The following is a 55,784-nucleotide window of genomic DNA, read 5'->3' as shown; positions in this document are numbered from 1 at the left end:
GGTGCAGCTCTATTTCATCTTCTACGTGCTGCCGGATTTCGGCGTCCTGTTGCCGCCGCTGGTGGCGGGCGTCATCGGTCTCGGGCTGCATTACGGCACTTACACGGCCGAGGTCTACCGCGCCGGCATCGATAATGTTCCGCGCGGTCAGTGGGAAGCAGCGAAGGCCTGCAATCTAAACGCCACCCAGACCTGGACGCACATCATCATTCCGCAGGCAATTCCGCCGATGATCCCGGCGCTTGCCAATTATTTCATCGCCATGTTCAAAGAGACGCCGCTGCTGTCGGCGATCACCGTGCTGGAACTGATGAACCAGGCCAAGAGCGTCGCCAATACCTATTATCGGTATATCGAACCGATCACCTTGGTCGGCGCCTTCTTCCTCGCCATCAGCCTGTTCTCGGTGGTGCTGCTGCGCTGGCTGGAACACCGTTATGGGCGGATCGAACGATGAGCGCTGCACTCGATATTCGCATCCACTCGGCCCGGCTGCCGCTCGATGCGCGTCCGCTGGAAAAGCGGGTCGGCCTGATCATCCTCGCAACCGACCATACGAGCGAACCGGATTTTCACCGCATGGTGGCAAGCGATCATATCGGCGTTTATGTCGCGCGTATTCCCTACTCTAACCCGACGACGCCGGACAATTTGCGCAAGATGCAGCCGTCACTGACGGCGGCCGCGGCCCTGATCCTGCCCGACGAGCCGCTCGATGCGATCTGCTATTCCTGCACCTCGGCCTCCGTCGTGATCGGCGATGCCGAAATCGAGGCGGCGGTGCAGGCAGCCAAGCCCGGCGTGCCGGTGGTCACGCCGCCGATGGCCGGGGTGCGCGGTCTGAAGGCGCTGGGTGCCAGGACGATCAGCATCCTCACTCCCTATACGGTCGAGACCAGCCGGCCGATGGCGGCCTATTTCACCGAGCATGGATTCGAAATCGTCAGCTTCACTTGCCTCGGCTTCGAGGACGACCGCGAGATGGCGCGGATTGCACCGAAATCCTTGGTCGATCTGGCCCGCGAGATGACGGCCCCGCAGGCCGACGCGCTGTTCGTGTCCTGCACGGCGCTGCGGTCGGCGGCGGCAGTTGTCGGCATGGAGGAGGCCATCGGTCGCCCGGTGGTCACCAGCAACCAGGCGACGGCCTGGAATTGCCTGCGGCTTTGCGGAGATAAGATGTCGCGCCCGGAATTCGGCCGTCTGATGACGCTGCCGCAGAACTGATTGATGAGCCATGACCACGTCCAGGATAAGCCTCTCCGATATCCGCGCCGCGCGCGAGCGCATCGCGGGCAAGGTCGAGCGTACGCCGACCGTCACTTCACGGAGTCTTTCCAAGCACTTGGGCGAGCCTGTTTATCTCAAGCTCGAACATCGGCAGACCACCGGCGCCTTCAAGCTGCGTGGTGCCTCGAACGCTATCGCCTCGCTGACAGAAGAGGAGAGGACGCGTGGCGTCGTCGCTGCCTCGACAGGCAATCACGGCCGGGCGCTGGCCTATGCCGCTCAACTGCAAGGTATCCACGCGACGATCTGCATGTCGCGGCTGGTGCCGCAGAACAAGCTCGACGAAATCCGCCGGCTGGGCGCCGAGATCCGCATCGTCGGCAACAGCCAGGACGATGCGCAGCAGGAGGTCGAGCGGCTTGTCGCCGAAGACGGGCTGATCATGCTGCCGCCTTTCGACCATCCCGCCATTGTCGCCGGGCAAGGCACGCTCGGGCTGGAGATCATCGAACAGGTTCCTGATGCCGCCCTTGTGCTGGTGCCGCTTTCCGGCGGCGGGCTGGCGGCTGGCGTTGCCGCTGCCGTCAAGGGCGTCAGCCCGGCGACGAAGGTGGTGGGCGTTTCAATGGCGCGTGGTGCGGCGATGAAGGCAAGCCTCGATGCCGGGCACCCGGTGCTGGTCGAGGAACTGCAGACGCTGGCCGACTCGCTTGGCGGCGGCATCGGCCTCGACAACCGGCTGACCTTTTCCATGTGCCGCGACCTGCTCGACGATGTGATCCTGCTCAGCGAGGACGAGATCGCCACCGGCATCCGCCATGCCTATGAGCAGGAGCGCGAGATCGTCGAAGGCGCCGGCGCGGTCGGCATCGCGGCCGTGCTTGCCGGCAAGGTCAAGGCGAATGGCCCGGCGGTGCTCGTTCTGTCCGGCCGCAACATCGATATGACACTGCACCGCAAGATCATCTGCGGCGAAGCAATTGCGGAGAGCGCAGCATGAGCCGTATGACGATCCTCACCGAAGCCGAATTGCGCAAGATCGTGAAGCTCGATCTCGATGCCGTCGCCTGCGTCGAGAACGCGTTCCGGGCGCTCGCTACCTTGCCGGTGGCGATGCCGCCGATCCTGCGGCTGGACATTCCAGAGCATCGCGGCGAGGTCGACGTCAAGACCGCCTATGTGCCGGGCATCGATGGTTTTGCGATCAAGATCAGCCCCGGCTTTTTCGATAATCCCAAGCTCGGCCTGCCCAGCGTCAATGGCATGATGGTGTTGCTGTCGGCGAAAACCGGGCTGGTCGAGGCGCTGCTGCTCGACAATGGCTATCTCACCGACATCCGCACGGCCGCCGCCGGCGCGGTCGCCGCCAAACATCTGTCGCGGGCGGACTCCTCCGTTGCCGCGATCTTCGGTGCCGGTGTTCAGGCCGGACTGCAGCTCGAGGCGCTGATGCTGGTGCGGCCGATCACCGAGGCTCGCATCTGGGCAAGGGATGCCGCCAAGGCCGAAGCCGCGGCGGACGCATTGTCCGAAAGACTGGGCATCGCCGTTCACGCCGAGCCAGACGCGGCAAAGGCAGCCGCCGATGCCGACATCATCGTCACCACGACACCGTCGACCGAGCCGCTGATCAAGGCCGGCTTCGTCTCCGCCGGCCAGCACATCACCGCGATGGGCTCGGATGCCGAGCACAAGAACGAGATCGCGCCGGCGATCCTGCGCATGGCCGACCTCTACGTCGCCGATAGCGCCAAGCAGACGCGACGATTGGGCGAACTGCACCATGCCATCGCGGCGGGCGTGATGGCGGCCGATGCAGAGATCACCGAGCTTGGCCACATCATCGCAGGCGAAAGGCATGGCCGGCGTTCGGACAGCGACATCACCATCGCCGATCTGACCGGCGCCGGGGTGCAGGACACGGCGATCGCCACGCTCGCCCGCGACCGTGCGCGTGCAGCCAAGACCGGTACGATTTTCGAAAGCTGATACCGGCCGCAAGGCCCAACAAACGAGGACCAAGAACAATGCAGCCTAATTTGAAATTCTCGCGTGGCGAATATGCGGGGCGCCTCGCCAAGACGCGGCAAGCCATGGCGGCCAAGGGCGTCGATTTGCTTGTTGTCAGCGATCCGTCCAACATGGCCTGGCTGACCGGCTATGACGGTTGGTCGTTCTATGTGCACCAGGCCGTCATCGTGCCGCCGTCGGGCGAGCCGGTGTGGTACGGCCGCGGCCAGGACGCCAACGGTGCCAAGCGCACCGCCTATCTCGCGCACGACAACATCGTCGGCTATGCCGACCACTATGTGCAGTCGACCGAGCGCCACCCGATGGATTTTCTGTCCAGCGTGCTCTCCGATCGCGGCTGGGGGAAGCTCAGCATCGGTGTCGAGATGGACAATTACTGGTTCTCGGCCGCTGCATTCGCATCGCTGCAGAAGCATCTGCCCAATGCCCGCTTCGTCGATGCCACCGCACTCGTCAACTGGCAGCGCGCGGTGAAGAGCCCGACCGAAATCGATTACATGCGCAAAGCCGCCCGCATCGTCGAAGCGATGCACCAGCGCATCGTCGACAAGATCGAAGTCGGCATGCGCAAATGCGACCTGGTCGCCGAGATCTACGATGCCGGCACGCGCGGCGTCGACGGCATCGGCGGCGACTATCCGGCGATCGTGCCGCTGCTGCCGTCGGGCGCCGACGCATCGGCGCCGCATATGACCTGGGACGACCGGCCGATGAAATCGGGCGAGGGCACCTTCTTCGAGATCGCCGGCTGCTACAACCGCTATCACTGCCCGCTGTCGCGCACCGTTTTCCTCGGCAAGCCGACGCAGGAGTTCCTCGACGCCGAAAAGGCGACGCTGGAAGGCATGGAGGCGGGACTTGCCGCCGCCAAGCCCGGCAACACATGCGAGGACATCGCCAACGCCTTCTTCGCGGTGCTGAAGAGATACGGCATCGTCAAGGACAACCGCACCGGCTATCCGATCGGGCTTTCCTATCCGCCGGACTGGGGCGAACGCACGATGAGCCTGCGCCCCGGCGACCGCACCGAGCTGAAGCCCGGCATGACCTTCCATTTCATGACCGGCCTGTGGCTGGAGACGATGGGGCTCGAAATCACGGAGTCCATCCTGATCACCGAGACGGGCGTCGAGTGCCTGGCCAATGTGCCGCGCAAGCTGGTGGTGAAGAGTTGAGCCCGATGTCCAGCCTTCGCCCATCACCGATCACGCCGACCGTCGATTTCGAGCGCGACGGCGTGCAGCACGGTTTCCTGCGCCTGCCTTACAGCCGCGACGATTCCGCCTGGGGATCGGTGATGATCCCGATCTGCGTCATCCGCAACGGCAACGGGCCGAGCGCGTTGCTCACCGGCGGCAATCATGGCGACGAATATGAGGGGCCACTGGCGCTGTACGATCTCGCCCGCACGCTCGATCCAAAGCAGGTCAGCGGCACGGTCATCATCGTGCCGGCGATGAACTATCCGGCGTTCCGCGCCGGCACCCGCACCTCGCCCATCGACAAGGGCAATCTCAACCGCAGCTTTCCCGGCCGGCCCGACGGCACGGTGACCGAAAAGATCGCCGATTATTTCCAGCGCGAACTCCTGCCCCGTACAGACATCGCGCTCGATTTCCATTCCGGCGGCAAGACGCTCGACTTCGTGCCGTTCTGCGCCGCCCACATCCGGCCCGACAAAATATTGGAGGAGAAGGGGTTCGCTGCCGTGGCAGCGTTCTCCGCGCCTTGGTCGATGAAGATGCTGGAGATCGACGCGGTCGGCATGTTCGACACTGCCGCCGAAGAGATGGGCAAGCTGTTCATCACCACCGAGCTTGGCGGCGGCGGGACTTCGCGCGCGGAAACGGTGCGGATCGCGCGTCGGGGCGTGCTCAACGTCTTGCGCCATGCCGGCATCGTCGCCGGCGCCGTCGCGATGCAGCCGACCCGCTGGCTCGACATGCCGTCGGGCGATTGCTTCTCGTTCGCCGAGGACGACGGGATGATCGAGACGATGATCGATCTCGGCGAGCCGGTGGAGGAGGGCCAGGTGCTGGCGCGCATCCATTCGATCGGCCGCACCGGCGGCGCTCCGCAGGAGATACGGGCCAAAATGTCCGGTCTGTTGGCGGCGCGGCATTTTCCGGGGCTGGTCAAGGCCGGCGACTGCGCTGCCGTGGTCGCCGTGCTGGTCGATTGAGGGTCAGGAAGCTGATGTCGGGAACGGCTCGGCCTTGCCTTTGGGGCGATCGCCGATGGCAAAGACGGCGCTCGCTTCGCTGACGATCGAGACATGATCCTTGGCGGCTGTTCCGGCCGCCGCACTGTCGCCGCGCATGATTGCGGTGACGATGGCGTCATGCTCCTGCCAGGACTGGGCCAGCCGCCCGGGCAGCATGAATTGCGCGCGCCGGAACGGCGCGAGGCGGCCGCGGGTCATGACGGTCAACTCATAAATGTGCTTGCTGTGCGCGCCGCGATAGAGCCGGGTGTGGAACTCGGTGTTGAAAAGCTCATACTCTTCTTCGGCCCCGAGCTGCACCAAGCGCGCCGATGCCTGATGCTCGGCCTCCAGCGTGCGGCGCTCGCCGGCCGTCATGCGCTCGGCCGAGAAGCGCGCGCAGATCGCTTCAAGCTCGGCCATGCTCTCGAACATCGAGGCGAGGTGCTCCTGCGTCACCACGGCGACGGTGGCGCCACGGTTCGGCCGCCTTTCAACCAGTCCCATGGCGCTGAGCCGGCTGAGCGCTTCCCTGATCGGCGTACGTGAGACATCGAAGCGGGCGGCGAGCGAGGCCTCGTCGAGCTTTTCGCCTGGGCGCAGGAAGCCGGTGACGATCCGGTCGCTGATCGCCCTCACCATCTGATCGACGGTCGTGCCCGACCTGATCAAATTGCGCTTTCCCGACACGTCTCCTCCGTCCAGTCTTTTCGCTAGAGCCGAGAGCCACTCACCGGCCTCGATTCCTCCGCAGCTCTGTATGCCTATGTTTTAGCCTTCATGTCAAATTGGCGAGTTTGGAGGCAAAAAGTGTATGCAATTGCTCCGGCTTTGTGCAGGTCACATCGGCACATTCATTGAAATTGCTGAATAAATCCTGCTTCTGAAACTGGCACGCTGATTGCATACACTTCTTTCATTGAGGTGTTAACCGGCCCCAAAGGCCCCACAGAGGGAGCATTCAATGTCCGAGAGATTCATGCTTAGCCGCCGCGACCTGCTCAAGACCTCCGCCGCCGGAGCGGCGCTCGGCCTTGCGTCCGCATCGTTTCCGATCAGCAGGGCCTTCGCCGCGACGGCCACCGTCGGCTTCATCTATGTCGGGCCAAAGGACGATTACGGCTACAACCAGGCGCATGCCGAAGGCGCCGCCACGCTGAAGGGGATCGAAGGCATTTCCGTCGTCGAAGAGGAGAACGTGCCGGAGACGGTCGACGTGCAGAAGACGATGGAATCGATGATCAATCTCGATGGTGCGTCGCTGATCTTCCCGACCTCGTTCGGCTATTTCGATCCGCACATGCTGGCCATGTGCGCGAAATTCCCCGACGTGCAGTTCCGCCATTGCGGTGGCATGTGGAACAAGGACAAGCATCCGATGAATGCCGGTTCCTATTTCGGCTATATCGGCATGGGCCAGTATCTGAACGGCGTCGTCGCCGGTCACACGAGCAAAACCAAGAAGCTCGGCTTCGTCGCGGCAAAGCCGATCCCGCAGGTGTTGCTCAACATCAATTCCTTCCTGCTCGGCGCGCGCTCGGTGGACCCGACCATCACCTGCCAGGTGATCTTCACCGGCGAGTGGTCGCTGGCGGTCAAGGAGGCGGAGGCCACCAACGCGCTGGTCGACCAGGGTGCCGACGTCATCACTTGCCATGTCGACAGCCCCAAGGTGGTGGTCGAGACGGCGGCCGGACGTGGCGCCTTCGTCTGCGGCTATCATGCCAACCAGAGCCCGCTGGCGCCGGAGAAATACCTGACCGGCGCGGAATGGAACTGGGCCAAGGTCTACAAGATGTTCGTCGACGATCTGGTGGCCGGTACGCCGCTGCCCAATTTCACGCGCGGCGGCCTGGCCGACGGCTTCGTCAAGATGAGCCCGCTCGGCCCCGCTGTTGGCGACGCCGCTCGCAAGCAGTTCGACGGCACGCTGGCCGAAATGATGAAAGGCGGCTTTTCGGTCATCAAGGGTCCGCTGAAGAGCAACAAGGGCGTCGTCGTCGCGACCGAGGGCCAGGCCTTCGCCGAGACCGCGCTCGAACTCGAAAGCATGGACTACCTGGTCGAGGGCGTCGTCGGTTCGACCGCCTGAACCGGATCGGAGACGGGGCCATGGCAGACACGGTCAGCACTGCGGGCGCGCCGGCGCTGTTTGGCGCCAGGAATTATCCGGCGGCGCTCGAATGGGCGGCGCGGCGGGCGGAAGCCTTCGTCATACCGCTCGCGGCCCTGATCGTCGGGATGGCGCTGTTCAGCGTGTTCATCGCGCTGGTCGGCAAATCGCCGGTGCAACTCTACGAGACGATGTGGCGCGGCGGCTTCGGCTCGTGGTTCTCGATCCAGAACTCGCTGTCGCGGGCAGCACCGCTTTTACTGGCAGCGCTCTGCGTGGCGCTGCCGGCACGGCTCGGCCTCGTCGTCATCGGCGGCGAAGGTGCGATCGTGCTGGGCGGCGTTGCCGCCGCCGCCATCGGCGTCGCGGCGAATGGCGCGCCGGCTTTTCTGGTCATCCTGCTGATGGGCGTGGCGGGCGTGGTCGCCGGCGGCATCTGGATCGGTGCCGTCGGCGCACTCCGCCACTACCGCGCCGTCAACGAAACCATCTCCAGCCTGCTGATGGCCTATATCGCCATTGCGTTGATGAACCATCTTGTCGAAGGGCCGCTGCGCGATCCGGCCTCGCTCAACAAACCCTCGACCGAGCCGCTGGTGGATGCCTACCGCATCGGCAACATTCCAAGCATGGACGTGCACTGGGGCCTGGTCGTCGGCATTCTCGCCTGCGTCCTGTCCTGGCTGCTGATCGAAAAGACGCGCTGGGGCTTTGCCGCCCGCATCGCCGGCGGTAATGTCAGGGCGGCCCAGGTGCAAGGGCTTGCCGTCGGGCCGCTGATCGTCGGCTTCACCGGGTTGGCCGGCGGCTTCGCCGGGCTGGCCGGCATGCTGGAGGTCGGCGCCGTGCAAGGCAGCGCCAACGCCTCGCTCGCCGCCGGCTACGGCTATACCGGCATCCTCGTCGCCTTCCTCGCCCGCCACAATCCGCTCGCCATCATCCCGGTCGCTTTCCTGCTCGGCGGCATCGGCGCTTCCGGCGGGCTGATCCAGCGCCGCATGGACCTGCCCGACGCCACCGTGCTGGTGCTGCAAGGCATGCTCTTCGTCGTCATCCTGTTCAGCGAAACCTTTTACGGGCGCTTCAAGGTCTTCAATCCAGATCTGTGGAAGAGGGGCTCCTGATGGACGCGACCGAGATCGGCCTGTGGGGCGTGCCGCTCGCCATTCTCGGCGGCGCCATCCGCGTTTCGACGCCGTTCATCTTCGTCTCGCTCGGCGAAGCCATCACCGAGCGCTCCGGCCGCATCAATCTCGGCCTCGAAGGCACGCTGGTCTTCGGCGCAATGACTGCTTACGCCGTAGCGGTGATGACCGGCTCGCCATGGCTCGGCCTGCTGGCTGCCGCAGGTGCCGGTCTTTGCTTCGGCCTGTTCCACGGCTGGATCTGCAAATTCCGTGGCGTGAACGACATCGCCATAGGTATCGCGCTGATGCTGTTCGGCTCCGGTCTCGCCTTCTTCTTCGGCAAGCCGTTCATCCAGCCCTCGGCGCCAGACCTGCCGGCCATCGCCTTCGGTGGCTGGTCGAACATTCCGCAGGTGCAGGCGGCGCTCAACGTCAACGTGCTATTCCTGATTGGTGCGGCACTTGCCGTGTTCCTGTGGTGGGCCTTCCGCAACACCCGCGCCGGCCTGATCGTGCGCGTCGTCGGCGACAGCTCCGATGCGGCGCGCGCCATGGGCCTCAATCCCAACACCGTGCGCCTGCTTGCGACAGGCGTCGGCGGCGCGCTCGCCGGCATCGGCGGCGCCTATCTGTCGCTCTATTACCCCGGCAGCTGGACCGAACGCATCTCGTCGGGGCAGGGGCTGATGGCGGTGGCGCTGGTCATCTTCGCGCGCTGGAATCCGCTCGGCTGCTTTGCCGCGGCACTATTGTTCGGCGGCGCGGGCGCGCTAGGCCCGGCGTTGCAATCGGTCGGTGTGACGCAGGGCTATTATCTCTTCTACGCCGCACCTTACATCCTCACGCTCATCATCATGATCGCCACCTCGTCGCCGAGCCGCACGCTTGCCGGCGCGCCGGGCGAATTGTCGATCACCAAATGACTGGAGTTTTTCCGATGAACGCCAGAGCCGAGATCACCCAGCGCTACATCGACGCCGATCCCTATCCATGGCCCTATAATGGCGAGCTGCGGCCGGACAACACGGCGTTGATCATCATCGACATGCAGACCGATTTCTGCGGGCCGGGCGGCTATGTCGATCATATGGGCTACGATCTTTCGCTGGTGCGGGCGCCGATCGAGCCGATCAAGTCGGTGCTCGCAGCCATGCGGGCCAAGGGCTACACCATCATCCACACGCGCGAGGGCCACCGGCCCGATCTCGCCGACCTGCCGGCCAACAAGCGCTGGCGCTCGCGCCGCATCAATGCCGGCATCGGCGACCCCGGGCCTTGCGGGCGCATCCTGGTGCGCGGCGAAGCCGGCTGGGACATCATCCCCGACCTCTATCCGGCGGCGGGCGAACCGATCATCGACAAGCCGGGCAAGGGCTCGTTCTGCGCCACCGACCTGGAGCTGATCCTGCGCCAGCGCGGCATCGAAAACATCGTGCTGACCGGCATCACCACCGATGTCTGCGTCCACACGACGATGCGCGAGGCCAATGATCGCGGCTTCGAATGCGTGATGCTGGAGGATTGCTGCGGCGCGACCGACTACGGCAACCATCTCGCTGCAATCAAGATGATCAAGATGCAGGGCGGGGTGTTCGGCGCGGTATCGAACTCGGCGTCCTTCGTCGCGCAACTGCCGTGAGGACATGACCTTGAGCGGAAGCATCGGCAAGAAAGCTGTCGGCGTCGAGACCATCGGCATGACCATGCGCTTCGGCGCCTTCACCGCGCTGGACGACGTCTCGATCAAGGTGCCGGCGGGATCATTCCATGCGCTGCTCGGCGAAAACGGTGCCGGCAAGTCGACGCTGGTCAAATGCATGATGGGCTTTTACCACCCGACCTCGGGCGACATGCTGGTCGATGGCCGCGAGGTCGCGATCGCCAGTCCGAAGGACGCCTCGGCGCTAGGGCTCGGCATGGTCTACCAGCATTTCACGCTCGTCCCGTCGCTGACGGGTGCGGAGAACCTGGTCATTTCGCGCGAGAAGGTGCCTGGCGTCATCGACTGGCGCAAGGAGCGCGCCGCGCTTGCGCAATTCATGCAGCGGATGCCGTTCAAGCTGCCGCTCGACGTCAAGGTGGCGGAACTTGCGGCCGGCGAGAAGCAGAAGCTCGAAATCATCAAGCAACTCTATCTCGGCCGCAGCTTCCTGGTGCTCGACGAGCCGACTTCGGTGCTCACCCCCGGCGAGGCGCAGGAAGTGCTTGGCCTGGTGCGCGACATGACCAGTACCGGCGACCTTACGGTGCTGATGATCTCGCACAAATTCCACGAGGTGACCGCCTTTGCCGACGACATCACCGTGCTGCGCAAGGGCCTGCTGACCGGAACCGGCAAAGTCTCGGAGCTTTCGCACAAACAGATGGCGGCGATGATGATCGGCGACCAACCGATTGCAGCACTCGACAGCCGCGCTCCGGTGCCGGCGGGCGCCAGGCGGGTGCTGACGGTAAAGTCGCTGAAGGCGCCCGACCGCACCGGCTTGAAAACCATCGACATCGGCGAGTTCGATGTGAAGTCCGGTGAGATCGTCGGCGTCGCCGGCATCTCCGGCAACGGCCAGAAGGAGTTTCTCGAAGTCCTTGCCGGACAGCGGGCGCGCAATGGCGGCGACGTTCTGGTGAAAGGCTCGCCCTATGGCGCCAGCCGCAGCGAGGCGCGCACGCTCAATGTCCGCTTCATTCCGGAGGAGCCGTTGCGCAATGCCTGCGCACCGAAGATGACGGTGGCGGAAAACATGGCCTTCCGCACCTTCGACCTCAACGAGGCCGGCAAGCCGGTCAACTGGATCAGGATGAGCGCGATCAGGGGCTACGCGGCCCGTCTGGTCGAACAGTTCAAGGTCAAGACGGCCTCGCTCGCTTCGCCGATTTCGTCGCTGTCGGGCGGCAATGTGCAGCGCGCGGTGCTGGCGCGGGAACTGACCGGCGACGTCGACTTGCTCATCGTGTCGAATCCCTGCTTCGGCCTCGACTTCTCCGCCGTCGCCGAAATCCGCGCCCGCATCATGAAGGCACGCAACGCCGGCGCCGCAGTGCTCTTGATGTCGGAAGATCTCGACGAGCTGCTCGAACTTTCAGACCGCATCTTCGTCATGTCGGACGGCGCGCTGGTCTACGAGACGCCGATCGCGCAGGCGAGCGTGCAGACGATCGGCGAGCACATGGCGGGACATCACTGATGGCGGAGATCGAGGCGCTGCCGTTTCCGTTCGCCTTCAAGCCTGAGGCGATGGCGCTGGTCGTCATCGACATGCAGCGCGATTTCGCTGAACCCGGCGGCTTCGGCGCCAGCCTCGGCAACGACGTCAGCCGGGTGGTGGCGATCGTGCCGACGGTGAAGAGATTGATCGAGGGGTTCCGCACCGCTGGCCTGCCGGTGATCCACACGATGGAGTGCCACAAGGCAGACCTTTCGGATCTGCCGCCGGCCAAGCGCAACCGCGGCAATCCGTCGATCCGGATCGGCGATGTCGGGCCGATGGGCCGTGTGCTGATCGTCGGCGAGCCGGGAACGGCGATCCTCGATGAACTTGCCCCATTGCCCGGCGAAATCGTCATCGAAAAGCCGGGCAAGGGCGCGTTCTATGCCACCAGCTTCGGCGACGACCTGAAGCGGCTCGGCGCACAGCAACTGGTCTTTGCCGGAGTGACGACGGAGGTCTGCGTGCAGACGACGATGCGCGAGGCCAACGACCGCGGCTATGAATGCCTGCTGGCGGAGGATGCCACTGAGAGCTATTTTGCCGAGTTCAAGGCGGCTGCCTTGGCCATGATCAGGGCGCAGGGCGCCATCGTCGGCTGGACGGCGACGACGGACCAGGTGCTCGAGGGGATTGCCAATGCCTAACCTTGCCTTTGCCGGCCTCCTCAATGGTGGCTGGCGCGATCTGGCGTTCGAGCATTTCCGCAACGGCATTACGGCGCACTGGCTGCTCAAGGGCGGACCGACGGAACCGTCGGTCGCGATCCTGAACTACCGGCCCGGCGCCAGCGTGCCGCGCCATCGCCATGCCGGGCTGGAAACGATCATCGTGCTGGAAGGCACACAGAGCGACGAGAATGGCGATTTTGCCTCGGGCAGCGTGATCCTGAACCCGGTCGGAACCGAGCATTCGGTATGGACGAAGGATGGCTGCGTCGTGCTTATCCAGTGGAACCTGCCGGTAGTCATCCTGGGCGAGGCCAAATGAGCGACATCCGCTTCGACATAGCGAGATTGCACGCTGCCTATCAGGCTGGCGTCAGCATCGGCGAGATGATCGATGCGGTCGATGCGCGGCTCGCAGCGGCCGATGACCCCGGCATCTTCATCCATCTGGCGAGCAGGGCGGAGATGCTGGCCGAAGCAGAAAAGCTCGGCCTGTTCGATCCCGTGGCAAAGCCGCTGTGGGGCGTGCCGTTCGCGGTCAAGGACAACATCGATGTTGCGGGCATGCCGACGACGGCGGGCTGCGTCGAATTTGCTTATCTGCCGGCGAAAGACGCCACCGTCGTGGCGCGGCTCAAGGCCGCCGGCGCGCTGGTCGTGGGCAAGACCAATCTCGACCAGTTCGCCACCGGCCTGGTCGGCGTGCGCACGCCCTATCCGGTCCCGAGAAACGCGATCGATCCGAAACTGGTGCCGGGCGGTTCCTCGTGTGGCTCGGCAGTCGCGACGGCGCGCGGCATCGTCTCGTTCGCGCTCGGCACCGACACGGCCGGTTCAGGGCGCATTCCCGCCGGCCTCAACAACATCGTCGGGCTGAAGCCGAGCGTCGCCGCGATATCAGCCGCCGGCGTCGTGCCGGCCTGCCGCACGCTCGACTGCGTCTCGGTCTTCGCGCTCACCGTCGACGACGCCTACAGCGTGTTCGAGGCGGCAGCGGCAAAGGACGACGCCGATCCCTATTCGCGTGACCTCGGCGTCCAGGGTCTGGCCGCGCGCCCGCCGGTGCTGACGGTTGGCGTGCCGGCCAGGGCCGACTGGACCTTCTTCGGCGACCAGGCGATGCGGGCGGGCTTCGAGGCCGCTCTTGCCTCGCTGGAGACGCTGGGCTGCAGGCTGGTCGAAATCCCGTTCGGCGATTTCTACGCCACCGCCAACCTGCTCTACGAAGGCGCCTGGGTGGCCGAGCGTTATGCCGCGATCAGGGACTTCATGGAAGCCAACGAGGCGGCCATGCATCCGGTGACGCGCATAATCATCGGCGGCGCGCGAAAGCTTTCCGCCGCGGACGCTTTCAACGGGCTCTACGCCTTGCAAAGCTACAAGGCCAAGCTCGCGCCGGTCATCGCCTCGGTCGACCTCTTCTGTGTGCCGACCGCGCCGACGCACTACACGGTCGAGGCGGTGTTGGCTGACCCCATCGTCACCAACAGCCGGCTCGGCACTTACACCAATTTCGTCAATCTGCTCGACATGTGCGGCATTGCCGTGCCGAGCGGAACCCGTAGCGACGGTTTGCCGATGAGCGTTACCTTGCTTGCCGCGGCGGGCAAGGACCATCTGACGGCGTCGCTTGCGCGCGATGTCTATGCGGCAAGCGGCCTTGCGCTGGGCGCTACAGGCTGGCCGCTGCCGCCGTGTGGCGATGTTTGCGCGAACGTGGACGAAAGCACGATCGAGCTGGCTGTGGTCGGCGCGCATCTGTCGGGGATGGCGCTGAACGGCCAGTTGCAGCAGCTCGGCGCGATGTTCGCCCGGGCTGCAAGAACGGCGCCGCTCTACCGGCTTTACGCGCTCGCCGGCCAGTCGGTGCCGCGGCCGGGGCTCGAGCGCACCTGCAATGGCAAGGGCACAGCGATCGAGGTTGAAGTCTGGCGGCTGTCGCCGCAAGCGTTCGGGCACTTTGTTGCCGCGATCCCGCCGCCGCTCGGCATCGGCACGCTTCTGCTCGATGATGGGACTTCGCCGAAAGGTTTCCTCGTCGAAAGTGCCGGCCTCACCGACGCAGAGGAGATTTCGCATTTCGGCGGCTGGCGCAATTTCGTGGCGGCTCAGCAACAGCCGAGCTGACGACAAAGAATGCCGGTCGCATGCGCGGCGAACCCGGAAGCGCCTGGACGGCGGCGCACCAGCTTCGTGTTGCCGGCCTCGGCCCCTCGCAGATCCGGCGGTTATTCCAAAAGAATCTGCGGACAAGCCCGCACCAGTGGCTGATGCGTGAGAGGCTGATGCAGGTGCAATCGCTGCTGGTGCGGAGCAACCGTAAGCTGGCCGAGGTCGCCGAGGCCTGCGGTTTCTGCGACGTCTGTCATTTCGGGCGCGAGTTCAAGCGCTCAGTGGGATATCGCCGGCCGCATGGCGCCGCATCGAGTTAAGCGCCGGGCCCGGGACATTAGGTCGACGGCCTAGGTCGTATGATGATAGCTGGACTGACTGCTTGCGACCACTCGTCGACCGTCACCCGCCGGAGGCCCCCTTTTGGTTCTGTATATACCGTTGTCCTTAGACACGCCGATCAGAAGCAGCGTCAGCGACCTCATCAGCCTTCGCTCTGACGGCAACGCGATTTTGGCGACGTTCATCGTGCCACACGATAAAACCAAGGCGCTTCGTGTCCACTTTCATGCCAGCTATGTTATGAGAATGTGCGACGAGCACGTCTTGAACCTCGAGGATCTGCCAATAACCCGACAAGGGCTGATTGGGGAGCATTTTCTCTATCAGGTCGAAGGTGCTGACTTTCTACTCCATCAACCCGCGATTAAAGACAGCTATCGGGGAGCGAAACACTTTCGCTGCGTGACTGGATCGACCTGTCTGGACGTCGTCGCAGATGACCCGCCGACTGTGATGTTGGTCTCGCGTGACAGCGCGAACTGATCGCGTCCGTTCAGCTTCGCTCTTAAAGCCGCATTGAGAACGCCCGGTCCCACCACTTTGCCGACATTGGACCTTTATTGTCACGCCCTGGAACGACGCGCGTCCTGTCGCTGTCCCGAACAGTGCTACGATAAGCAGCAAGCCGCGCGTTGTGCCGCCATCGCCATCGATCGTGTCAACGGCTGAGAACAGGCGGTCACGCTCGATCAGCCAAGGCTTGTAGTCCAGCGCCGCACCCGACCAAGCAGCCATCCGGTCCTGCAGCAATATATCTCGCGGATCGGTGGGCTTTCACATGGTCCTTTGTCGGAACTTCGAATGGCAGCTCGAGCAATCCTGCAAGATGAGATGCAGGAGGTGCTCCGCCGGCAATTTAGTGGGATCGGCTTCCGCGAGTGATGGTCGCTTGCCAAGCAGGCTGCCACCGCCCATTGCCAGGCCGGAACCCATTCTCATGTCGTCGGTGATGCGCGGTGGTGCTCGCTCGGCGTCGGAGGCCAGGGCGCTGGCCAACGTTCCGATGTGGCGAGCCAGCCCTTCGAACTCCGCGCGGGCGGAGTCGATATCCGGCTTGGCGCCTGAAGGCGCACCCAATGTCGCGCTGGGGAATTCGGCAATCAAGGCAGGGCCGGTGCGGGCGCGGATTGTCTCTGCCGCCGCCTTGAAGGCCGCGGCGTCATAGGCCTGCTTGCCATCGAACATCCCGGCGATCGTCTTTGCCGCCGCGGCCATTTCCTTCATCGAGGCCTGGCGAGCCTCGATGACCGCATCACGGCCCGAATGGGCAGCGGCGAGCACGACTGAGACGCAGGCAAGCGACAGCACCGTTACAGCGGCTGCGAGCCTCACTGGGCCACGCCTTGTCCCGCCAGCTCGTCGATGATCGGGCAATCCGGCCGCTCGTCACCGTGGCAGTGACTGACCAGATGGTGAAGCAAGCCGCGCAATCCGACCAGTTCGGCGATCTTCCTGTCGATCTCCACCAGTTTGGCTTTCGCGATCGCCTTCACGTCGGCGCTGTCACGTTCCCTGTCTTGGTACAGCGAGAGCAACTGGCGGCATTCGTCGACCGAAAACCCCAGGCTGCGCGAGCGTTGCAGGAAGCGCAGCCGGTGAATATCGGCCGTCGAGTAATCGCGATAGCCGTTGTCTGTCCGGGCCGGGTGCAAGAGCCCGATATCCTCATAGTAACGGATCGTCTTGGCCGGCAGGCCGGATTTTTCGGATGCGACGCCGATGTTCATGGCGGAAATCTCCTTTGTCGGAGGAAATAGACCTTCCAGTAGATGGAAGGTCAACATGATGTGGCGATTTTGGATGCCCGACGCAACCGCCCGCCGGCTCCAACCGTTTGCCTGCCAACAGCGCATACTGAACCTTCGGGAAGAAATCAGTTTTCGGAAACGTTTATCGAACAGCGCTCAAACTCGGCGCCCACTCCGGGTGCCGATGAGCAAGGACCCTCCGGCGGCACGCTACACCGTGCAGACGCCGAGGAGACAGAATATGCCCGTCGACGCCTATATCAACCGGATCGCGACAGCGGTGCCGGAGCACGAGGTTCATCAATTCTATCTGCGTTTCGCTGCCTCCATGCTCGCGGTCGATCGCCGGAGGATCTTCGAACGCATGGCCGATCTTGCCGGCATCGAGCACCGCTATTCCTGCTTTGCGCCGGCGTCCGACCCCGAAGGACCGTCCGCCGACCTGGCCGGGACCTTCATCCGCGGTGCGTTTCCCGGAACGGCGATGAGAATGGCGATGTTCGACGATGCCGCACCTGTTCTGGCGCAAAAGGGCATCGACGGATTGCAGCTTGGCGACGACGCTTCCCGCATCACCCATCTTATCGTCACCACCTGCACCGGCTTTTCGGCACCTGGCATCGATCTCGAGCTGGTTGCGCGTTGCGGCCTGCCGGACGGCGTCGAACGCACGATGATCGGGTTCATGGGTTGCTATGCGGCGATCAACGGCCTCAAGCTGGGCCGCCACATCGTCCGCTCCGAGCCGCAGGCCAAGGTACTGCTGGTCAATATCGAGCTCTGCACGATGCATCTGCGCGAAACCACCGAGCTGGAAAGACTGCTGTCGTTCTGCCTTTGGGGCGACGGCTGCGCGGCTGCGCTCATCACTGCCGAGCCGGCCGGCATCGAGCTCGATAGCTTTCGCTGTCTGGTGGCGAGGGAACGGCGGGACCTGATGCGTTGGAACATTCGCGACCACGGCTTCGAAATGGTTCTTTCCGGCCAGGTGCCGGCAGCGATTCATGAAGCGTTGCGGAGCAACCAGGCCGCCATCCTCGGCGGTCGATCGGCGCAAGACATCGACCTTTGGGCCGTGCACCCGGGGGGACGTTCGGTGCTCGACGCCGTCGAAAGGGCCCTGAAACTCGAACCCACCGCGCTGGAACCATCGCGTGAGGTCTTGCGCCGGTATGGGAACATGTCGTCTGCGACAGTCATGTTCGTGATGAAAGAGATGTTGAAGGCGCCACCCGGCCTGCTCGGCTGCGGCATGTCGTTCGGTCCCGGGCTGACTGCCGAAACCATGCTCTTTCGAACCGTGTCATGAGCGGCCTGGAGCATCGGCAGCTTGCGCCGGAAATCCTCGACGGACTTGCGGCCGACGATCCGCGAGCACTGACCGCCCGCCACGACCTTCGTCGCATCAATATGCTGATGTTTCAGGTGCCGATCATGACGTCGTTACTCAGGAGGTTTGTGCCAAAGCCGCCACGCCGCATTTTGGAGATCGGTGCCGGCGATGGCTCCTTCATGCTGGCGGTCGCGCGGCGCATGGTCAGGCATTGGCCCGGGGTCGAACTGGTAATGCTCGACCGCGTCGACCTCGTCACTGCGCAATTGCGCGGCGATTTTGACAGACTGGGATGGACGGCCGAAGGCGTTACCGCCGATGTCTTCGACTGGGCAGGAAAGAATGACGGTACGCGGTTCGATGCGATCACCGTCAATCTGTTCTTGCATCATCTCGATGATGAGCAGCTCGTGCGCCTGTTTTCGCTGATCAGGCAGAAAGCCCCGTTGCTGCTTGCGACAGAGCCATGGCGGGCGAAACTGGCGCTGGCCGCGACCCGTCTTCTGCCGGCAATCGGCGCCAATGACGTCACACGAAACGACGCGGCGCAGAGCGTGCGTGCCGGCTTTCGCGGCAGCGAGCTTTCCGGTCTCTGGCTTGCGGCCAACGGCAAACCGGTCGAAGAGCGGCGCGCCGGCCTATTTTCCCACATCTTCGTTGGCGCCAGCGCGGGGTAACGACCCATGACGGGATTGTCGACTCATGACGCGATCATCATCGGCGCCGGCCCGGCGGGCACCTCCGTCGCGCTCACGCTGGCCCGACGCGGATGGGCCGTCGCCATTGTGGAAAAAAGCGCGTTCCCGCGCCGCAAGGTCTGCGGCGAATACATCTCGGCAAGCAATCTTGCGCTTCTGGACCAGCTGGAGATCGGCGACGCCTGGCGTGCCAATGCCGGCCCCGAAATCCGCCGCGTCGGTTTGTTTTCCGGCGACACCTGCGTCGAGGCGGCAATGCCAGGTGCAGGAGCTGGGCCACGTGCAAAAGATGGCTTCGGCCGGGCGCTCGGCCGGGACATTCTCGATTCCCTGCTTTTGCAGGCGGCACGCTCGGCGGGTGTCGAAATCTTTCAGCCCTGCCGCGCCGTTGCCATCGAGCGGGATGGCGAGATGCAACGGGTACGAATTCAAGCCGGAGATGAAACGGCGATGTTGCATGCGCCGGTGATTGTCGCCGCTCACGGCTCTTGGGAACCGGGACCATTGCCCAGCCAGCTCGGAAAGGCCAATCGCCCGTCGGACCTGCTCGGCTTCAAGGCGCATTTCACCGGGTCGTCGCTCGCGCCGGATTTGATGCCTCTGCTGGCCTTCCCCGGCGGCTATGGCGGCATGGTCTCGGCGGATCATGGCCGCTTGTCGATCTCGTGCTGCATTCGCCGCGATATGCTCGCGCGGTTGCGTAGACAACATGACCCCAAACACCGGAGCCATGTGTCGGCCGCCGATGCGGTCTCCCGCCATCTCGTGGACTCATGCCGGGGCGTGAGAGACGCCCTGGAACCGGCGCTTCTCGACGGTCCGTGGCTTGCCGCAGGTCCGATCCGGCCGGGAATTCGCTTGTGCTACGAAGGGGACATCTTCCGCGTCGGCAACGCAGCCGGAGAGTCTCATCCTGTCATCGCCGAGGGCATCTCGATGGCGCTGCAGTCCGGCTGGCTGCTGGCTTGCGAACTCGCATCCGCGCCAAGTGGCCGGGCAGGGCGCGAGGCCGCTGCCACACGCTATGAGGCGGCCTGGAAAAGACTGTTTTCGACGCGGGTCTACGCTGCCGCGGCCCTTGCTGGAATTGCCCTTCGCCCCGGCAGCGCCACCTTGATGGCGGCGATCGTCCGGAATTTCCCGCAGGCACTGACATTGGGCGCGCAACTGAGCGGCAAGACCAAGCCGGTTCCAGGCTTTGCCTGACGAGTAGTGCGGGGTCGTGTTGTCCTGGTCGTCTAATATGCTACCGCTACAGCTGGCAGCTGGCCCCTTCTCCCCGGAATTGCCATCGCATAGCCGTATGCTTGAAGGTATCTACGGCTTCAGGTTCGCAGGTATTTGACCAGGGCTGCAATCGCGAGCAAGAGGGCGACGAACACCAGGACCCAGACGAGCGCCATGCCGCCCATCATCCACGTACCCATTGGTCCATTCATCATTGCAATCACCTTTACGGTCAGTGAAGGCCCGCCTTCGTCGGTAAGCATCGGCGACTGCGAAGGCAATTAGCTCGCCGTGGATTTCGGTCAAGACGACCAGGAAACCGATCGGCCGCCTGTCGCCTTGTCCCGCCAACCGGAAGTGTCCTGTCCTTGCCGTCTCACATACCTCCGCCGCAGCCGTCCGAGAGATCCCAGACGTCGACGACCTGCTTGCCGGTGAAACCGTGCTCGCGGATCAGGAACTTCGCCAATCCGCCATACACTTTCCAGCGCCAGCATTGGCAGCAGCAAGGGCCTTTCTCGTTGGAATTAGCCATCGCATAGTCATAGGCTTGCTGCTCGTCGCCGGAGAGTTTCACATCGTAGTAGGGCATCATCTTCTGTGCGATGCCGGCTGGAATATCGTACGGATCGCTTGGGATCATCGCGATCTCGCGGTACCTGGCCAAACCGTTCACCTGCTCGGCATAGCGCTTTGTCTCCATTGGGCTGCAGCACGAGCCCGTAATCCGCGACATCGCCGGCATGGTCGCGATCGACTCCGTGAACTTGGCCGAACACGTGCTGTTGCCGTTCTGGCTGAGATATTTGAAACGGCGCACCAGATCGGAATCCTCCGTGGCGATCGCCAAATCCGGCCTCTTGAGCAAGCCGACGACCGCAGCGGCGCCAAAGGCGCTGCCCAGAACAACCGTCCGTCGGGTTGGGTAGCATATCCGGCTCATTTGCTGTTCCTCGCCTGCTCGATCAGTTTCTTCATCGTTGCGAGGTCGGTCGCGCCGGGGAAAATCTGCTCGCCAACGACGAAGCTTGGCGTTCCGCTGATCTTCAGCGCCTGGGCGAGTTGCGTATTCCGGTCGATCGACGCCTGGATATCGGGCCGCTGCATGTCGGTCTTCAGTTTAGCCACATCGAGACCGACGTCGGCAGCCACCTTCAGCACGACCGCTTCGGTCACCCGCGTCTTCACCGCATACAAGGCCTTGTGGAATGCCATGTATTTGCCCTGGCGCATTGCGGCGAGAGCCGCCTTGGAAGCAAATACGGAATCCGTGCTGAGGATCGGGAATTCCTTGTAGACGATCTTGAGCTGCGGATCGTCGGCCACGGCTTGCGCCATGATCGGCGCAACCTGCCGGCAATAGGGGCAGTTGTAGTCGAAGAACTCGACCATGGTGACGTCGCCTTCGGCGTTGCCGCCGACTGGGCTCGCCGGGTCCCGGAAGATATCGTCGGCCTTGGCCGCCAGGGCGGCTTTCGCCTCTTTTGCCGCAGCCTCGCGCTGGCGGGCATCGAGGCTCTGCAGCGCCTCCATGACGACTTCGGGATGCGCGAGGATATAGTCGTGGATGCGCTGGTCGAACTGGTCCTGGGACATCTCGCCCGCGGCGATCGCCTGACCGTGAGGATCGAGCGCGAGCCAGACCGTTGCACCGGCCAGAACGAAGGCACGGGCCATTTTGCCGATGGCTCCGCGCAGTGGATTGGACTTGTAGATCACAGGGTTCTCCTTCCCTCTGTTTCGCCGGACCGCCGGCATGTGAATGGTGCCTCAGAACATGCCCTTGATCTTCGCCCACCATCCCGTTTCCGGCTCATGGTGCGGGCGCTCGACATTGTTGGTGAGCGCATTGACGAAGGTGACGAGATTGACCGCGGCGAAATTCAGGCCATGGAAATTCGCCCGCCAGCGGCCCTCCTTGTCGATCACATGGGTGACGGTGCCGTGCATCTGATAACCATCATCCGTCAGCGTGAACTTGTGGCCGAAGGCCTCCGCCAGTCTGCGGGTCGCATCCTCCGGCTGATCCGCCGGCGTGGTCAGGAACAGCCAATTGACGGGGTCGAGCCCGTGCGCCGGCCCGTATTTGCTGAGCACGTCCGGCGTGTCCCTGGCAGGGTCGGTGGTGATGGTCACAAAGGTGACCTGGCCTTTCATCGGCGTGCCGTTCACCATTTTCTGGACTTCGGCGATCTTCTCGGCGTGCAGGGGGCACACATCCGGGCACGATGTGTAGATGAAGTGGAGGACGACCACCTTGCCGCGCAGGTCTGCCGTTCGCACGACACGCCCATCGGCGGTGCGCAGCGTGAAATCAGGTGCCGGCTTGTCGATCGTCTGGAAATATTTCTCGTCGCCCTCAAGCATGGCGTCGATTTCGTCGAGTGAGTGGGCTTGGGCCTGATACGAAAAGCCCGCGGTCAGCGCCGCAATGGCAGTTACGCTTAGCAGCAAACACCTCCACTCGTTCAAAGCCGATGCGAGGCAGCGAGCCTTCAACCCGGACATATCTGTTCCTTTCTCACTCGGCGGCGATGCGGCTGCGGATGAAGTCGACCAAGTCGGGCGCGTCCCATTCGGCCGGCCCAATCAGCCGGCCGATCTCCTTGCCATCGCGATTGATCAGCAGGGTTGCCGGAAGGCCGACGGTGCCGATGGCAAACATTGCCTTGCCCGAGGCATCGATGTTGAGGGCGAGGTGCTTGATGCCGATCTCGGCAAAGAACTTCTTCACAATCTCAGGACCGGCACGGTCCATCGACAGCGCGACGACCTCGAAATCCGGACCGCCCAGTTTGGCCTGCAGACGATCGAGCGTCGGCATCTCCTTGCGGCAAGGCGCGCACCATGTCGCCCAGATGTTGAGCAGCACGACCTTGCCGCGGAAATCCGCAAGCGTTTTCAGCTTGCCGTTGCCGTCCTCGAAGCTGATTTCCGGTATGGGGACGGGCGCCTCGTGAACGACAAAGTTCTGCGGTGGCTCCGCGGCTGATGCCGGCGGCAAAAATGCCAGCAGCATGCCAATCAGGACCGTTGCCAGTTTGCTCACAACAGCCTCACTCGGTCGCGTAGACGGTGGGTGCCTTGCCGTCCTTGGTGAAGGCGTAGACGACGAAGGGGCCTTGCTTCTCACCACCCATGCCTGGAGCGCCCGTCGGCATGCCGGCCAGCGTTATGCCGGTGATGGCCGGGCGTTCGGTCAAAAGCTTCTTGACGATCTCGACCGGCACCAGGCCATCGACGACATAGCCGTCGACCATCAGCGTGTGGCAGCCTTCGAGGTCGGCCGGCACGCCGGCATCGCTGCTGATCTGAGAGAGATTGTTGACCGGCTTGATGTCGATCTTGAAGCCGTTGTGCTCGAGATAGTTGGCGTAGGATTCGCAGCAGCTGCATTGCGGGTTCTTGTACATGACGGCGTTGATCGTGGCGGCGAAGGCAGGCAGCGGCGTTGCGATCAGCAGGGACAGTGCGGCTAGGCGGTAGGTCAGTTTCATTGCAGTTCTCCTTGGTTGGATAAAACTTTCAGGTCACGCGGAACACTGTCATCAGGCCGGCCATCTGGTGGTCGGCGACATGGCAGTGCAGCATCCAGTCACCGGGATTGTCGGCAACGAAGGCGCATTCGATCGTGTCCTTGGGGGCGAGCAGCACCGTGTCCTGCCATTGCCGGTGCGGTACCGGCGAGCCGTTGCGCGAAAGCACCGACAGGCTGAAGCCGTGGACGTGCATGGGATGCCACCAGGCGGTTTCGTTGCGGATGGCGAGACGGCAGGTGGCGCCGCGCGACAGCGTGAACTGCGGCGCCATTCCGGCGTGGCCGTCGCCGGTCATCGACATGCCGTTGATTGCCCAGGCGGCGGCGCCGTTCATGCCGGGCATCCCCATGCCCATCATGCCGCCGACGCCGGCCAGCTTGCCGCCGCCCATCATGCCGCCCTGCAGGACGATTTCATGCCGTTCGGCCTTGGCCACGTCAGGGGCCGGCAGCGGATTGGCCGGCAAGCGAAGCGGCGCATCGAGAGGATGATCGCGCAGCGGCGCTCCGGCGTCATAGGCGAGCGTGGTCAGGGTGTCGGCGAGGCCATCGTAGTAATCGTCGATCACCGCATGCCGGCTGCCGGGGTCGCCCTGCAGGCCGAGCAGGACATCGACCCGCATGGCAGGCGCCAGCACCAGGCGGCCGCTTTCAGGTTCGTGCGGATCGCAGGGCTGGCCGTCGATGGCGACGATGACCGGCCGGTGGCCTTCGAAGCGCAGAGCCATGATGCGGGCGAGCGATGCATTGGCCAGCCGCAGCCGGAGACGCTCGCCGGTCCGCACCTTCTGGTCCGCCGGGCGCGCGCCGTTGAGGGTCACGAGACCGCCGACGCGGCCGGACATGGCGGCATCCATCGCGCTGCCGAAGCCGGCGGCGATCTGCCCATCGGCCGCAAGCCGCCAGTCTTGCAGCAGCCACAGAATGTCGCGATCGACGGCGATCGGCTCGGCCTCCTCGACGATCAGCGCGCCGGCAAGGCCACGACCGAGCTGAACCAGGCTGTTGGCGTGCGGGTGATACCAGAAGGTGCCGGCATCGGGCGGGGTGAATTCATAAATAAAGTTTTCACCGGGCCTGATCGGCTTCTGCGTCAGGCCGGGTACTCCGTCCATCGCGTTCGGCAGCCGGATGCCGTGCCAGTGAACTGTGGTGTCTTCGCCAAGTCCGTTCTCGACGATGATGCGAGCGGGCTGCCCCTGGCGCAAGCGCAGTGTCGGGCCTGGGACCGTGCCACCATAGGTCCATACCGGAGTGCGCGGACCATCGGGGCCGGTGAGCCGTGCCTGGCCCGGCGCCGCCCTGATCCGGTGTTCGTCGGTAGCGAGTGCAGGGCGGATCGCTGCGGAGGCGGCAATGCTCGCTGCCGCAAACAGGACTTTGCGGCGCGTTATGAACGGACTTGAAACGGAATTCACCCTTGTGACCCCTGCGGTAACCGACGGCGAACGTCGCGATATCGATTGAATTGCTGCCGCGCCCGCTGCGCGGTACACGCAAGCGGGCGATCAGACGCCGTCGATCAACCGCGGAAACGGCAGAACGGCGTCAGACGAGAGCGCTGGGTCTTGGAGGGAATGGCTCGGGCAGCAGACTTCGCCCATGCAGGAACGCGGCGGGACGCGCCGGCGGCAGCTCGGCCCGCAGCCATCCCGTCACGGGGAGAGCTTGCGGCAGCACCGCCAGAACCGGTGCGACGCAGGTCGGCGCACATTGCATCGGTTTGTCGTTGTCGGCCGAGCTCTTGAGGCAAGCGCTGCAGTCGCCGCCCTTGGCATCGGCCATCTTGGCCATGTCGGTGGTGCCGGTATCTGTGGCCATGATCATGCGGCTGTCGATTGCCATCCTGGCCGACATGACGGCGGCCTGGGCTGCGGACAGGCTGAACCCGGCGGTCACGAGAACCGCAAGCAGCATGACCAGGAGGCGTTTTGGTGACAGACGTGCCATCATCCGCTCAGGTTGACCGCAAAGCGCGGCTTTTGCAAGCTCGGCATGCTGTGACATCGGCGCTGGTGCGAGCTCCGGTCTTGCGAATCAATGATGAGGATGCTCACATTGACCGTGATCTGACAGCACCTCGATCACACGGCATTCGCAGACTTTCCCCTGCCGGCAGCCCTCAACCATCAGTTCCAGCTCGATCTTCAATGCGGTAAGGCTGCGTATTCGCTGGACGACCTCGGCCAGACGGGCTTGGGCGATGGCGTCGGCGGTTCCACAGGGCTGGTGGGGATTATCCTGCAACGTCAACAGCGTCCTGATGGCCTCGATGTCGAACCCAAGCTCGCGCGCGTGCCTGATGAAGGCGAGCCGGCGCAAGTCGGCCGCTTCATAATGCCGGCGATTGGCTTCGGTGCGGGCAGGGGCTGGAAGCAAATCGATCTGCTCATAGTAGCGGATGGTTGGAACCTTCACGCCGCTGCGTCGGGCTGCTTCACCGATGGTCACACCTGCTGACATTTTTCGCTTGCTCCTCTAGTCACTAGAGGATGTAGCGTCGCGTTGAAAGTTACAAGAGATGCGAGATGACTGCGATCGGACAAGAGACAAAATTCCGCGTGGAAGGCATGGATTGCGCCAGCTGTGCCAGCAAAATCGATACCCTCGTGCGGCGGATGCCTGGTGTGCAGGATGTTAGCGTATCCGTTTCGGTAGGCACTCTGACGGTCATTCATACTCCCGAAAGCAATCTTGACGCGATCGCGAGGAAAGTCACCGGCCTCGGCTACGCTGTTGCTCCGCTGACCGCCAAGTCTGGAGCGCCGGCCTCCGATCAATTGGCCGACCATGACCACAGAACGCACAGTCACGACAAGAAATTAGCGGGATTGCATGGCAACGATGATGCGCCGATGTCTGGGCCATGGTGGAACAGCGCCAAGGGCCGCCTGACCATCGCCAGCGGCGTCGCCTTAGCGGTGGCTTTTGCGGTTCATTACATGTGGCCGGCCACTGACCCTTGGGCCTTCATCGCCGCCATGCTGCTCGGCCTGGTGTCGATCGCGCGCCGAGCGGTCATGGCCGCAGTCGCCGGCATTCCGTTCACAATCGAAATGCTGATGACCGTGGCGGCCGCCGGCGCCGTGATCACCGGCGCCGGCGAGGAAGCGGCGACGGTCGTCCTCCTGTTCCTGATCGGCGAATTACTGGAAGGGGTGGCGGCCGGGAAGGCACGTTCTAGCATCCAGGCGCTCACCACACTGGTTCCCAAGACGGCTCTAGTCGAAGTGGATGGGACGAGCCGCGAGGTGCCGGCCGAAAGTCTGTCCGTGGGGGACATCATTCTGGTGCGGCCCGGTGATCGGATTCCGGCTGATGGCGAGATCACCGAGGGTGACAGCGCCATTGATGAATCGCCTGTGTCGGGTGAAAGCGTCCCGGTGGGCAAGAACGTTGGCGACACGGTTTTTGCCGGCACTATCAACGGCGACGGCGTGCTGCACATCAAGGTGACGGCGGCCTCCGCCGACAACACGATTGCACGGGTCGTCAAGCTCGTCGAGGAGGCGCAGGAAAGCAAGGCGCCCACCGAGCGTTTCATCGACCGTTTCTCGCGCTGGTACATGCCCGGCGTGGTCGCCGTCGCGGCGCTCGTCGCGATCATGCCACCGCTGCTCCTTGGCGGCGATTGGAACGAATGGATTTACAAAGGTCTGGCGCTGCTGCTCATCGGCTGTCCGTGCGCGCTGGTCATTTCTGTGCCGGCGGCAATTGCGGCGTCGCTTTCGGCCGGAGCCCGGCGCGGCCTGCTGATGAAAGGCGGGGCGGTGCTGGAAGGGCTCGGCACCATCACTGCCGTGGCGCTCGACAAGACCGGCACGCTGACGCTCGGCAAGCCGCAGGTAACCGACGTGGTTGCAGTCGGCGCCAGTGAACGCGAGATCCTTTCCCTCGCGGCAGCGCTCGAGACCGGTTCCAGCCATCCGATGGCCCTGGCCATTCTGCAAAGGGCCAATGCTGACAAGGTTCCGGTGCCACCTGCTGCCGAGGCCAGGGCGATTGGCGGCAAGGGCGTCGTCGGTCGCGTCGGCGGCAAGAGCCTGTTTCTGGGCTCGCCGGCCGCTGCCGGCGAAAAGGCGCCGCTGCCAGCCGACCTGGCCGCACGCATCACGGCATTGAACGATGAAGGAAAATCGGTGTCGGTGCTGCTCATCGACGACGCTCTTGCCGGCTTCATCGCCATGCGCGACGAACCCCGGCCGGACGCGTTCGCCGGGCTGAAGGCGCTGACTGACGCTGGTATCAAAACAGTCATGTTGACCGGTGACAACAAGCGCACCGCCGCTGCCATCGGCAAGCAACTCGGCATCGAGGTGCTCGCCGGATTGCTGCCCGAGGACAAGCAGCGCATTGTCGGTGAGTTGAAGCGGCAGGGGTTCAGGGTCGCCAAGGTCGGCGATGGCATCAACGATGCGCCAGCACTTGCCGCGGCCGATGTCGGCATCGCCATGGGCGGCGGCACGGATGTGGCTCTTGAAACGGCTGACGCAGCAGTGCTGCATGGACGCGTCGGCGACGTCGCCGCCATGATCAGGCTGTCCCAAGCAACCATGGCCAACATCAAACAGAACATTACAATGGCATTGGGGCTGAAGGCAGTGTTCCTGGTGACGACGATCACTGGCATCACCGGCCTGTGGCCCGCCATCCTCGCCGACACCGGGGCGACGGCCCTGGTGACAGCCAATGCCATGCGGCTGTTGCGCTGGAAGAGCAGCTGGTAAGAGCATCAACAGCATCCCATCAGGACAGGCCATGCAGCAAGCTATTACGTCGGACGGCCTTCGCCGGGTGGTGCTTGTCGTCGCGCTGCTGAACCTCGGTTATTTCGGCATCGAATTCGCCGTGGCGCTGGCGATCGGCTCGGTGTCGCTGTTCGCCGACAGCGTCGATTTTCTGGAAGATGCCTCGGTCAATCTCCTCATACTGCTCGCCATGGGATGGTCGCTGCGTGCCCGCTCGCGCGTTGGCATGGCGCTGGCGCTTATCCTTTTGGTGCCGGGCCTGGCGACGCTGTGGACCGCGTGGGAAAAGTTCAACATGCCGGTGCCGCCGCAGCCAACGGCCCTGACGCTGGCGGGGTTGGGCGCCTTGGCGGTCAACCTGTCATGCGCCTACATGCTGGCGCGCTACCGCCACCACAGCGGCAGTCTTACCAGGGCGGCATTCCTCTCGGCCCGCAACGACGCCGTCGCCAACATCGCGATCATACTGGCCGGGTTGGTGACGGCCTTCCTATGGCGATCGGCATGGCCGGATCTGATCGTCGGCCTGGGAATCGCGGCACTGAATGCAGACGCGGCGCGCGAGGTGTGGGAGGCCGCTCGGGAAGAGCACCGAGCCGTTTCGTGAACTCCAAAACGCTCAGCGCGCTGCCGGATTGCGAATGCGGCGATGCAGGGGCGCCAATGCAGGGGCGCAGACCGGCCTGCAGTGATCCAGAAACTGCGTGATCTCTAATATAAGCGCACACTTGCAAAGCGGGCGGAGGAGAAACGGCCCACAAGCACGCACCTCATCAAAAGGCCCGCGTCTCCGAAGAGGGCGCGGGCCGGTTTTCGGCGGCATGCGCTAGGCGGGTATCAAGACGGCGATGCGGTGGATGCCGACCACCTTGCTGGTGTTGGCTGCCTCGTCGGTCTTGCCCTTGGAGCAGGTATACATATCACCTTCCTTGAGCTTGAATTGCTTGTCGGCTTTTTTGATCGTGAATTCACCGGCGGTAATGGTGCACACCATGTCGTTGTCCATTACCATTGCAGGAGCAGCTGCTCCCGGCTGAAAGACCACATCGACAATTGAGATGCTCTTGTAGGCGGGGATATCGGAATTGCCGGTGCCGACCTCAACCACCCTGACGCCGGGGGCTATTTCCTTGCCTTCCTTCGGGCCGTATTTCTTGACCTTTGCAGCTGCCGCCAGCGTGAACAAAGGCGTTACCGCGGCCGCCGTCACGCCGAGCGCGATTGCAGACCTGCGATTTATGGTTTTCATCGCATCCTCCCGTTATGGCCACGCACCAATGCGCATGGTTGCAATATATTAGCACATATGCAGATAATTGCAGCACGGCGTTTGGGAGCTTCCGGGAGCGAACCGCCTCCCGGTCGAATGCGACGGAATAGCGAACAACTCCATGCTATGCTGGCGAGCCATCAAACGGGCGACGGGGGATAGCAATGTTGGAAACGGACAAGGTGTTCGCGGGCTCAATTCCGGAAAACTACGATCGCTATATGGTGCCGTTGATCTTCGAGCCGTTCGCTGCGGATCTTGCACGACGAGCAGCGTCCTTGTCGCCAAGCGCCGTTTTGGAAACCGCCGCGGGCACCGGGGTTGTCACCCGCGCGTTGGCGCCAAAACTGTCCCCCGATGCAAGCTATGTCGTAACCGACCTCAATCAGCCGATGCTCGACTACGCCGCTTCGCGGCAAGCTCCCGACGATCGCATCAAATGGCGTCAAGCTGATGCTCTGGCGCTACCGTTCGAAAATGCGGCCTTCGATCTCGTTTGTTGCCAGTTCGGCGCGATGTTCTTTCCCAACCGCTCATCTGCCTACCGCGAAGCCCGGCGAGTCCTGAAGCCTGGAGGACATTTTCTATTCAGCGTATGGGATCGCATCGAGGAGAATGTATTTGCGGACGATGTGACGAATGCTCTGGCGAGGATTTTTCCGAACGATCCGCCGCGCTTTCTGGCACGCACGCCGCATGGTTACCACGATACGGCACTGATCCGCAGCGAGCTGGAGGACGCAGGTTTTTCCGGTGTGGTGATCGAGACGAGGGCCGAACAAAGCCGTGCCTCCTCGCCGCGCCTTCCGGCCGTTGCTTATTGCCAGGGCACTCTTCTTCGCAACGAAATCGAGGCCAGAGAGGCGGGAAAACTGGACGCTGCAACCGACTATGCCGCAGCCGCGATTGCAGACAGGCATGGCAGCGGCGAGGTTGCTGCCAAAATTCAGGCTCACATAGTGGTGGCTGTGGTCTGAACGGTTCATCGTTTCACGGAAACGCTCTATCTTTTTGTTTCTGCGCAATTCCGGACGAAAAACCGTTTCACACTTTCCTGAAATTGCTCGAGGTGTTGGATATCCCGTTCCAGCACTTCGCGACATTCAGCTGCCATGCAGCAAACGTCTTGCCGCTATCGCGAATTCCGAGATGATGACCGTTCGTTCGCCCGAGTAGCAGGTCGACAAATGCCAGGTCGATAATCGCCGGTTTGACCGATCGCCGGGGCTTGATGGCGGCGGCTGCCGGCCGTGCGATTCTGGTCGGCCTGGCTTCACTTTGGCAGCCACGGCCGACTCCGCCCAGCAAGGTCTAGTCATTTCGCTTTCTTGACTCGGCCGACAAAAACGGGCAGCAAAGTCATCATTGGACGGCATTTTTGCCAACTATGCAGGTTTTGGAGGGCGTTTTTCGGTGTGACCGTCGCCCAATCGGCGGTCGGTAGAGGGATTGGTTAACCAACTTTGTCCATCTTTTGAATCAATCGGCAACAGACGCGAAGTGTGCTGGGGGCACCAGGCGAACTGTGAATGTCACGGCTGCGAAATCCGCTAGCCGGCATCGGCCGATTGAGAGTGGTTGAATGGCGTTTGTAAGTGCGAAAACCCGGGGTGACAGTCCTGCAACTGGATTGACTTCGATGAGGCCCGGCCTGCGCTGGGTCGCGGTTCCGGCCGTCGGCGCAGCCATTGCTTTATGGTCGGTGGCGACCTTGGCCGGCCTCTATTCGATGGGAACCTCGCTCACCGCCGCTTCCAACGGTCTTCCGCAAAGCCTGCTCGCGCCGCGCACCATCGCGCTCGCCGATCCTCGCCGCAGTCTTGCAAAGGCGCAGGCCCCGACATGGGCCGCGGCAAACGCAGCGCTGTCGGCCCAGCTGCTGCAGCATGGATGCGATGCCAACTGCCTGCGGTCGGCATCGAACTTCGTTCACCAGGGAAAATCGGCGCGTCTCAAGCGCAATGCCGTGCCGCATATCGCCGACGCGCCGCGGCAACCAAGCTTCGACGACGTGGTGGCCAAAGCAGCGCTGTCGCCGCAAAAGCTTGCCGTCGTCTTTGCCCGTGCCTCCTCCGGTTCACCCTTCAAGCTCGCAAGCCTGCCGGCCGACGCCCGGTTCGCCGAGCCGGTACGCATACCCGATCCGAACGGCCCGGCATCGGTGCGCTTCGGGCCGGCGGTGGCGGAGATCGAACGCTCGTCGCGCCTGGCGCTGGCGTTAGCCAATACATTGCCGGAGCAGATGATCGACGTGCTCCCGGCAGCCGTCGCGGCAAGCGAGCCCGCGGCTTCGCAAGAGCCACAAGAGCCTGAGGTCCAGCTGGCTTCGCTGCCGCCGCAGGACGACATGCCCGACAGCATTCCGCTGCCGACGCTGCGTCCGCGGGCGGTCATCGATCAGCCGGCCGAGGCGCCGCAGGCCCAAGCGCCGAAAGACCGGGCGCCCAAGGATCAGGCCTCAAAGGCCCAGGCAGCAAAAACGGAGCCGCCCCAGGCATCCAAGGCCCAGGCATCCAAGACCCAGGCAGCCAGGGCGAACAAGGTGCAGACGGCCGACGCTCCGCCGGCCGAGACGCAACCCGGCAGCCTGTCGCCTCGCAATTCGTCACAAGCGGCAGTGCCGGCGGTGTCGGGCAAGCCGGGCAAACGGTCGAAGACGCAGGGCGGCGACATGCTGGCCTATGCCAAGCCCGACATGCCTTCCGGCAGTCTCGGCGGGGCCTTCAGGAACCTGTTCACCACGCCCGGCATGGGCAGCGGCGTCGCCGTCTACGACATCTCGGCCAAGACTGTCTATATGCCCGACGGTTCGCGGCTGGAGGCACATTCGGGATACGGTTCGATGGTCGACCAGCCGCGCTACGTTCACAAGAAGAATGTCGGTCCGACGCCGCCCGACACCTACAATCTGACGCTGCGGGAATCGCGCTTCCACGGCGTCGAGGCACTGCGTCTCACCCCTGCCAGCGGCAGCAACAAATATGGCCGCGACGGCCTGCTCGCCCACACCTACATGCTGCGCGGCGGCCGCGCCGAATCCAATGGCTGCGTCGTCTTCAAGGACTATGCCCGCTTCCTCGCCGCCTACAAGAAGGGCAAGATCAAGCGCCTTGTCGTGGTGCCGCGGCTGTCGAAGCCGCTGACACGCGTCGCCCAAGAGGGCCGCGGCGCTTAGACGGTTGCGGCGACGCACTACGAAAGCCGTTTTGTCGCGATCCTTCGCGCCCCCCTCTGTCCTGCCGGACATCTCCCCCACAAGGGGGGAGATCGGACTTCGCGTTTGTCTGCCGTCATCCTGCAACGCTGGCGATTGGCGAAATCGCGGATAACAGCCAATCTCCCCACAAGTGGGGGAGATGTCCGGCAGGACAGAGGGGGGCGCTGTCCCGCCGGCATTGCTGGTTTTGCCGCATGGACGTTCCCGCCCGCTTTCCAACAGATTGTCAGCAGCCGGCCGCGAGACGGTTTTCATTCCCGGCCGAGGATATTATGACTGACCCGTAGGGGCGGCTCCAGCTTCAAACAATCAAGAGGACATCATGACAATACGCGCTGTCGTCTGGGGCGAGAATATTCATGAGCGGACCAACGAGGTAGTCGCTGGCATCTATCCCGAGGGCATGCACGCGACGATTGCCAATGCACTGAAGCTTGACCCGGAGATTTCGGTGTCCTGGGCAACGCTGGAGCAGCCGGAGCATGGGCTGCCGGCCGACCGTCTGGCCGAGACCGATGTCTTGCTGTGGTGGGGGCACAAGGACCATGGCGCCGTCGCCGACGAGATCGTCGAGCGCGTGGCGCGCCGTGTCTGGGAAGGCATGGGGCTGATCGTTCTCCATTCCGGGCATTTCTCGAAGATATTCAAGAAGCTGATGGGCACACCGTGCACGCTGAAATGGCGCGAGGCTGGCGAGCGCGAACGGCTTTGGGTGACCAGCCCCAACCATCCGATCGCTGCGGGACTGGGCGAGTATTTCGAGCTCGAGAACGAGGAGATGTATGGCGAGCAGTTCGCCGTGCCGGAGCCGCTCGAGACCGTGTTCATCTCCTGGTTCCAGGGCGGCGAAGTGTTCCGGTCGGGGCTGACCTATCGCCGCGGCGCCGGCAACATCTTCTATTTCAGGCCCGGCCACGAGACCTATCCGACCTATCACGACGCCAACGTCCACAAGGTGCTGCGCAATGCGGTGAGATGGGCGCACAACCCGCAAGGCGCCAATCCGGCCGTCCTCGATGCGCCGAACGTGCCGGTGGGAAAGGCGCTCGAGCCGATCGTCGAGCGCGGCGGAAAGCTGCATTCCGCGGGCGAAGCCGGCTTTCGCTAGACCACGATCCCGAACTTTGGTTCGGGAAATCCATGATCGAACAAGAAGATAAAGCCCGTCCTAAGGATAAGAATCATGCGCCTCTTGATACTCGGCACCGGCTGGATGGCGGAGGAGCACGCTAGGCAGTTCGGCAAGATCAAGGGCGTCGAACTGATCGGCGCCGTCGATCTCGACCGTACGCGTGTCGACAAGTTTTCGGACATCTACGGTATCCCCAACCGGTTCGCGTCGCTAGACGAGGCGCTGGCATGGGGCAAGTTCGACGCGGTGGCGAACGTGACGCCCGATCGCATCCACCATCCGACTACCATGATGCTGATCGCGGCGGGCAAGCCGGTGCTGTGCGAGAAACCGCTGGCCGAAAATTACCAGCGAGCCAGTGAAATGGCCGATGCCGCCGAGCGGGCCGGCATCATCAACATGGTCAACCTGACCTATCGCAATGTCGCGCCGCTGCAGAGAGCGCGCGCCATGGTGCTGGCCGGCGAGATCGGCACGGTCAGGCATGTCGAGGCGTCCTACCTGCAGAGCTGGCTGGTGTCCAAGTTCTGGGGCGACTGGCGCACCGATCCGAAATGGCTGTGGCGGCTGTCGCGCGGCCATGGCTCCAATGGCGTGCTGGGCGACGTCGGCATCCACATCCTCGATTTCGCCAGCTATGGCGCGGCGCTCGACATCGATCATGTGTTCTGCCGGCTGAGATCCTTCGACAAGGCGCCCGGCAACCGGATCGGCGAGTACGGGCTCGACGCCAATGACAGTTTCACCATGTCGCTGGATTTCAGCAACGGCGCCTTCGGCGTCGTCCATGCCAGCCGCTGGGCGACCGGCCATTTGAACGAACTCCGCCTGCGCATCTACGGCGACAAGGGCGGCATCGAAGTCGTGCACAATCTGACCGGCTCGGAGCAGAAAGTGTGCATCGGCGAAGACGTCGAGAACGCCAAATGGCAGGTTCTGGATGCCGGAACGGTGGCGACCAACTACCAGCGCTTCGTCGATGCAGTGCGCAACGGCGTCCAGGCCGAACCGTCGTTCCGGCATGCTGCCGAATTGCAGAAGGTCCTCGACCTCGCCGTCGTCTCGGATGAGAAGAGGGCTGAATTGAGCACGCACGCGGATGCGCAATAGGCTTGGGTTCCTCGCCGCGGGCGTTTTAGGGTCAAAACAAAACCGAGTTTGCATCTCGGCCGTTCATGGCAGGAAGTGACGGCTATGAAGGAAGAGTTCATCGTCTTGGCGAGAGGCCATCGAGCAGGAAGCCGAGGCCTTTCCGAAAAGCACCATCCCAATCGTTATCCAACAGCAGACGAGAGCGTTCGATCGTCGGATAGCGTTCGCTGAGGCCTGTAAGGCGCTGCTGCGTGTCGGCTCTACCGTCGTCCGAGAGGTCGAAGTTCGCCCGGCTGATGGTGGCGCCCATCACATAGTTCCACAGCGACCATATCGCGACGTTCAGATGGGTCAGCGCGCCGCCGACAGCCGCGCGCTCGCCATCACGAGGGCCGAGCAACAGGGCTTCGCCTTGCCGTTGTTTCGCATGAGAAGAGGGCTGAATTGAACACGCACGCGGATACGCGATAGACTTGGGTTCCTGCGCCGCAGGGCGAGGGAGAGGTGGCCGCAAAGCGGCCGGAGAGGGGTCTTTGGCAGCGAGGGCCTTCGCAAGAATGAAATGTCTTTGATGTCGGGACAAGGTCGCACGCAATGACATGGTCAGCGCAATTCCCCCTCTCCGTCTCGGCGACCCGAGTGGTTTGTGAAACTCGCTAGCCGCGAGCGAGACTGAACTAACTCGGAAGGTCAGTTGACACTTCGCCGCAACGGCCCATCCTCGATTGTTGGCCTACCTTTCCGACCAACTTTCGAACAGGGAGGAAACAATGGAAGCCGTCAATCGTAGATCCACACTTGCACTCGGTCTTACACTGGCCGCAACGCCTCTGATCGCTTGGGGGACACCAGCAGCCGCCCAGACTTACGGCCCCGATGAGGGCAAGGAAGTCTCACCCGGCGTCAGAGTTGTAGCGCTTGGTGAGCGCAAGTCGGTCATACCAGCCTATGCAACGGTGAAGCTGCGCGATGTTGTCATTCAGCCCGGAGCGAAGACGGCTGACAACATGATGAAGAACGACATGCTCTGCCACATGACTGAGGGAGAACTTTCGGTCGTTCACAACAAACAAAAGTTCACAGTCAAGAAGGGCGATGTTTGGGCCTGCGCTAATGGCGCTACGACAGAAGGCACCCAGAACACGAGCAGTGCGGTCGCGATCATGCGGGTCATCGATTTGATGCCCGCATAAGGGAAGCGGCTGGCGGAAGTGCGGCAATGGCCGCCCTAAGAGGAAGCCCGGCGCGCATCTGTCGTATTAGGGAACGTCCAGCGAAGGGCCGCTTTCCATCCATCTCGGCCATCGACGACAGCCAGCTGAGTTGAGTTTGAACCCTAATGCCGCAGGATCTTGCTCAGGAAGGCGAGGCTGCGGTCCGTCTTCGGGTGCGAGAAGAACTCGTCCGGGGTGCCGCTCTCGACAATGGCACCTGCGTCCATGAACACGACGCGCTGGGCGACCTTGCGGGCAAAGCCCATCTCGTGCGTCACCACCATCATGGTCATGCCTTCCTCGGCCACCGCGACCATGACGTCGAGCACTTCCGAGATCATCTCGGGATCGAGCGCCGATGTCGGCTCGTCGAACAGCATGATCTTGGGGCGCATGCCGAGGCAGCGCGCGATCGCCACGCGCTGCTGCTGGCCGCCTGAGAGCTGCGCGGGATAGGCGTCGACCTTGTCGGCGAGGCCGACCTTGGCCAGCAGCTCGCGCCCGGCCTTTTCGGCCTCGGCGCGCGGGATATTGCGGACATGGATCGGCGCCAGGGTGACGTTCTCGAGCGCCGTCTTGTGCGGATAGAGGTTGAACGACTGGAAGACGAAGCCGATCTCGGTGCGCAGCCGCGTCATGTTGGTGGCGGGGTCGCCGAGGCGCTGGCCGTCGACCGTCAGGTTGCCGTCGCGGATCGTCTCCAGCCCATTGATGCAGCGGATCAAGGTGCTCTTGCCCGAGCCGCTCGGGCCGCAGACGACGACCACTTCGCGCGGCTCGACGCTCAACGTGATATCCCTGAGCACGTTGAGCTGGCCGAACCATTTGTTGACGCCGCGAAATTCAATCATGCCGGTGCCATTTTTGCTGGAGTTCGACATCACAATTGCACCTCGCCATGGGCCGCGCCCATGCGTTGCTCCAGCCGGCGGGCCAGCATGATCAGGGGGTAGCAGACGATGAAATAACCGAGGCCGACGAGGAAGAAGACGAGCAGGCCGTTCGGCACACGCTGCACCACCAGCCAGCCGACGCGGGTGAGATCGGTGAGGCCGATCGCCGAGACCACCGAGGAATCCTTGATCAGCAGCACATATTGCCCGACCAGCGGCGGCAGCACGATGCGCATCGCCTGCGGCAGCACCACCTGGCGCATGCGCTGCCAGCGCGACAGGCCGGACGCCAGCGCCGCCTCGACCTGGCCGGTCGGCACCGAGCGGATGCCGGCGACGACGATCTCGCAGATGAAGCAGGCAGCCAGATTGGTCAGCGCGATGATACCGGCGGTGAAGGCGTCGAGCTCGATGCCGAGTTCCGGCAGGATGAAGAAGATCAGAAAAATCTGCACCAGGAACGGCGTGCCGCGGATCAGGTCGACCCAGGCGCCGATCGCGCTGCTGATCAGCCGGTTGCCGCCGGTGCGCAGGATACCGAGGCCGAAGCCGAGCAGCGTGCCCAGCACCAGGCTGATCAGCGACAGCACCACGGTCATGCCGAGGCCGCGCAGCGCGAGGGGATAGCTGCCGGCGATGCTTTGCAGCTGCTGCCAGATCATGTCCGTGCCCCCGCCAGGCCGAGCCAGCGCCCGGAGAGTGCCGCCAGTCCCTTCAGCCCGTAATAGAGCAGGAGGTAGAAGGCGGCGATGGTGATGAAACCTTCGGCCGGCATGAAGCGGTCGGAGGCGAGCAATTGTCCGGCGCGCGTCAGTTCGGCGACCGAGATCAGCGACAACAGCGCGGAATCCTTGACCAGCACGATTGCCTGGCCGAGCAGCGGCGGGATGGTCACCTTCAACGCCTGCGGCAGGATGACCAGGCGCATACGCTGGACATAGGTCATGCCCGAAGCGACGCCGGCCTCGACCTGGCCGCGCGGGATCGACAGGATGCCGGCGCGGATGATCTCGGCGACATAGGCGCCGCTGTTCAGCGACAGCGCCAGAATGCCGACGACGAGCTCGGGCAAAACGAAGCCGAGCCGCGGCAGGCCGAAATAGAGGAAATAGAGCTGCGCCAGCAAGGGCGTGGCGCGCACCGCGTCGATATAGGCCTTGGCCGGGACGCGGAATAGCCGGCCGCGCTGCAGGTTCATCGCGGCGAGCACGATGCCGACGGCGAGCGCGCCGGCAAAGGAGAGGACAGACAGCCACACGGTCGTGACGAGGCCCTGCCCGAACAGGGGCAGATATTCGACGATGGTGCGGAAGCTGAAGTTTTCGAGCATGTGGGGCGGTGAATGGTGAATGGGGAGTAGGGGAGTAGGGGAGTAGGGGAGTAGGGGAGTAGGGGAGTAGGGGAGTAGGGGAGTAGGGGAGTAGGGGAGTAGGGGAAACGGCCATCCCGGACGCGCTTCACTACTCCCTACTCCCTACTCACTCTACTCAGTGATCCTTCTTCCAGGCGTCGGAATTGACCCAGTAATCGAGGTTCTTCTGCAGGCGGCCGTCGAGGCTGACCTGGTCGAGGAACAGGTTCATCCAGGTCAGCAGGTCCTGCTCGTCATAGCGTGTGGCGAAGGCCAGTGGCTCCTTCGACAGCATGTCCGGCATGATGATGAAGCTGCCGGCCGGATAGGCGGTCGACTGGCCCTTGACCGCCGAGACGTCGTTGACGCCGCAATCGGCCTGGCCGTTGTTGACGGCGTCGAGCAGCAGCGGGCCGCCGCCCTTGTAGCTCTTGATGTCGGCATCGGGGAAGGCGGCCTTGGCTTCCTTCTCGCCGGTGGCGCCGAGCAGCACCGCGATCTTGGTGCCTTTCGCCTTGCAGTCCTCGGTGGACTTGAAGGCGGTCCCAGCCTTGGTGAAGACGGTGCTGCCCGTGTACATGTAAGGCTTGGTGAAGGCGACCTTCATGCCACGCGCCAGTGTCGGCGTCATGTCGGCGACCAGAAGATCGGCCTTGCCCGACAGCAGCGCCGGGATCAGGCCGTCCCAGTCGAAGTCGAGGAAGGTGATCTTGACGCCCATTTCCTTGGCCATCAATTCGGCGAGTTCGACCGAACTGCCGGTGCGTTCGCCGGCAGCACCGACCAGCGAGAAGGGCGGTCCTTGCGTCTGCACCGCAACGCGCAACTCACCGCGCTTGGTAATTTCGTCGAGCGTTCCGGCACTGGCGGCAGCGGTGAGGCCGGCGAGCGCAAGTCCGGCGATGAAAAGCTTGGCAATCTTCATTTGGGCATTCCTCCTTGTTGTCGTTTGTTGTTCCACTTGTTGTTTCACCCCATCGAGGTGCTTTTTGAGCGGCAGCGCTGTTGCCGGCGGCAACCACCGTTCGAAAATCTTCAATCCCAGCTCACCGTTTCGGCGACCTTGATGCCGCGCCGGGCCAACTCGTCGAGGAAGCGGCCATCGGGCACATGCAGCAGCGGATTGAGCAGGCCGGGCGCGGCGATCTCGTGCCGTGCCAGCATCTGCGCCACGATGCTGGCGGGATAGCCGACGCCGAGGCTCATGCCGAACAGGCCGGAGGCGAGGTCGCGTTCGATGACCAGCTCCGAGGTCACCGTCTTGCGGCGGCCGCCTTCGCTGCCGACAAAGACGTTGCGCATGACGCAAAGGTCCTTCTCATCGGCGTCATATTGCAGTTGCGGGCCAAGCAGCCGGCCGAGAAATTCGCGTGGGCTGACGCCGGTGCCGGGCACCTTGTCCTCGGACAGGAAGCCGAGCTGCTTTAGCGGCGCCCAGAACGCCGACCAGCCCGGCCAGCGCAGCGAATAGCGGCCGGAGCGCTGCAGCCCCTTGGCGGCGGCGAGCATGCCGGCATAATGCGAAGCGTCGCCATTGGGGAAGGCTTCCAGCCTGCCCAGCCCCGCCACCTCGATCTCGTGGATGAAACGATTGTCGTGCTGGCGGGCGGCCGGCACATCGACCCGTTTGCCGTCCTCGACCAGCACGCTGTCGCGGTTCTGGCTGACCAGAACCATGTCGAAATTCCAGCTCACCTTGTAGCGCAGCGGCTCGACCACCGCCTTCGGCTCGGGAATGCCGCCGCAGTAGGAATCGATGGCGATGATGGTGTCGAACTGGCTTGCGGCGCGTGCGTAGAGCACAAGGTCGATGCCGGGGTCGAGCCCGCATTCGGTGACGATCGAAACGCCGGCCTTTTCGGCCTCGGGAGCGAGATCGGCGATGGCCTTGCCGTAATTGGTGGTGACCAGCGGCGTGCGCGTCGCGATCGCCGCCTGCACCGCCTCGCGCATCAGCGGCTGCGGCAACAGGTCGATGACCGCGTCGACGTCCTTCATCACATCGGCCAGCACCGGACCGATCGCGCCCTCCGGCACGACGAAACGCACCCGGGCAAGGTCGGTCAGACGGCCAAGCCGCGCCGCGCCATCGGTTGCGGTGTCGAGGCAGACCACTTGCTCGACGCCGTCGCTGGCAACGAGATCGGCGATCGCCGCCCGGCCTTGCAGGCCGAGGCCGCCGAGAACCGCGATCTTCATGCCATTTCCTTCCGCGTATCGTCCGACCAGCAGCCTTCCGGCAGGCTGACCCATTTGTTGCAGGACGCCATGACGACGAAGGTCTCGCTGCGCACGACTTCGCCCGGCTCACCGGCGCCGGGGATCAGCTCGCTGGTGACGCGGTAGAGATCGGCGACATCGCCGGCCACGGTCACGTCGACGATGATGTCGAAGCGCCCGGTGACGACGGCGGCCGAATTCACAAAAGGCAATTCCGAGATGCGCTGCGCCAGTTCTCGCGCCCGGCCGCGCCCTTGCGCATTGATGCCGACGATCGCCGAGATCAGTTCAGGGCGTTCGGTCAGGTTGAGCAGCCCGACGATCTTGAGCAGGTTGCGGTCGAGCAGATTGCGCAGCCGCATGCGGACCGTCGGCACCGAGATCGCCATCTTCTCGGCAAGGCGGTTGACGCCAAGCTGCGCGTCCTGCGACAGCAGCTTGACCAGTCGCCGGTCGGTCTGATCGAGATGTTCCCGCAAACGCTCAGGCTTTCATAAAGGGAAAGAAACGATTGGATTTTCTTTCAGATATGAAAATACCTTATGAGAGATTTTTAACAACGGCAAGAGCCATGTCATCCGCCATGGCTCTGTGCCTGTCGACAATTTCGTCGCAGATGCCACATTTTGTTCTTGCTTTGTGCCGGCAGCTATGCTACTAATTTGGGTATGGTGCCAATTGGCTCCAACGACCCGTCCTCCCGAGGCGGTTTTTTTGTTTCCGGATCTTTTGAAGGTTCAGCGCCGCCGGTTTAAGGTTGGCGGGATAGCGCCGTTCTGCGGGGCGCGGTCGCAACTCATGCCTTCACCTGATGGGCGGAAAGGCTCATCCGCGATATGGCCAAAAGCGGCTTTTCAATAAAACTGTAGCTGGCCAGGGAAACGGCAATGCAGGCGGTGACAATAACCGTGCCTGCAAGCCATGGCGATACACCGGCGCTTGCAACAACAGGAGCGGTCGCAAGCAGCACGACGGGATGCGTCAGATAGAGAGAGTAGGAAGCATCACCCAACCTTGCCAGCAGGCGAGGGGCAAAAAGCCGGAAGTAGCTTTCCAGGCTGATGCAACCCGCGACAAGTATCAACGCCGGGACTCCCTGAGCAAGGGTTCGCGGCAAGTTGAAGTCAAGTACCATCACCAGCATGGACACGATGGCGAGCACGACAGCCGAGACACCCAGGACGGCAGGCAAACGCGCCAGCCTGCCGACCAGGTGGAAGAGAGCCATGCCGGCAAGGAACTCAAACAGGATTGGCGTGGTATAGAAAAACAGCACAGTGTCGGCTGCGGGTTTGAAGATGATGCGCGCCGCTACGGCGACTGCAAAGACAACGCCGACCGCGGCCATTTGCGTCAACCTGCCAAAACCCATAGTCGCCGCGAACAGAATGTAAAACAGGATTTCCAGATTGAGCGTCCAACCCACGCCAAGCACCGGTTGGACATAGCCTGTGACCGTATCGAGATAGGGTATGAAAAGCAGGCTATTGGTGATCTGCTCAAGAGACACTGCACGACCGGCAAACAACCAAAGTGCGGCGACCATGAGGAAGGTCATAACCCAATAGAACGGAACGACGCGCGTGAACCGCTGCATCAAGAAAGCACGGTGGTCTGGGCGTCTGTTCTCCGTCGAGAGACCCATGACAAAACCACTGATGACGAAAAACAGGTCGACGCCACTGTTTAGAACGGGAATACGCAGATCGAGCATGCCCAGCGCGGCCGGAAGATGATAGATAACAACCATGAGGGCTGCTAGCCCGCGCAGGACCTGTATCGATGTATATTGTTGAACCCGACGCGGCGCAGCATGATCATTCTGTGGAATGATGTTCATCAAAAAATGGTCCTCGGTGCGAGGGAGCATTAACATACGGGATCGTTGATGTGTTGATTAATTGCCGGTTTAATTAATACATAAAGTTTTAGATAGATTTTACTGACATTAGCATGCTGCCACACTTGAGTTCGCCGACTTTGGCCTGCCTCGTTGCCAAAACTTGGCATCTCCCTTGTGAAAAGGAGATTGGCCGTCATCAAGGCTTTTCCCGCGCTAACGACGGGTCTCGAAGATCGCGACGGCTGCCGCTGTCAGCGCAGCGTTACTGGATGCTACCGTTCCATCAGGAAGCTCCTTGCCGTCTTCCAGTCCGACACGCGTCGACCAGCCACGCGCCGCCGCCCGGTGCACGAAAGGCCAGACCGTGGCGTCGGCGCCGTGCAGCAGGATCGCCCGGCGCATTCCGGCGCCGTCGAGCACGGCGGCGATATCGTCGCTGATCTCCAACGCAGCGTCCTGCTCCTGCTCGGAGATTTCAATCAGGATGCGCAGCACGCGGTTGCCATGGTCGAGGCTCACCAGGCGCTCGGCATCGGCGACCGAGGCGAGCCCGGCCTCGATGCCAATGCCGCGCTGGCACAGACGGTCCATCAAGGCGGGCGCGGCGTCTTCGCTGAGATTGACCGAGGCGTAGTCGGGCAGTTCGCTCCAGCCGGCGATCGCGGCCAGTGTCCGCTCGTCGTCATTCTCGATCCAGGCGCCGGTCGACACGCCGATCAGCGTTCCCGGACAGGCGCGGCGGAGCGCCAGCACCGTCCGGTCCATCGCCGCCGGAGCCAGGCTTTCGCGACTGTCCAACCCGCGGGCATGAACATGCAGTTCGGCGGCGCCGGCGGCGACGCAGGTCGCACCGTCGCGCGCCATGGCTTCGGGATCAAGCGGCAGTCGCGGGTGGAAGTCGGCGCTGCGCGCGCCATTGATGCAGGTCTGGACGATCATGCCAGGGGCAGTCCGGTTGCGGTTGCTGCCAGTCTAGCGCGGGCCAGTGAAAACCGGAATCGCGCTGGTGAAGGCTCCTGACATCTGGACGCGGCACAGCCCGAATCAGTCTGGCAGAATGCGCCTCTATCGTGTTGGTTCGGCTTAGTCTTCTTAGCAAACGAACATCCGTCGGGCAGAGTTACGGCGAAACACCCAACTCGCGTAATGCAGCGTTGGCGGCACGGTATTCGATAAAACTCTTTGGACAATGGCTGACCGTATGCCTGTAAAGCCATAGGGCGTGATCGCGGTGCCCTTTGAGCCGGCTGAGTTCCGCGTCATAGAAACTGATCTCGCAAAATTTGCCGTGTTTCTTGGTTGGGTCCGAGTCATCGACGTCGTTCAATGTCGCGGTCGGCGTCTTTTCGCCAAGCAGCATTCGAACCACAGGCGCCGGCCACTTCGTCATGTCGAGCTTAGAAGCTGCCTCCCGCAAATGGCCCGCCGCACCGTTGCGTCGTTCAACAATATCCAGCCAGATGGCAAAATAGGCGTAGTCGGGCTTGAGCGCGGCCGCCTTTTCAAAGTCAGCCTGCGCCTTGGCCAGCGAGCCAGAATAGAAATAGAGAACACCCCTGTTTGAGTAGCTGTACGGATAGTTCGGATCGAGCAGGATCGCTTGGTCGAAGTCAGCAATGGCTCGACCGTCGCCGGCGTTTCCCATCCAGGCAACGCCGCGGTTGTGGTAAATTCTTGCATTTTTCGGATCGAGACCAATCGCCCGGTCGTATTCGGCGATTGCCTGATCGTACTCACCTCGCTTGTTCCAGAGAAAGCCTCGGTTGCTATAGGCGATGGCAAGTGTTGGGTCGATATCGATTGCGTGGCTGTAGTCCGCGAAGGCGCGAACATCGTTCTCCTTTGCCACCCAGGCCAAGCCCCGATTATTATATGCGAGGGCTTGTTTCGGGTCGAGCTTGATCACCTGGTCGTAGTCGGCGATGGCGCGATCATTGTCTCCCTTGCTAGCCCAGGCGATACCTCGATTGAAGTACGCTTTGGGGTCTTTCGGATCGAGGCTGATCGCCTTGTCGTAGTCGGCGATGGCGTGGTCATTGTCGCTCTTGCCTGACCAGGCCACCCCTCTGTTGTACCAGATGCTCTCATCGTTCGGATCGAGGCTGATCACTTGGTTGTAATCGGCGATGGCGCCGTCAAAATCGCCGTCCGTCAGCCGGGCGTTGCCGCGCCGGTAGTAGGCGTGCGCGTTTTTAGGATCGAGGCTGATCACCTTGTCATAGTCGGCCAGCGCGCGCTCCTCTTCGCCCTTGCTGGTCAACGCATCGGCTCGATCGTTCAGGGAACCGACGTGGTTCGGGTTGAGCCTGAGGGCCTGGTCGAAGTCGGCTGTCGCGCGGTCGTAGTCGCCTCTTTTTGCCCAGGTCAAGCCCCGGTTGTGAAAGGCTCTGGCGTCGCGCGAATTGAGATCGATCGCCTTGCCGTAGTCGGCAAGCGCAAGGTCGTTCTCGCCCTTGTAGGAATGTGCGACACCCCGGTTGTAGTAGTATTCGCTATTCTTCGGGTCCAGGCTGATCGCCTTGTCCAGATCGGCGATGCCCTTGTCGTAGTCGCCCTTGAAGACCCAGCTGATGCCCCGGTTGTAGTAGCCGCTGGCGACGGTCGGGGCGATGCCGATGAACGCGCTATAGTCGGCAATGGCGCGGTCATAGTCGCCTCGTTCCGTTAAGGTATTGCCGCGCTTGAAATAGGCAATACCACGGTTTTCGACGGGCTCTGTCGCATCCTCGATCATGCGCGTGCAGGCGGCGATCCGCGTGCTTGCCTCGACCTCGTCATCGCTGACGCAGTCGCTGCTGGCGGACAAGGCCGGGAGCGCCGTGACAAGCAGGAGAATGAGACCAGCCAGCGTGCGCCAGAAAAACCTGTGCCATTCTCGAACCGGTCCGGTCAAATCGCTCCTCGGGTCATCAAAAAGTCTTGGAAATTGTCTTCACGGAACCGCGCCCAACTCGTGCAGAGCGGCCTTGGCCGCAACGTATTCGTAATAGTCCCCAGGGCAATCGCTGGCAGCGACCCGGTAGAGCCGCAAGGCTTCGTCGTTATGGCGTTGCAGCCGATCGAGTTCGGCGATGAACAGGTTCGCCTCGCACGAATTCCCACGCTTCTTGGCCGGGTCAGCGTCGTCGGCTGCCGCCGATACCTCGGCCGGCGTTAGTTCTCCAAGCAGCATGCGAACCGCTGGCGCCGGCCATTTGGTCATATCGAGCTTTTCAGTTGCTTCCTGCAAATGGCCCACCGCACCGTTGCGCCGCTCGGTCATCTCCAGCCAGATCGCAAAATAGGCATTGTCGGGCTTGAGCGTGGCCGCATGTTCGAAATCGGCTTGCGCCCTGGCCAGCGCGCTCGAATAGAAGGAGAGAATGCCGCGGCCAAAATAGGCATAGGCATATTTCGGATCGAGGCTGATTGCCCGATCGTAGTCGGCGGTCGCGCGGGCGTAGTCGCCCTTTGCCGACCAGACAACACCCCGGCCATTGTAAGCACGGGCGTCTTTCGGATCGAGGCTGATCGCCTTGTCGTAGTCGGCAAGGGCGCGGTCATCGTCGCCCTTCTTGTGCCAGATACGTCCTCGGTACCTGAAGGCTTTGGCATGTACTGGATCGAGCACGATCGCCTGGCTGTAGTCGGCAATGGCGCGGGCATCGTCGCCCTTGTGTGCCCAGGCATTGCCTCTGTTGTCGTAGGCAGTTGGGTCTTTAGGATCGAGCGTGATTGCCTGGCTGAAGTCGGCGATGGCGCCGTCATAGTTGCCCTTGTCAGACCGGACGAGGCCCCGGTTGTACCAGGCATCAACGTTTTTTGGGTCGAGGCTGATTGCCTGCGTGTAGTCGGCGACAGCGTGGTCGTCGTCACCCTTCTTCTTCCAGGCAATGCCACGGTTGTTGTAAGCGGTGGCGTCCTGGGGATCGAGGCCGATCGCTTGGTCATAATCCGCGATAGCGCGGTCGTAATCGCCCTTGTGTTTCCAGGCAACGCCTCGATTGTTGTAAGCACTAGCGTCCTGAGGATTGAGGCCGATTGCTTGGTCATAATCCGCGATGGCGCGGTCGTAGTCGCCCTTGTGCGACCAAGCCAGGCCTCTGTTGTAGTAGGTGCTGGCGTCTTTCGAGTCGAGGCTGATCGCTTGGTCGTAATCGGCGATGGCGCGGTCATAGTCGCCCTTGCGTGTCCAAGCGATGCCACGATCTCCATAAGTGTCGGCATGTTTCGGCTCGAGGCTGATCGCACGATCATAGTCTGCAATCGCGCGGTCATAGTCGCCTTTTAGTACCCAGACAGCACCACGATTGCTGTAGGCTTTGGCGTCTTCCGCATTCAGACTGATCGCCTGTTCGTAGTCGGCGATGGCTCGGTCGTATTCGCCCTTCTGTTTCCAGGCAACGCCACGGTTGTTATAGGCTCCTGCATTTTTAGGATCGAGGCTGATTGCCTGGTCGTAGTCGGCGATGGCACGATCGTAGTCGCCCTTGTCTGCCCAGGCGTTACCCCGGTTGCTGTGGGCATCGGAATGCTTCGGATCGAGGCTGATGGCCTGATCATAGTCTGTAATGGCGCGGTCGTAGTCGCCCTTGTGCTCCCAGGCGACACCTCGGCTGTTGTACGCCTCGGGGTTTGTCGGGTCGAGGCTGATCACCTGGCCAAAATCGGCGATGGCGCGATCATTTTCGCCCTCTTCGACCATTGTGGCGCCTCTGACATAGTAAGCACCGGCGAATTTCGAATCGAGGTCGATCGCCTGGCCCAAATCTGCAATCGCGCGGTCGTAGTCGCCTTGTGACGCCCGTGCCTCGCCGCGCTTGTAGTAGGCAGTCGCGCGGTTGGCCACAGGCTCCGTGGGATCCTCGATCATGCGCGTACAGGCGGGAATCCGCACCGCCGGATCGACCTCATCGTCGCTGACGCAGTCGCTGCTGGCGGACAAGGCCGGGAGCGCCGAGACCAGCATGACGACGAGGCAAACGAGGAATTGCCGGACCGCCCCGTCCCTTTGTCGAACCCGTCCGATCAATTCGCCCCCCATCGCGGCAAGCCCAGCTGCATTGTATTCAACGAAATCCCCGAGACAATCGCTAACGAGCTCACCCGGCAAGAAACGGGTGGTCCGCGCGCGCCGTTTCACCCATCTCAATGACAGAGCAGCCACAGGAGGCGAAGCCATGACCATCCATTCGATAGGCGCGAAAGCAGCGGTGAAATCGGCGGAGGTGCGCGTTGCCGGATATGACTGGCGGAAGCTGGCCGATGAGCTGAGCGGCTATGGCTGCGCGGTGATGGAAAAGCTGCTGACGCCGCAGGAGTGCCGGCAGATTGCCGGACTTTATTCGGACGAGAGCCAATTCCGCAGCCATGTGCACATGGCGCGGCACGGCTTCGGCAAGGGCGAGTACCGCTATTTCCGCTATCCCTTGCCCGATCTGATCGGCGACTTGCGCACCGCGCTCTATCCGCGCCTCGCCGCGGTCGCCAACGATTGGAACGAACGCATGGGTATCGCGCAGCGCTATCCCGACGAACACGCCGCGTTCCTCAAACAATGCCACGAGCAGGGCCAGACGCGGCCGACGCCGCTCCTGCTGCAATACGTTCCCGGCGACTTCAACTGCCTGCATCAGGATCTCTATGGCGATCTGGCGTTCCCGCTGCAGGTGGCGATCCTGTTGTCCGAACCCGGCAAGGATTTCACCGGCGGCGAGTTCGTGCTGACCGAGCAGCGTCCGCGCATGCAAAGCCGCGCCGAGGTGGTGCCGCTGCGCCAGGGCGATGCAGTCGCCTTCGCGGTCCACAATCGTCCGGTCGAGGGCACACGAGGCAATTACCGGGTCAATCTCAGGCATGGCGTCAGCCGGCTTCGCTCCGGCATGCGCCACACTGTCGGTATCATCTTCCACGACGCCAAGTAGCCGAGCCGCCCGGTCGAGGCCCGGCGACGATTACCTGGAAAAATCGCTGCGCACGATGCCGTGGCGCTGGAGCTTGTCGTAGAAGGTCTTGCGCGGAATCCCCAGCGCTTCGATCGTGCGCCTGACATCGCCCTCGTTGCGGCCAAGCGTCTCGCGAATGATGTCGGCCTCGTAGCGCTCCAGCCGCTCCGGCAGCTTCATGGCGGCGTTCGATTGGGTCGGGGCAGGGGGTTGTGCTTCGGCGCCTTCCTCCAATCCAAGCACAAACCGCTCGGCGAAATGCGCCAGTTCGCGCACATTGCCCGGCCAGTCATGGTCGCTCAGATGGCGATGCACCGTCGCCGGCACTGCCGGCACCTGGCGGTGGAAACGGGCGGCGGCGCGCTCGGCGAAGTAGAAGAACAGCAGGGCGACATCTTCGCGGCGCTCGCGCAGCGGCGGGATCGAGATCGTCACCACGTTGAGCCGGTAATAGAGATCCTCGCGAAACGTGCCGCGCTGGCGCGGATCGCCGAGGTCGACCTTGGCGGCGGCGACGACGCGCAGGTCGACTGGCCGCACCTCGTTGGTGCCGAGCGGCGTGACCTCGCGCATCTCCAGCACGCGCAGCATCTGCACCTGTGTCGAGACCGGCATGCTTTCGATCTCGTCGAGGAACAGCGTGCCGCCGCTGGCGTGCTCGATGCGGCCGATCCGTTTCTTCTGCGCGCCGGTGAAGGCGCCGGCCTCGTGGCCGAACAACTCGCTCTCGATGACCGTCTCCGGCAGCGTGCCGCAATTCAGCGCAACGAAGTTGCCCTTGGCGCGGCGGCTCCAGCGATGCAGAAGGCTTGCCACCACCTCCTTGCCGGAGCCGGTCTCGCCGGTCACCAGCACATCGACGTCGGTGTCGGCGATCTGGCGTAGTGTGCGGCGCAGCCTGTCCATCGCCGGTGTCTGGCCGATCAGCGGCAGGCCGTCCTGCGCCTCTCCGGCCGCCTCGCGCAAGGCGCGGTTCTCCATCACCAGGCGGCGCTTTTCCGCCGCGCGACGCACGCTCTGCACCAGCCGGTCGGCGGCGAAGGGCTTTGTGATGAAGTCGTAGGCGCCGTCCTTGATCGCGTTGACGGCCATGGCGATGTCGCCGTGGCCGGTGACGAGGATGACGGGAATGTCCGCATCCAGCCGCAGGACACGGTTGAAAAGCTGCAAGCCGTCGATCTCCGGCATGCGGATATCGGACACCACGACGCCGGCAAAATCGGCGTCGAGCCCGGCCAGCGCCTCGGCCGCCACCGCAAAGGCCGAGACCGAGAAGCCGGCAAGCTCCAGCGTCTGCGCGGTGGCCTTGAGGAGATCGCGGTCGTCGTCGATCAGGATCACCGGCGCGGCATGGTCGTTCGTCATGATGGCTTACGCTGCTGTCTGGAGATGAATGGTGAAGCGGGTGCCGCTGTCGTCGCTTGAAACCTCGATGCGGCCGCCATAATCGGCGACGATGTCCTTCGAGATGACGAGGCCAAGGCCAAGGCCTTTTTCCTTGGAAGTGTTGAACGGCGTGAACAGCGATTTGAGGATCCCTGGCGGAATGCCCGGTCCGTTGTCGGACACGGCGACCGTCACGCCGTCGGCGGTCTCTTCGACCGAAACCTGCACATGAGCGTCGTCGCGGCCGTCGAGCGCCTCGAGCGCGTTCTGGAAGAGGTTGATCAGCACCTGTTCGAGCCGCACCCGATTGCCCATGACCTTGAGGCTCGGCGGCGGCAGGTCGATGGCCAATGCGTCGAGCCGACCGGCAAAGCGGCTTCTCAACAGCACGACCGCGCCCTCGATGACACCCCGCAATTCGACAGGCTCGGCGGCGGTGCGGCCCTTGCGGGCAAATGCCTTCAACTCCTCGGTGATCGTGCCGATACGTTCGGTAAGAGCTGCGATGGCGCCGAGGTTTTCCTCGGCTGGCTCGGTCTGCTTGCGGTCGAGGAAGGTGCGGGCATTGTCGGCGTAGGCGCGGATGGTCGCGACCGGCTGGTTGATCTCGTGGGCGACGCCGGCGGCGACCTGGCCGAGGATGGCGAGGCGGTTGGCCTGGACCAGATCCTGCTGCACGATTTGGAGCTTGGCTTCCGTGCTCCGGTGGTCTGATATCTCGGCCTGCAGCCGGTCGCGGGCGCGGCTCAGATCCTCGGTCCGTTCGACGACGCGGCGTTCGAGTTCGGTGCGGGCCGCCTGTTCGGCGGCAATCCGCATCTGCGCCGACTGCCGGCGCCACAACAGATACGCGGCCAGACCGAGCAGTGGGACGACGACGCCGAGCGCAAGAAGCCGCATTTCGCGGACGGCAGCGGCGATCGGCGCTTCAGCCGGGACGAGATAGTCGAGCCGCCATGGGGTCGAAGGAACCGGCGTGGAAAGGCTGAGATACTCCGCGTCGCTGCCGCCCGGCGTCACCGCGTGGACAATCGACACATCCGGGCTGAGCGCCTGCGGGTGCGTGATCGGCAACGGAACAAGCGGCGCGTCGCCGAACTGTTGGCTGTCGCGGATCGCGGCCTGCTTAGGTGCGGCCAGCGGCGCGGTTGTCATGAACCGCCAGGACGGCACGCTGGTGATCAGGACGACGCCGTTCTCGTCGCTGACATAGGCCGGGCGGCTCGCCTCGCGCCAGTCGGCTTCGAGCTGGTCGAACTCCATCTTGACGACGACGACGCCGAGCGGTGCGGCTGCATCGCCGACGCGACGCGAAATGTAGAGGCCGGGACGCTTGCTGACATTGCCGAGCGCAAAATATTCGGCGGTTCCGGCCTGCATCGCGCCGGAGAAATAATCGCGAAAACGGTAGTCATTGCCGACGAAGCTGATCGGCTCGCGCCAGTTGCTGGAGGCGATCGCCAGCCCGTCGGTGCCGATGACATAGAGCACCGACGCTTTGGTGCCGGAGACCAGCCCCTCGAGCTTGCGGTTCAGCACATCGATTGCCGCGGCGTTTTTCTGCGTCAGCGCATCACGCACTTGCTGGTCTGCGGACAAAAGCAGGGGCAGGGCGCGCGGGCTTTCGAGCACGGCGCGCAGCAGCGCGACCTTCAGATTGGCGTCGGTGCGCCCCTGCGCCGCCAGGGTCCCGACCTCGGCGGTGCGGCCGTAGAGGCCGGCGCCGTAGAGCGCTGCCGTGACGATCAGCAGGGCGACGGCCGCAAACAGCAGCCAGGCTCGGCGCGCCCGCCTGGCGAGTTGCTCGGGTGTCGAAGACAAGGCACCGGCGGGGCGTTGCAGCATCGCCCATTTGTGCATGAACTCGCACAAAACACAATTCGACCTATGCGGAGAGTCGCACTTGACCATGCGTCCGGCAGTGCGGACGTTTGCGAATGCTCAACAAAATCAATGACGAAGAAGTCTTCTGCGTATCTGGCACGGCTGTTGCAAACACGAATTCAGCAGTCGCGAGGCTGCTGGTCAAAACAACTGCCCCGGGGAGTCGAGCTTTCGATCGGGGCGCCATGGAGGACGTCATGCAGACAGCAATCGCTGCCGCCGAGCCGCGCGGCAAACTTCCCTTATACCGGCATCTTTATGTGCAGGTGCTGGCGGCGATCGCCGCCGGCGTGCTGCTCGGCCATTTCTATCCGGAAACCGGTGAGGCGATGAAGCCGTTCGGCGACGCCTTCATCAAGCTGGTCAAGATGGTGATCGCGCCGGTGATCTTCCTGACGGTGGCGACCGGTATCGCCGGCGTTTCCGACCTGCAGAAGGTCGGTCGCGTCGCCGGCAAGGCCATGATCTATTTCCTGGTGTTCTCGACGCTGGCGCTTGTCGTCGGCCTGGTCGTCTCCAATGTCGTCCAGCCCGGCGCCGGCATGCACATCAATCCGGCCACGCTCGATACCACCAAGGTGACGGCCTACGCCGAGAAGGCGCACGACACTACCATCGTCGGCTTCCTGATGAACATCATCCCCGACACCATCACCGGCGCCTTCGCGCAGGGCGACATCCTGCAGGTGCTGTTCTTCTCGGTGCTGTTCGGCGTCGCCCTGGCGCTGGTCGGCGATCGCGGCCGTCCGGTCGTCGACTTCCTGCAGGCACTGACCACGCCGATCTTCCGCCTCGTCGCCATCCTGATGAAGGCGGCGCCGATCGGCGCGTTTGGCGCCATGGCCTTCACAATCGGCAAATACGGCATCGGCTCGATCGCCAATCTGGCCATGCTGATCGGCACGTTCTACCTGACCGCGCTGCTGTTCGTGCTGGTGGTGCTCGGCGCCGTCGCCCGCTACAACGGCTTCTCGATCCTGGCGCTGATCCGCTACATCAAGGAAGAGCTGCTGCTGGTGCTCGGCACCTCGTCCTCGGAAGCGGCATTGCCGGGCCTCATGGCCAAGATGGAGCGCGCCGGCTGCAACCGCTCGGTGGTCGGCCTGGTCATCCCAACCGGCTATTCCTTCAATCTCGACGGCACCAACATCTACATGACGCTGGCGGCGCTGTTCATCGCGCAGGCGACCGACACGCCACTCACCTACGGCGACCAGATCCTGCTGCTCGCCGTCGCCATGCTGAGCTCCAAGGGTGCCGCCGGCATCACCGGCGCCGGCTTCATCACATTGGCGGCGACGCTGTCGGTCGTCCCAACCGTGCCGGTCGCCGGCATGGCGCTGATCCTCGGCGTCGACCGCTTCATGTCGGAGTGCCGGGCGCTGACCAACTTCATCGGCAATGCCGTGGCGACAGTGGTGGTGGCGCGCTGGGAGGGAGAACTCGACCAGACGAAGTTTGCCGCCGCCATGGCCGGCGACTTGCCGGAGGAAGTCGACCTGTCGCTGCCGGGTTTGCAGGCCGCCTGACTGTTTAGGCCACATGACTATAAGGCCCGGAGGCGGTTCGCCGGCTCCGGGGCGAAAGCACCGACCGTCGCGGCATGCCGCCTGAAACGCAACCTGAAGTGGCTCTGTTTTCGACGCGGGGCTTGTTCCAGCCGCATTTGAACGCCAGTATCCGCCGTGTCTTCAAGGCACCCGTCCGCTTCGCTCCCGACCTGATCGCGAGGCGAGACGTTTCCGTCGGGCTCGGTTGCGACTCATCCTTGCCGAAATCGTCGGAGCTTTTGCTGCCGCCGACCCTGACCATGGCAGCAGCCTCGAAGGCAATGGCGGCCTCAACACGAAGTCGCAAAGCGAAGCGTGACTCGTCTCCTGTTGGAAAGCGCAGGCTTTTTCCCCGGGGAACTCGTCGCGCGCCAAGAGGGGCGCTTGAAGGGGGCGGGCCCATGAGGGCCTTTGCCGAACCAAAGCAAGATGCGAGGTCAAACGCGATGCAGTCTGTCCAAAACAGGATTCCGGTATCCATCATCATCCCGAACTACAACTATGCGCGGTTCCTCAAACGCAGCATCGACAGCGCGCTCGAGCAGGACTACGCGGATGTTGAAGTCATCGTCGTCGACGATGCATCGCAGGACAATTCCACGACAATCATGGAATCCTATCGCGACGAGATCCTCGCATGCCCGCGAGCGCAAAATGGCGGACACGCGGCGGCGTTCAACACCGGCTTTGCGGCGAGCTCGGGCAAGATCGTCCTGTTCCTCGACGCCGACGATTATCTCTATCCGACCGCCGTCTCAACCATCGTCGACACCTGGGACGAGGCAACCGCTCAGGTCCAGTCCAGACTGCATATCGTCGACGAAGGACAGCGCATCAAGGATGTCTTTCCGCCACCCGAACTGCCTTTCGACAGCGGCGACGTCATGCCGAAACTGCTGCACAAAGGGCGCTATCAGACGACCGTGACCAGCGGGTTGGCGTTCGACCGCGCAACGCTGGAATCGATCATGCCCATCCCGGAGCCGGAGTTCCGCCAGGGCGCCGACGGCTATCTTGCAACGCTGGCGCCTATGTACGGGCACGTCCAGTCGATCGACGAATGCCTCGGCGCCTACCGGATCCATGGCGCCAACCATTCGGTCTTCGGTGAAAAGCTCGCCGAGCGGGCACGCTGGCGGGTAACCCACGATTTCCGCCGCATGCAAGCGCTGTCGGACCAGGCCTCCGGGATCGGCCTGACCATCGTGCCGTCGGATGCCGTCCGCCACGATCCGGTCCACCTGGAAGAGCGGCTGGCGTCGCTCTGCGCCGACAGAGACCGACATCCTGTGGCCGACGATTCCCGGCTGGCGCTCGGGGCGGCCGGCGCCGTCGCCAGCCTCGAAATGACCGCGTCCCTGCGACGGCGCGCCATCCTTGCCGCGTGGTTCCTGTCGGTCGGGGTGTTGCCGCGGAAAATGGCGACCGCGATCCTGTCGTGGAAGCTTGATGCATCGTCGAGGCCGGCATTTTTGAGCCGCCTGTCCAAGAGAATCCGCCATGCGATGGGTTAGGCGTTACGAAGCGACTCCGCCAGGTATTCTGCCAGGTCTGCAACCCGGCTGGATTGCGAACAATATCATTGTGGAACATGGTGATCCAAACCAAAGGGACAACCAGCCCATGACCTCTTACGAGCCGATGCTTCCGATGGAGCGCTGTCCATCCCACCCCGAGGCGTTGCTCGACGACATTATCCCGGCAACCGGCAAGACCAAGGTGGAAATCGCCAATCTGCTCGGAATCTCGCGCCAGCAGCTTTACGATATCATCCGCGAAAAGAAGCCGGTGTCGCCGGCCGTCGCGGCGCGCCTTGGAAAGATGTTCGGCGACGGCGCCGCGATCTGGCTCAGGATGCAGGCCGCTTACGATGCGTGGCACGCGGAGCGCGAGGTCGACGTCAGTTCCATTCCAAGGCTGCATGCTGCCTGAGATGCAATAGATCGGCCGAACCACCGAGGCTCTCACAAATCGATCACGGCCCGTGCTGCCGGGATCGGCCCTCCGGTTCGACGGCTCGCTCGACCAGGACATGCGCCTCCCGTGCGGCCTCGACGAACGCGTCCCTGGCGGCTTCGGTCCAGCGGCCGTCGCTCATGGCGCGGCGGCATGTGCGCAGTGCCAAGCCGTGTTTGGCGCTGCCGGCGTCACGCCAGTGGGCTTCCAGCAATTCGACAGCCTGCCGTGCGTTGGAAATGTTGCGGATATCTCCCACGATGCCGACCGCAACCGCAACCGGCTTGGAAAACCATCCTTGGTTCATGGCGAAGCCTTCGACGTGTTGAACTACCTATAACGAAAATCGTAGCGCAAGGTTTCATTCGCGCCAGTCACCACGGCGTGAGGCGGTCCCTCACTGTGCCGCGGGGGGGCGGGCCCCCCCCCCGGCGCCCCCCCCCCCCCCCCCCGCGGGGGCGCGGCGCGGGCCCCCAACATGGGCGCGGGGGCGGGGGGGGTGTTGGGGGGCGCGCCCGCCCCCCCACAGCC

At 63.3% G+C, this 55,784-nt stretch carries 55 protein-coding genes and 2 pseudogenes (1 of these 57 running past the window's edge); 30 read left to right on the top strand and 27 right to left on the bottom strand.

Annotated features, from left to right (window positions below; all coding sequences use genetic code 11):
* The 6 genes in view from ehuD to doeB are tightly spaced (at most 38 nt apart) and all read left to right on the top strand, a layout consistent with a single transcriptional unit that may run on beyond the window.
* Positions 1-457, top strand: the 3' portion of a protein-coding gene (ehuD, locus tag NKJ40_RS20875; RefSeq protein WP_352467665.1) for an ectoine/hydroxyectoine ABC transporter permease subunit EhuD. It extends 203 nt beyond the left edge of the window; only the last 457 of its 660 coding nucleotides appear in the window; its start codon lies off the left edge, out of view; it ends in the stop codon at positions 455-457.
* On the top strand, positions 454-1,227 hold the full coding sequence (gene eutA / locus NKJ40_RS20870) for an ectoine utilization protein EutA (RefSeq protein WP_352467664.1): 774 nt from the start codon (positions 454-456) through the stop codon (positions 1,225-1,227). The genes ehuD and eutA overlap by 4 nt, the downstream gene beginning before the upstream one ends.
* A gap of 10 nt (positions 1,228-1,237) precedes the next feature.
* Positions 1,238-2,230, top strand: coding sequence for a hydroxyectoine utilization dehydratase EutB (gene eutB, locus NKJ40_RS20865; protein WP_352467663.1), 993 nt, complete (start codon positions 1,238-1,240; stop codon positions 2,228-2,230).
* Complete coding sequence (locus tag NKJ40_RS20860; RefSeq protein WP_352467662.1) at positions 2,227-3,219, top strand: cyclodeaminase; 993 nt, start codon at positions 2,227-2,229, stop codon at positions 3,217-3,219. Before eutB ends, NKJ40_RS20860 begins: the two co-directional genes overlap by 4 nt.
* A gap of 38 nt (positions 3,220-3,257) precedes the next feature.
* Positions 3,258-4,436 carry an ectoine hydrolase DoeA gene (gene doeA / locus NKJ40_RS20855; RefSeq protein ID WP_352467661.1) on the top strand — a complete coding sequence of 393 codons (1,179 nt, stop codon included), beginning with the start codon at positions 3,258-3,260 and terminating at the stop codon, positions 4,434-4,436.
* Between the two features lie 5 nt (positions 4,437-4,441).
* The gene (doeB, locus tag NKJ40_RS20850; RefSeq protein WP_352467660.1) at positions 4,442-5,443 is read left to right on the top strand and encodes a N(2)-acetyl-L-2,4-diaminobutanoate deacetylase DoeB; all 1,002 of its coding nucleotides are present in this window, start codon (positions 4,442-4,444) and stop codon (positions 5,441-5,443) included.
* Between the two features lie 3 nt (positions 5,444-5,446).
* Here doeB and NKJ40_RS20845 read toward each other — a convergent pair whose 3' ends face one another.
* Positions 5,447-6,106: a GntR family transcriptional regulator gene (locus tag NKJ40_RS20845; RefSeq protein WP_352467684.1), complete on the bottom strand. Its 660-nt coding sequence runs from the start codon at positions 6,104-6,106 to the stop codon at positions 5,447-5,449.
* Positions 6,107-6,428: 322 nt separating this feature from the next.
* Here NKJ40_RS20845 and NKJ40_RS20840 point away from each other — a divergent pair, with 322 nt between their 5' ends.
* From NKJ40_RS20840 to NKJ40_RS20795, 10 genes are all read left to right on the top strand, one after another.
* Complete coding sequence (locus NKJ40_RS20840) at positions 6,429-7,556, top strand: BMP family ABC transporter substrate-binding protein (RefSeq protein WP_352467659.1); 1,128 nt, start codon at positions 6,429-6,431, stop codon at positions 7,554-7,556.
* A 20-nt stretch (positions 7,557-7,576) separates the two neighbouring features.
* Positions 7,577-8,701, top strand: a complete 1,125-nt coding sequence (locus NKJ40_RS20835) for an ABC transporter permease (protein WP_352467658.1) — start codon at positions 7,577-7,579, stop codon at positions 8,699-8,701.
* On the top strand, positions 8,701-9,627 hold the full coding sequence (locus tag NKJ40_RS20830; protein ID WP_352467657.1) for an ABC transporter permease: 927 nt from the start codon (positions 8,701-8,703) through the stop codon (positions 9,625-9,627). The genes NKJ40_RS20835 and NKJ40_RS20830 overlap by 1 nt, the downstream gene beginning before the upstream one ends.
* Positions 9,628-9,641: 14 nt before the next feature.
* Complete coding sequence (gene biuH / locus NKJ40_RS20825) at positions 9,642-10,343, top strand: biuret amidohydrolase (protein WP_352467656.1); 702 nt, start codon at positions 9,642-9,644, stop codon at positions 10,341-10,343.
* Between the two features lie 10 nt (positions 10,344-10,353).
* The gene (locus tag NKJ40_RS20820) at positions 10,354-11,886 is read left to right on the top strand and encodes an ABC transporter ATP-binding protein (protein ID WP_352467655.1); all 1,533 of its coding nucleotides are present in this window, start codon (positions 10,354-10,356) and stop codon (positions 11,884-11,886) included.
* Positions 11,886-12,554 carry a cysteine hydrolase family protein gene (locus tag NKJ40_RS20815; RefSeq protein ID WP_023677214.1) on the top strand — a complete coding sequence of 223 codons (669 nt, stop codon included), beginning with the start codon at positions 11,886-11,888 and terminating at the stop codon, positions 12,552-12,554. The genes NKJ40_RS20820 and NKJ40_RS20815 overlap by 1 nt, the downstream gene beginning before the upstream one ends.
* Positions 12,547-12,897 carry a cupin domain-containing protein gene (locus NKJ40_RS20810; RefSeq protein WP_352467654.1) on the top strand — a complete coding sequence of 117 codons (351 nt, stop codon included), beginning with the start codon at positions 12,547-12,549 and terminating at the stop codon, positions 12,895-12,897. Before NKJ40_RS20815 ends, NKJ40_RS20810 begins: the two co-directional genes overlap by 8 nt.
* On the top strand, positions 12,894-14,702 hold the full coding sequence (atzF, locus tag NKJ40_RS20805; protein ID WP_352467653.1) for an allophanate hydrolase: 1,809 nt from the start codon (positions 12,894-12,896) through the stop codon (positions 14,700-14,702). The genes NKJ40_RS20810 and atzF overlap by 4 nt, the downstream gene beginning before the upstream one ends.
* Before the next feature lie 20 nt (positions 14,703-14,722).
* Entirely contained in the window at positions 14,723-15,007 is a 285-nt protein-coding gene (locus NKJ40_RS20800; RefSeq protein WP_352467652.1) for a helix-turn-helix transcriptional regulator, read from the top strand.
* A gap of 103 nt (positions 15,008-15,110) precedes the next feature.
* A complete protein-coding gene (locus NKJ40_RS20795) occupies positions 15,111-15,512 on the top strand; it encodes a hypothetical protein (protein WP_352467690.1) in 402 nt (133 codons plus the stop codon).
* Positions 15,513-15,641: 129 nt separating this feature from the next.
* Here NKJ40_RS20795 and NKJ40_RS20790 read toward each other — a convergent pair.
* From NKJ40_RS20790 to cueR, 3 genes and pseudogenes are all read right to left on the bottom strand, one after another.
* Positions 15,642-15,737, bottom strand: a pseudogene (locus tag NKJ40_RS20790) (phytochelatin synthase family protein); the annotation flags it as partial.
* 66 nt (positions 15,738-15,803) lie between these two features.
* Complete coding sequence (locus NKJ40_RS20785) at positions 15,804-16,361, bottom strand: cytochrome c (RefSeq protein WP_352467651.1); 558 nt, start codon at positions 16,359-16,361, stop codon at positions 15,804-15,806.
* Positions 16,358-16,756, bottom strand: a complete 399-nt coding sequence (gene cueR / locus NKJ40_RS20780) for a Cu(I)-responsive transcriptional regulator (protein WP_254819466.1) — start codon at positions 16,754-16,756, stop codon at positions 16,358-16,360. Before cueR ends, NKJ40_RS20785 begins: the two co-directional genes overlap by 4 nt.
* A gap of 262 nt (positions 16,757-17,018) precedes the next feature.
* Between cueR and NKJ40_RS20775 the strand changes: the two genes are divergently transcribed.
* The 3 genes from NKJ40_RS20775 to NKJ40_RS20765 are packed head-to-tail and all read left to right on the top strand — an operon-like array spanning position 17,019 to position 20,014.
* A complete protein-coding gene (locus NKJ40_RS20775; RefSeq protein ID WP_352467650.1) occupies positions 17,019-18,086 on the top strand; it encodes a type III polyketide synthase in 1,068 nt (355 codons plus the stop codon).
* Entirely contained in the window at positions 18,083-18,787 is a 705-nt protein-coding gene (locus tag NKJ40_RS20770; RefSeq protein ID WP_352467649.1) for a methyltransferase domain-containing protein, read from the top strand. The genes NKJ40_RS20775 and NKJ40_RS20770 overlap by 4 nt, the downstream gene beginning before the upstream one ends.
* A 6-nt stretch (positions 18,788-18,793) precedes the next feature.
* On the top strand, positions 18,794-20,014 hold the full coding sequence (locus NKJ40_RS20765; protein ID WP_352467648.1) for an NAD(P)/FAD-dependent oxidoreductase: 1,221 nt from the start codon (positions 18,794-18,796) through the stop codon (positions 20,012-20,014).
* A 397-nt stretch (positions 20,015-20,411) separates the two neighbouring features.
* Here the strand turns inward: NKJ40_RS20765 and NKJ40_RS20760 are convergent, their stop codons facing one another.
* From NKJ40_RS20760 to NKJ40_RS20725, 8 genes are all read right to left on the bottom strand, one after another.
* On the bottom strand, positions 20,412-20,978 hold the full coding sequence (locus NKJ40_RS20760; protein ID WP_352467647.1) for a hypothetical protein: 567 nt from the start codon (positions 20,976-20,978) through the stop codon (positions 20,412-20,414).
* Positions 20,975-21,754 (bottom strand): DsbA family protein, encoded by a 780-nt coding sequence (locus NKJ40_RS20755; protein ID WP_352467646.1) that lies wholly within the window; start codon positions 21,752-21,754, stop codon positions 20,975-20,977. Before NKJ40_RS20755 ends, NKJ40_RS20760 begins: the two co-directional genes overlap by 4 nt.
* Positions 21,755-21,805: 51 nt before the next feature.
* A complete protein-coding gene (locus NKJ40_RS20750; RefSeq protein WP_352467645.1) occupies positions 21,806-22,489 on the bottom strand; it encodes an SCO family protein in 684 nt (227 codons plus the stop codon).
* A gap of 67 nt (positions 22,490-22,556) precedes the next feature.
* Positions 22,557-23,084, bottom strand: a complete 528-nt coding sequence (locus NKJ40_RS20745; RefSeq protein ID WP_352467644.1) for a TlpA family protein disulfide reductase — start codon at positions 23,082-23,084, stop codon at positions 22,557-22,559.
* 7 nt (positions 23,085-23,091) lie between these two features.
* A complete protein-coding gene (locus NKJ40_RS20740; RefSeq protein ID WP_352467643.1) occupies positions 23,092-23,532 on the bottom strand; it encodes a DUF411 domain-containing protein in 441 nt (146 codons plus the stop codon).
* Positions 23,533-23,560: 28 nt separating this feature from the next.
* Entirely contained in the window at positions 23,561-24,991 is a 1,431-nt protein-coding gene (locus NKJ40_RS20735) for a multicopper oxidase family protein (protein ID WP_352467642.1), read from the bottom strand.
* A gap of 130 nt (positions 24,992-25,121) precedes the next feature.
* Positions 25,122-25,523, bottom strand: coding sequence for a hypothetical protein (locus NKJ40_RS20730; RefSeq protein WP_352467641.1), 402 nt, complete (start codon positions 25,521-25,523; stop codon positions 25,122-25,124).
* A gap of 87 nt (positions 25,524-25,610) precedes the next feature.
* On the bottom strand, positions 25,611-26,036 hold the full coding sequence (locus tag NKJ40_RS20725) for a MerR family transcriptional regulator (RefSeq protein ID WP_352467640.1): 426 nt from the start codon (positions 26,034-26,036) through the stop codon (positions 25,611-25,613).
* Between the two features lie 65 nt (positions 26,037-26,101).
* Between NKJ40_RS20725 and NKJ40_RS20720 the strand changes: the two genes are divergently transcribed.
* Both NKJ40_RS20720 and NKJ40_RS20715 read left to right on the top strand, forming a co-directional pair.
* Entirely contained in the window at positions 26,102-28,300 is a 2,199-nt protein-coding gene (locus tag NKJ40_RS20720) for a heavy metal translocating P-type ATPase (protein ID WP_352467639.1), read from the top strand.
* A gap of 31 nt (positions 28,301-28,331) precedes the next feature.
* The gene (locus NKJ40_RS20715) at positions 28,332-28,928 is read left to right on the top strand and encodes a cation efflux transmembrane domain-containing protein (RefSeq protein ID WP_023720625.1); all 597 of its coding nucleotides are present in this window, start codon (positions 28,332-28,334) and stop codon (positions 28,926-28,928) included.
* Positions 28,929-29,147: 219 nt separating this feature from the next.
* On the opposite strand, the gene NKJ40_RS20710 is transcribed toward NKJ40_RS20715, so the two are convergent.
* Entirely contained in the window at positions 29,148-29,570 is a 423-nt protein-coding gene (locus tag NKJ40_RS20710) for a hypothetical protein (RefSeq protein WP_292658873.1), read from the bottom strand.
* A gap of 185 nt (positions 29,571-29,755) precedes the next feature.
* Here NKJ40_RS20710 and NKJ40_RS20705 point away from each other — a divergent pair, with 185 nt between their 5' ends.
* The 4 genes from NKJ40_RS20705 to NKJ40_RS20690 all read left to right on the top strand — a co-directional run bounded on the left by NKJ40_RS20705 (position 29,756) and on the right by NKJ40_RS20690 (position 35,050).
* Positions 29,756-30,568, top strand: a complete 813-nt coding sequence (locus NKJ40_RS20705; RefSeq protein ID WP_352467638.1) for a class I SAM-dependent methyltransferase — start codon at positions 29,756-29,758, stop codon at positions 30,566-30,568.
* Positions 30,569-31,230: 662 nt separating this feature from the next.
* Positions 31,231-32,766: a DUF2778 domain-containing protein gene (locus NKJ40_RS20700; RefSeq protein ID WP_352467637.1), complete on the top strand. Its 1,536-nt coding sequence runs from the start codon at positions 31,231-31,233 to the stop codon at positions 32,764-32,766.
* 364 nt (positions 32,767-33,130) lie between these two features.
* The gene (locus tag NKJ40_RS20695) at positions 33,131-33,916 is read left to right on the top strand and encodes a ThuA domain-containing protein (RefSeq protein WP_352467636.1); all 786 of its coding nucleotides are present in this window, start codon (positions 33,131-33,133) and stop codon (positions 33,914-33,916) included.
* Between the two features lie 75 nt (positions 33,917-33,991).
* Entirely contained in the window at positions 33,992-35,050 is a 1,059-nt protein-coding gene (locus NKJ40_RS20690; RefSeq protein ID WP_352467635.1) for a Gfo/Idh/MocA family protein, read from the top strand.
* Positions 35,051-35,147: 97 nt separating this feature from the next.
* Here NKJ40_RS20690 and NKJ40_RS20685 read toward each other — a convergent pair.
* Positions 35,148-35,390: pseudogene (locus tag NKJ40_RS20685) on the bottom strand (TetR family transcriptional regulator); the annotation flags it as partial.
* Positions 35,391-35,802: 412 nt separating this feature from the next.
* On the opposite strand from NKJ40_RS20685, the gene NKJ40_RS20680 reads away from it, so the two are divergent.
* Positions 35,803-36,225 (top strand): hypothetical protein, encoded by a 423-nt coding sequence (locus NKJ40_RS20680; RefSeq protein ID WP_023720612.1) that lies wholly within the window; start codon positions 35,803-35,805, stop codon positions 36,223-36,225.
* A gap of 143 nt (positions 36,226-36,368) precedes the next feature.
* On the opposite strand, the gene NKJ40_RS20675 is transcribed toward NKJ40_RS20680, so the two are convergent.
* From NKJ40_RS20675 to NKJ40_RS20630, 10 genes are all read right to left on the bottom strand, one after another.
* Complete coding sequence (locus NKJ40_RS20675; RefSeq protein ID WP_352467634.1) at positions 36,369-37,097, bottom strand: amino acid ABC transporter ATP-binding protein; 729 nt, start codon at positions 37,095-37,097, stop codon at positions 36,369-36,371.
* A 29-nt stretch (positions 37,098-37,126) separates the two neighbouring features.
* A complete protein-coding gene (locus NKJ40_RS20670; protein ID WP_352467633.1) occupies positions 37,127-37,801 on the bottom strand; it encodes an amino acid ABC transporter permease in 675 nt (224 codons plus the stop codon).
* Complete coding sequence (locus NKJ40_RS20665; RefSeq protein ID WP_352467632.1) at positions 37,798-38,469, bottom strand: amino acid ABC transporter permease; 672 nt, start codon at positions 38,467-38,469, stop codon at positions 37,798-37,800. The genes NKJ40_RS20670 and NKJ40_RS20665 overlap by 4 nt, the downstream gene beginning before the upstream one ends.
* A 157-nt stretch (positions 38,470-38,626) precedes the next feature.
* Positions 38,627-39,415: an ABC transporter substrate-binding protein gene (locus NKJ40_RS20660; RefSeq protein ID WP_023720608.1), complete on the bottom strand. Its 789-nt coding sequence runs from the start codon at positions 39,413-39,415 to the stop codon at positions 38,627-38,629.
* A gap of 110 nt (positions 39,416-39,525) precedes the next feature.
* Positions 39,526-40,689 (bottom strand): saccharopine dehydrogenase family protein, encoded by a 1,164-nt coding sequence (locus NKJ40_RS20655; protein ID WP_352467631.1) that lies wholly within the window; start codon positions 40,687-40,689, stop codon positions 39,526-39,528.
* Positions 40,686-41,189 (bottom strand): Lrp/AsnC family transcriptional regulator, encoded by a 504-nt coding sequence (locus NKJ40_RS20650; RefSeq protein WP_352467630.1) that lies wholly within the window; start codon positions 41,187-41,189, stop codon positions 40,686-40,688. Before NKJ40_RS20650 ends, NKJ40_RS20655 begins: the two co-directional genes overlap by 4 nt.
* A 317-nt stretch (positions 41,190-41,506) precedes the next feature.
* A complete protein-coding gene (locus tag NKJ40_RS20645) occupies positions 41,507-42,550 on the bottom strand; it encodes an acyltransferase family protein (RefSeq protein WP_352467629.1) in 1,044 nt (347 codons plus the stop codon).
* Positions 42,551-42,766: 216 nt separating this feature from the next.
* Positions 42,767-43,492, bottom strand: a complete 726-nt coding sequence (locus tag NKJ40_RS20640; RefSeq protein WP_352467628.1) for a 3-keto-5-aminohexanoate cleavage protein — start codon at positions 43,490-43,492, stop codon at positions 42,767-42,769.
* A 181-nt stretch (positions 43,493-43,673) separates the two neighbouring features.
* Positions 43,674-45,446, bottom strand: coding sequence for a tetratricopeptide repeat protein (locus NKJ40_RS20635; protein ID WP_352467627.1), 1,773 nt, complete (start codon positions 45,444-45,446; stop codon positions 43,674-43,676).
* Between the two features lie 39 nt (positions 45,447-45,485).
* The gene (locus tag NKJ40_RS20630) at positions 45,486-47,477 is read right to left on the bottom strand and encodes a tetratricopeptide repeat protein (protein WP_352467626.1); all 1,992 of its coding nucleotides are present in this window, start codon (positions 47,475-47,477) and stop codon (positions 45,486-45,488) included.
* Positions 47,478-47,712: 235 nt separating this feature from the next.
* On the opposite strand from NKJ40_RS20630, the gene NKJ40_RS20625 reads away from it, so the two are divergent.
* The gene (locus tag NKJ40_RS20625; protein ID WP_352467625.1) at positions 47,713-48,456 is read left to right on the top strand and encodes a 2OG-Fe(II) oxygenase; all 744 of its coding nucleotides are present in this window, start codon (positions 47,713-47,715) and stop codon (positions 48,454-48,456) included.
* Positions 48,457-48,486: 30 nt separating this feature from the next.
* Here the strand turns inward: NKJ40_RS20625 and NKJ40_RS20620 are convergent, their stop codons facing one another.
* Together NKJ40_RS20620 and NKJ40_RS20615 are read right to left on the bottom strand one after the other, a co-directional pair.
* Entirely contained in the window at positions 48,487-49,842 is a 1,356-nt protein-coding gene (locus tag NKJ40_RS20620; RefSeq protein ID WP_352467624.1) for a sigma-54-dependent transcriptional regulator, read from the bottom strand.
* A gap of 6 nt (positions 49,843-49,848) precedes the next feature.
* On the bottom strand, positions 49,849-51,708 hold the full coding sequence (locus NKJ40_RS20615) for a sensor histidine kinase (protein ID WP_352467623.1): 1,860 nt from the start codon (positions 51,706-51,708) through the stop codon (positions 49,849-49,851).
* A gap of 236 nt (positions 51,709-51,944) precedes the next feature.
* Here NKJ40_RS20615 and NKJ40_RS20610 point away from each other — a divergent pair, with 236 nt between their 5' ends.
* The 3 genes from NKJ40_RS20610 (at position 51,945) to NKJ40_RS20600 (ending at position 55,229) form a co-directional block, all read left to right on the top strand.
* Positions 51,945-53,276 carry a dicarboxylate/amino acid:cation symporter gene (locus NKJ40_RS20610; protein ID WP_292659748.1) on the top strand — a complete coding sequence of 444 codons (1,332 nt, stop codon included), beginning with the start codon at positions 51,945-51,947 and terminating at the stop codon, positions 53,274-53,276.
* A 467-nt stretch (positions 53,277-53,743) separates the two neighbouring features.
* Positions 53,744-54,811 carry a glycosyltransferase family 2 protein gene (locus tag NKJ40_RS20605; RefSeq protein ID WP_352467622.1) on the top strand — a complete coding sequence of 356 codons (1,068 nt, stop codon included), beginning with the start codon at positions 53,744-53,746 and terminating at the stop codon, positions 54,809-54,811.
* Between the two features lie 109 nt (positions 54,812-54,920).
* Entirely contained in the window at positions 54,921-55,229 is a 309-nt protein-coding gene (locus NKJ40_RS20600; RefSeq protein ID WP_352467621.1) for a HigA family addiction module antitoxin, read from the top strand.
* Positions 55,230-55,272: 43 nt separating this feature from the next.
* Here the strand turns inward: NKJ40_RS20600 and NKJ40_RS20595 are convergent, their stop codons facing one another.
* Positions 55,273-55,560: a DUF982 domain-containing protein gene (locus NKJ40_RS20595; protein WP_352467620.1), complete on the bottom strand. Its 288-nt coding sequence runs from the start codon at positions 55,558-55,560 to the stop codon at positions 55,273-55,275.
* Positions 55,561-55,784 lie beyond the last annotated feature (224 nt).

The sequence above is a fragment of the Mesorhizobium sp. M0119 genome (genome assembly GCF_040322615.1).
GTDB lineage: Bacteria > Pseudomonadota > Alphaproteobacteria > Rhizobiales > Rhizobiaceae > Mesorhizobium.
The sequence above is the reverse complement of the archived record's forward strand: the minus strand, read 5'-3'. Positions and strand labels throughout refer to the sequence as shown.

Bases quoted from the DNA above. Each gene is read 5' to 3' on its own strand.
- eutA (WP_352467664.1), top strand. From the start codon at position 454: ATGAGCGCTGCACTCGATATTCGCATCCACTCGGCCCGGCTGCCGCTC.
- eutB (WP_352467663.1), top strand. From the start codon at position 1,238: ATGACCACGTCCAGGATAAGCCTCTCCGATATCCGCGCCGCGCGCGAG.
- NKJ40_RS20860 (WP_352467662.1), top strand. From the start codon at position 2,227: ATGAGCCGTATGACGATCCTCACCGAAGCCGAATTGCGCAAGATCGTG.
- doeA (WP_352467661.1), top strand. From the start codon at position 3,258: ATGCAGCCTAATTTGAAATTCTCGCGTGGCGAATATGCGGGGCGCCTC.
- doeB (WP_352467660.1), top strand. From the start codon at position 4,442: ATGTCCAGCCTTCGCCCATCACCGATCACGCCGACCGTCGATTTCGAG.
- NKJ40_RS20845 (WP_352467684.1), bottom strand. From the start codon at position 6,106: ATGGTGAGGGCGATCAGCGACCGGATCGTCACCGGCTTCCTGCGCCCA.
- NKJ40_RS20840 (WP_352467659.1), top strand. From the start codon at position 6,429: ATGTCCGAGAGATTCATGCTTAGCCGCCGCGACCTGCTCAAGACCTCC.
- NKJ40_RS20835 (WP_352467658.1), top strand. From the start codon at position 7,577: ATGGCAGACACGGTCAGCACTGCGGGCGCGCCGGCGCTGTTTGGCGCC.
- NKJ40_RS20830 (WP_352467657.1), top strand. From the start codon at position 8,701: ATGGACGCGACCGAGATCGGCCTGTGGGGCGTGCCGCTCGCCATTCTC.
- biuH (WP_352467656.1), top strand. From the start codon at position 9,642: ATGAACGCCAGAGCCGAGATCACCCAGCGCTACATCGACGCCGATCCC.
- NKJ40_RS20815 (WP_023677214.1), top strand. From the start codon at position 11,886: ATGGCGGAGATCGAGGCGCTGCCGTTTCCGTTCGCCTTCAAGCCTGAG.
- NKJ40_RS20810 (WP_352467654.1), top strand. From the start codon at position 12,547: ATGCCTAACCTTGCCTTTGCCGGCCTCCTCAATGGTGGCTGGCGCGAT.
- atzF (WP_352467653.1), top strand. From the start codon at position 12,894: ATGAGCGACATCCGCTTCGACATAGCGAGATTGCACGCTGCCTATCAG.
- NKJ40_RS20800 (WP_352467652.1), top strand. From the start codon at position 14,723: ATGCGCGGCGAACCCGGAAGCGCCTGGACGGCGGCGCACCAGCTTCGT.
- cueR (WP_254819466.1), bottom strand. From the start codon at position 16,756: ATGAACATCGGCGTCGCATCCGAAAAATCCGGCCTGCCGGCCAAGACG.
- NKJ40_RS20775 (WP_352467650.1), top strand. From the start codon at position 17,019: ATGCCCGTCGACGCCTATATCAACCGGATCGCGACAGCGGTGCCGGAG.
- NKJ40_RS20770 (WP_352467649.1), top strand. From the start codon at position 18,083: ATGAGCGGCCTGGAGCATCGGCAGCTTGCGCCGGAAATCCTCGACGGA.
- NKJ40_RS20765 (WP_352467648.1), top strand. From the start codon at position 18,794: ATGACGGGATTGTCGACTCATGACGCGATCATCATCGGCGCCGGCCCG.
- NKJ40_RS20760 (WP_352467647.1), bottom strand. From the start codon at position 20,978: ATGAGCCGGATATGCTACCCAACCCGACGGACGGTTGTTCTGGGCAGC.
- NKJ40_RS20740 (WP_352467643.1), bottom strand. From the start codon at position 23,532: ATGAAACTGACCTACCGCCTAGCCGCACTGTCCCTGCTGATCGCAACG.
- NKJ40_RS20730 (WP_352467641.1), bottom strand. From the start codon at position 25,523: ATGGCACGTCTGTCACCAAAACGCCTCCTGGTCATGCTGCTTGCGGTT.
- NKJ40_RS20725 (WP_352467640.1), bottom strand. From the start codon at position 26,036: ATGTCAGCAGGTGTGACCATCGGTGAAGCAGCCCGACGCAGCGGCGTG.
- NKJ40_RS20720 (WP_352467639.1), top strand. From the start codon at position 26,102: ATGACTGCGATCGGACAAGAGACAAAATTCCGCGTGGAAGGCATGGAT.
- NKJ40_RS20715 (WP_023720625.1), top strand. From the start codon at position 28,332: ATGCAGCAAGCTATTACGTCGGACGGCCTTCGCCGGGTGGTGCTTGTC.
- NKJ40_RS20710 (WP_292658873.1), bottom strand. From the start codon at position 29,570: ATGAAAACCATAAATCGCAGGTCTGCAATCGCGCTCGGCGTGACGGCG.
- NKJ40_RS20705 (WP_352467638.1), top strand. From the start codon at position 29,756: ATGTTGGAAACGGACAAGGTGTTCGCGGGCTCAATTCCGGAAAACTAC.
- NKJ40_RS20700 (WP_352467637.1), top strand. From the start codon at position 31,231: ATGAGGCCCGGCCTGCGCTGGGTCGCGGTTCCGGCCGTCGGCGCAGCC.
- NKJ40_RS20695 (WP_352467636.1), top strand. From the start codon at position 33,131: ATGACAATACGCGCTGTCGTCTGGGGCGAGAATATTCATGAGCGGACC.
- NKJ40_RS20690 (WP_352467635.1), top strand. From the start codon at position 33,992: ATGCGCCTCTTGATACTCGGCACCGGCTGGATGGCGGAGGAGCACGCT.
- NKJ40_RS20680 (WP_023720612.1), top strand. From the start codon at position 35,803: ATGGAAGCCGTCAATCGTAGATCCACACTTGCACTCGGTCTTACACTG.
- NKJ40_RS20675 (WP_352467634.1), bottom strand. From the start codon at position 37,097: ATGATTGAATTTCGCGGCGTCAACAAATGGTTCGGCCAGCTCAACGTG.
- NKJ40_RS20670 (WP_352467633.1), bottom strand. From the start codon at position 37,801: ATGATCTGGCAGCAGCTGCAAAGCATCGCCGGCAGCTATCCCCTCGCG.
- NKJ40_RS20665 (WP_352467632.1), bottom strand. From the start codon at position 38,469: ATGCTCGAAAACTTCAGCTTCCGCACCATCGTCGAATATCTGCCCCTG.
- NKJ40_RS20660 (WP_023720608.1), bottom strand. From the start codon at position 39,415: ATGAAGATTGCCAAGCTTTTCATCGCCGGACTTGCGCTCGCCGGCCTC.
- NKJ40_RS20655 (WP_352467631.1), bottom strand. From the start codon at position 40,689: ATGAAGATCGCGGTTCTCGGCGGCCTCGGCCTGCAAGGCCGGGCGGCG.
- NKJ40_RS20645 (WP_352467629.1), bottom strand. From the start codon at position 42,550: ATGAACATCATTCCACAGAATGATCATGCTGCGCCGCGTCGGGTTCAA.
- NKJ40_RS20640 (WP_352467628.1), bottom strand. From the start codon at position 43,492: ATGATCGTCCAGACCTGCATCAATGGCGCGCGCAGCGCCGACTTCCAC.
- NKJ40_RS20625 (WP_352467625.1), top strand. From the start codon at position 47,713: ATGACCATCCATTCGATAGGCGCGAAAGCAGCGGTGAAATCGGCGGAG.
- NKJ40_RS20620 (WP_352467624.1), bottom strand. From the start codon at position 49,842: ATGACGAACGACCATGCCGCGCCGGTGATCCTGATCGACGACGACCGC.
- NKJ40_RS20615 (WP_352467623.1), bottom strand. From the start codon at position 51,708: ATGCTGCAACGCCCCGCCGGTGCCTTGTCTTCGACACCCGAGCAACTC.
- NKJ40_RS20610 (WP_292659748.1), top strand. From the start codon at position 51,945: ATGCAGACAGCAATCGCTGCCGCCGAGCCGCGCGGCAAACTTCCCTTA.
- NKJ40_RS20605 (WP_352467622.1), top strand. From the start codon at position 53,744: ATGCAGTCTGTCCAAAACAGGATTCCGGTATCCATCATCATCCCGAAC.
- NKJ40_RS20600 (WP_352467621.1), top strand. From the start codon at position 54,921: ATGACCTCTTACGAGCCGATGCTTCCGATGGAGCGCTGTCCATCCCAC.
- NKJ40_RS20595 (WP_352467620.1), bottom strand. From the start codon at position 55,560: ATGAACCAAGGATGGTTTTCCAAGCCGGTTGCGGTTGCGGTCGGCATC.